This is a genomic window from Candidatus Kinetoplastibacterium galatii TCC219, assembly GCF_000340905.1.
In the GTDB taxonomy this organism is placed as follows: domain Bacteria; phylum Pseudomonadota; class Gammaproteobacteria; order Burkholderiales; family Burkholderiaceae_B; genus Kinetoplastidibacterium; species Kinetoplastidibacterium galati.
The window spans coordinates 634,387-692,057 of sequence record NC_020284.1 but is presented as its reverse complement, the minus strand read 5'-3'; the positions used below and the strand labels follow the sequence as shown (position 1 = coordinate 692,057).

General features: G+C 33.4%; 45 protein-coding genes, 3 tRNA genes, 3 rRNA genes and 1 other RNA gene (2 of these 52 only partly in view). 33 read left to right on the top strand and 19 right to left on the bottom strand.

From position 1 onward, the window contains the following. Nucleotides 1-577, bottom strand: the 5' end (the start) of a protein-coding gene (locus tag ST1E_RS03195; RefSeq protein WP_015389802.1) for a ribonuclease catalytic domain-containing protein. The gene continues 1,304 nt to the left of window position 1, outside the view; the window shows 577 of its 1,881 coding nt (coding positions 1-577); it begins with the start codon at nt 575-577; its stop codon lies beyond the left edge, outside the window. Between the two features lie 397 nt (nt 578-974). Here ST1E_RS03195 and aroQ point away from each other — a divergent pair, with 397 nt between their 5' ends. The 4 genes from aroQ to ST1E_RS03175 all read left to right on the top strand — a co-directional run bounded on the left by aroQ (nt 975) and on the right by ST1E_RS03175 (nt 4,245). Next, a complete protein-coding gene (aroQ, locus tag ST1E_RS03190) occupies nt 975-1,409 on the top strand; it encodes a type II 3-dehydroquinate dehydratase (RefSeq protein WP_015389801.1) in 435 nt (144 codons plus the stop codon). A gap of 78 nt (nt 1,410-1,487) precedes the next feature. Further along, the gene (accB, locus tag ST1E_RS03185; protein ID WP_015389800.1) at nt 1,488-1,910 is read left to right on the top strand and encodes an acetyl-CoA carboxylase biotin carboxyl carrier protein; all 423 of its coding nucleotides are present in this window, start codon (nt 1,488-1,490) and stop codon (nt 1,908-1,910) included. Between the two features lie 9 nt (nt 1,911-1,919). Further along, a complete protein-coding gene (gene accC, locus ST1E_RS03180) occupies nt 1,920-3,266 on the top strand; it encodes an acetyl-CoA carboxylase biotin carboxylase subunit (RefSeq protein WP_015389799.1) in 1,347 nt (448 codons plus the stop codon). Between the two features lie 49 nt (nt 3,267-3,315). Further along, entirely contained in the window at nt 3,316-4,245 is a 930-nt protein-coding gene (locus tag ST1E_RS03175) for a 50S ribosomal protein L11 methyltransferase (protein ID WP_041185979.1), read from the top strand. 90 nt (nt 4,246-4,335) lie between these two features. On the opposite strand, the gene ST1E_RS03170 is transcribed toward ST1E_RS03175, so the two are convergent. From ST1E_RS03170 to gltX, 3 genes are all read right to left on the bottom strand, one after another. Then, complete coding sequence (locus ST1E_RS03170; RefSeq protein WP_015389797.1) at nt 4,336-5,379, bottom strand: ribonucleotide-diphosphate reductase subunit beta; 1,044 nt, start codon at nt 5,377-5,379, stop codon at nt 4,336-4,338. A 30-nt stretch (nt 5,380-5,409) separates the two neighbouring features. After that, nucleotides 5,410-8,274 carry a ribonucleoside-diphosphate reductase subunit alpha gene (locus ST1E_RS03165; protein WP_015389796.1) on the bottom strand — a complete coding sequence of 955 codons (2,865 nt, stop codon included), beginning with the start codon at nt 8,272-8,274 and terminating at the stop codon, nt 5,410-5,412. 305 nt (nt 8,275-8,579) lie between these two features. Beyond that, nucleotides 8,580-9,995 (bottom strand): glutamate--tRNA ligase, encoded by a 1,416-nt coding sequence (gene gltX, locus ST1E_RS03160; protein WP_015389795.1) that lies wholly within the window; start codon nt 9,993-9,995, stop codon nt 8,580-8,582. A gap of 137 nt (nt 9,996-10,132) precedes the next feature. Here gltX and ST1E_RS03155 point away from each other — a divergent pair, with 137 nt between their 5' ends. After that, nucleotides 10,133-12,553, top strand: coding sequence for a GNAT family N-acetyltransferase (locus ST1E_RS03155; RefSeq protein ID WP_015389794.1), 2,421 nt, complete (start codon nt 10,133-10,135; stop codon nt 12,551-12,553). Here ST1E_RS03155 and ST1E_RS03150 read toward each other — a convergent pair. Next, nucleotides 12,550-13,203 carry an alpha/beta hydrolase gene (locus tag ST1E_RS03150; protein WP_015389793.1) on the bottom strand — a complete coding sequence of 218 codons (654 nt, stop codon included), beginning with the start codon at nt 13,201-13,203 and terminating at the stop codon, nt 12,550-12,552. The genes ST1E_RS03155 and ST1E_RS03150 overlap by 4 nt on opposite strands. 201 nt (nt 13,204-13,404) lie before the next feature. Between ST1E_RS03150 and pmbA the strand changes: the two genes are divergently transcribed. From pmbA to erpA, 5 genes are all read left to right on the top strand, one after another. Next, the gene (pmbA, locus tag ST1E_RS03145; RefSeq protein ID WP_015389792.1) at nt 13,405-14,745 is read left to right on the top strand and encodes a metalloprotease PmbA; all 1,341 of its coding nucleotides are present in this window, start codon (nt 13,405-13,407) and stop codon (nt 14,743-14,745) included. A gap of 221 nt (nt 14,746-14,966) precedes the next feature. Further along, entirely contained in the window at nt 14,967-15,395 is a 429-nt protein-coding gene (gene rplM, locus ST1E_RS03140) for a 50S ribosomal protein L13 (protein ID WP_015389791.1), read from the top strand. Between the two features lie 9 nt (nt 15,396-15,404). After that, nucleotides 15,405-15,797: a 30S ribosomal protein S9 gene (gene rpsI / locus ST1E_RS03135; RefSeq protein ID WP_015389790.1), complete on the top strand. Its 393-nt coding sequence runs from the start codon at nt 15,405-15,407 to the stop codon at nt 15,795-15,797. 165 nt (nt 15,798-15,962) lie between these two features. Next, nucleotides 15,963-17,027 carry an N-acetyl-gamma-glutamyl-phosphate reductase gene (gene argC, locus ST1E_RS03130; protein WP_015389789.1) on the top strand — a complete coding sequence of 355 codons (1,065 nt, stop codon included), beginning with the start codon at nt 15,963-15,965 and terminating at the stop codon, nt 17,025-17,027. 42 nt (nt 17,028-17,069) lie between these two features. Next, complete coding sequence (gene erpA / locus ST1E_RS03125) at nt 17,070-17,426, top strand: iron-sulfur cluster insertion protein ErpA (RefSeq protein WP_015389788.1); 357 nt, start codon at nt 17,070-17,072, stop codon at nt 17,424-17,426. Nucleotides 17,427-17,458: 32 nt separating this feature from the next. Here the strand turns inward: erpA and ST1E_RS03120 are convergent, their stop codons facing one another. Continuing rightward, a complete protein-coding gene (locus ST1E_RS03120) occupies nt 17,459-18,724 on the bottom strand; it encodes a M23 family metallopeptidase (protein ID WP_041185977.1) in 1,266 nt (421 codons plus the stop codon). 263 nt (nt 18,725-18,987) lie between these two features. Here ST1E_RS03120 and tyrS point away from each other — a divergent pair, with 263 nt between their 5' ends. From tyrS to ST1E_RS03095, 5 genes are all read left to right on the top strand, one after another. Next, nucleotides 18,988-20,214 (top strand): tyrosine--tRNA ligase, encoded by a 1,227-nt coding sequence (gene tyrS / locus ST1E_RS03115; RefSeq protein ID WP_015389786.1) that lies wholly within the window; start codon nt 18,988-18,990, stop codon nt 20,212-20,214. A 202-nt stretch (nt 20,215-20,416) separates the two neighbouring features. Beyond that, nucleotides 20,417-21,667, top strand: coding sequence for a serine hydroxymethyltransferase (gene glyA, locus ST1E_RS03110; protein WP_015389785.1), 1,251 nt, complete (start codon nt 20,417-20,419; stop codon nt 21,665-21,667). Nucleotides 21,668-21,696: 29 nt separating this feature from the next. After that, nucleotides 21,697-22,839, top strand: a complete 1,143-nt coding sequence (ribD, locus tag ST1E_RS03105; protein WP_015389784.1) for a bifunctional diaminohydroxyphosphoribosylaminopyrimidine deaminase/5-amino-6-(5-phosphoribosylamino)uracil reductase RibD — start codon at nt 21,697-21,699, stop codon at nt 22,837-22,839. Between the two features lie 18 nt (nt 22,840-22,857). Next, entirely contained in the window at nt 22,858-23,493 is a 636-nt protein-coding gene (locus tag ST1E_RS03100; protein ID WP_015389783.1) for a riboflavin synthase, read from the top strand. A 32-nt stretch (nt 23,494-23,525) separates the two neighbouring features. Further along, nucleotides 23,526-23,616 (top strand) — tRNA-Ser (locus tag ST1E_RS03095). A gap of 15 nt (nt 23,617-23,631) precedes the next feature. Here ST1E_RS03095 and ST1E_RS03090 read toward each other — a convergent pair. The 4 genes from ST1E_RS03090 to gloB all read right to left on the bottom strand — a co-directional run bounded on the left by ST1E_RS03090 (nt 23,632) and on the right by gloB (nt 28,585). Beyond that, the gene (locus ST1E_RS03090; protein WP_015389782.1) at nt 23,632-25,482 is read right to left on the bottom strand and encodes an ABC transporter ATP-binding protein; all 1,851 of its coding nucleotides are present in this window, start codon (nt 25,480-25,482) and stop codon (nt 23,632-23,634) included. A 140-nt stretch (nt 25,483-25,622) separates the two neighbouring features. Next, nucleotides 25,623-26,420 carry an enoyl-ACP reductase FabI gene (locus ST1E_RS03085; protein ID WP_015389781.1) on the bottom strand — a complete coding sequence of 266 codons (798 nt, stop codon included), beginning with the start codon at nt 26,418-26,420 and terminating at the stop codon, nt 25,623-25,625. A gap of 61 nt (nt 26,421-26,481) precedes the next feature. Further along, nucleotides 26,482-27,771 (bottom strand): transglycosylase SLT domain-containing protein, encoded by a 1,290-nt coding sequence (locus ST1E_RS03080; protein ID WP_015389780.1) that lies wholly within the window; start codon nt 27,769-27,771, stop codon nt 26,482-26,484. Nucleotides 27,772-27,784: 13 nt separating this feature from the next. Beyond that, nucleotides 27,785-28,585 carry a hydroxyacylglutathione hydrolase gene (gene gloB / locus ST1E_RS03075; RefSeq protein ID WP_015389779.1) on the bottom strand — a complete coding sequence of 267 codons (801 nt, stop codon included), beginning with the start codon at nt 28,583-28,585 and terminating at the stop codon, nt 27,785-27,787. Between the two features lie 209 nt (nt 28,586-28,794). Here gloB and rnhA point away from each other — a divergent pair, with 209 nt between their 5' ends. Continuing rightward, nucleotides 28,795-29,250 carry a ribonuclease HI gene (rnhA, locus tag ST1E_RS03070; RefSeq protein WP_015389778.1) on the top strand — a complete coding sequence of 152 codons (456 nt, stop codon included), beginning with the start codon at nt 28,795-28,797 and terminating at the stop codon, nt 29,248-29,250. Nucleotides 29,251-29,281: 31 nt separating this feature from the next. Beyond that, nucleotides 29,282-29,980: a DNA polymerase III subunit epsilon gene (dnaQ, locus tag ST1E_RS03065; RefSeq protein WP_015389777.1), complete on the top strand. Its 699-nt coding sequence runs from the start codon at nt 29,282-29,284 to the stop codon at nt 29,978-29,980. Nucleotides 29,981-30,010: 30 nt separating this feature from the next. Here dnaQ and ST1E_RS03060 read toward each other — a convergent pair whose 3' ends face one another. The 7 genes from ST1E_RS03060 to ST1E_RS03030 all read right to left on the bottom strand — a co-directional run bounded on the left by ST1E_RS03060 (nt 30,011) and on the right by ST1E_RS03030 (nt 38,519). Then, complete coding sequence (locus ST1E_RS03060; protein ID WP_015389776.1) at nt 30,011-31,597, bottom strand: TAXI family TRAP transporter solute-binding subunit; 1,587 nt, start codon at nt 31,595-31,597, stop codon at nt 30,011-30,013. A gap of 1 nt (nt 31,598) precedes the next feature. Further along, entirely contained in the window at nt 31,599-32,816 is a 1,218-nt protein-coding gene (gltS, locus tag ST1E_RS03055; RefSeq protein WP_015389775.1) for a sodium/glutamate symporter, read from the bottom strand. Between the two features lie 602 nt (nt 32,817-33,418). Beyond that, complete coding sequence (locus ST1E_RS03050) at nt 33,419-34,195, bottom strand: alpha/beta fold hydrolase (protein WP_235043583.1); 777 nt, start codon at nt 34,193-34,195, stop codon at nt 33,419-33,421. 36 nt (nt 34,196-34,231) lie between these two features. Continuing rightward, nucleotides 34,232-34,831, bottom strand: coding sequence for a tetratricopeptide repeat protein (locus ST1E_RS03045; RefSeq protein WP_235043582.1), 600 nt, complete (start codon nt 34,829-34,831; stop codon nt 34,232-34,234). 66 nt (nt 34,832-34,897) lie between these two features. Beyond that, the gene (locus tag ST1E_RS03040; RefSeq protein WP_015389771.1) at nt 34,898-35,344 is read right to left on the bottom strand and encodes an OmpA family protein; all 447 of its coding nucleotides are present in this window, start codon (nt 35,342-35,344) and stop codon (nt 34,898-34,900) included. Between the two features lie 9 nt (nt 35,345-35,353). Continuing rightward, on the bottom strand, nt 35,354-36,643 hold the full coding sequence (locus ST1E_RS03035; RefSeq protein WP_041185976.1) for a PD40 domain-containing protein: 1,290 nt from the start codon (nt 36,641-36,643) through the stop codon (nt 35,354-35,356). A gap of 151 nt (nt 36,644-36,794) precedes the next feature. Then, entirely contained in the window at nt 36,795-38,519 is a 1,725-nt protein-coding gene (locus ST1E_RS03030) for a proline--tRNA ligase (RefSeq protein WP_015389769.1), read from the bottom strand. A 73-nt stretch (nt 38,520-38,592) separates the two neighbouring features. On the opposite strand from ST1E_RS03030, the gene ST1E_RS03025 reads away from it, so the two are divergent. From ST1E_RS03025 to ST1E_RS03015, 3 genes are all read left to right on the top strand, one after another. Then, nucleotides 38,593-39,063, top strand: a complete 471-nt coding sequence (locus ST1E_RS03025; protein WP_015389768.1) for an RNA pyrophosphohydrolase — start codon at nt 38,593-38,595, stop codon at nt 39,061-39,063. Between the two features lie 106 nt (nt 39,064-39,169). After that, nucleotides 39,170-39,748, top strand: coding sequence for a hypothetical protein (locus ST1E_RS03020; protein ID WP_015389767.1), 579 nt, complete (start codon nt 39,170-39,172; stop codon nt 39,746-39,748). Next, nucleotides 39,735-40,031: a cell division protein ZapA gene (locus ST1E_RS03015; RefSeq protein ID WP_015389766.1), complete on the top strand. Its 297-nt coding sequence runs from the start codon at nt 39,735-39,737 to the stop codon at nt 40,029-40,031. Before ST1E_RS03020 ends, ST1E_RS03015 begins: the two co-directional genes overlap by 14 nt. On the opposite strand, the gene lgt is transcribed toward ST1E_RS03015, so the two are convergent. Continuing rightward, nucleotides 40,024-40,809, bottom strand: a complete 786-nt coding sequence (gene lgt, locus ST1E_RS03010) for a prolipoprotein diacylglyceryl transferase (RefSeq protein ID WP_015389765.1) — start codon at nt 40,807-40,809, stop codon at nt 40,024-40,026. The genes ST1E_RS03015 and lgt overlap by 8 nt on opposite strands. Before the next feature lie 392 nt (nt 40,810-41,201). Between lgt and ST1E_RS03005 the strand changes: the two genes are divergently transcribed. From ST1E_RS03005 to pyrC, 7 genes are all read left to right on the top strand, one after another. After that, nucleotides 41,202-42,732, top strand: a 16S ribosomal RNA gene (locus ST1E_RS03005). A gap of 138 nt (nt 42,733-42,870) precedes the next feature. Then, nucleotides 42,871-42,947 (top strand) — tRNA-Ile (locus ST1E_RS03000). 31 nt (nt 42,948-42,978) lie between these two features. After that, nucleotides 42,979-43,054, top strand: a tRNA-Ala gene (locus ST1E_RS02995). Nucleotides 43,055-43,275: 221 nt separating this feature from the next. Continuing rightward, nucleotides 43,276-46,160, top strand: a 23S ribosomal RNA gene (locus ST1E_RS02990). A gap of 154 nt (nt 46,161-46,314) precedes the next feature. Next, nucleotides 46,315-46,428, top strand: a 5S ribosomal RNA gene (gene rrf / locus ST1E_RS02985). The 16S, 23S and 5S rRNA genes sit together here with 2 tRNA genes alongside, the layout of an rRNA operon. 212 nt (nt 46,429-46,640) lie before the next feature. Next, nucleotides 46,641-47,033 carry a DUF4870 family protein gene (locus tag ST1E_RS02980; RefSeq protein WP_235043581.1) on the top strand — a complete coding sequence of 131 codons (393 nt, stop codon included), beginning with the start codon at nt 46,641-46,643 and terminating at the stop codon, nt 47,031-47,033. Nucleotides 47,034-47,074: 41 nt separating this feature from the next. After that, entirely contained in the window at nt 47,075-48,121 is a 1,047-nt protein-coding gene (gene pyrC / locus ST1E_RS02975; RefSeq protein ID WP_015389763.1) for a dihydroorotase, read from the top strand. Between the two features lie 27 nt (nt 48,122-48,148). Here pyrC and ST1E_RS02970 read toward each other — a convergent pair whose 3' ends face one another. Then, nucleotides 48,149-49,954 carry an ABC-F family ATP-binding cassette domain-containing protein gene (locus ST1E_RS02970; RefSeq protein WP_015389762.1) on the bottom strand — a complete coding sequence of 602 codons (1,806 nt, stop codon included), beginning with the start codon at nt 49,952-49,954 and terminating at the stop codon, nt 48,149-48,151. Between the two features lie 83 nt (nt 49,955-50,037). Between ST1E_RS02970 and rnpB the strand changes: the two genes are divergently transcribed. The 6 genes from rnpB to murG all read left to right on the top strand — a co-directional run. Next, nucleotides 50,038-50,427: RNase P RNA component class A (gene rnpB / locus ST1E_RS03905), an RNA gene on the top strand. Between the two features lie 66 nt (nt 50,428-50,493). Next, entirely contained in the window at nt 50,494-51,477 is a 984-nt protein-coding gene (gene rsmH / locus ST1E_RS02965; RefSeq protein ID WP_015389761.1) for a 16S rRNA (cytosine(1402)-N(4))-methyltransferase RsmH, read from the top strand. A gap of 105 nt (nt 51,478-51,582) precedes the next feature. After that, nucleotides 51,583-54,522, top strand: coding sequence for a UDP-N-acetylmuramoyl-L-alanyl-D-glutamate--2,6-diaminopimelate ligase (locus ST1E_RS02960; RefSeq protein WP_015389760.1), 2,940 nt, complete (start codon nt 51,583-51,585; stop codon nt 54,520-54,522). 14 nt (nt 54,523-54,536) lie between these two features. Then, nucleotides 54,537-55,556, top strand: coding sequence for a phospho-N-acetylmuramoyl-pentapeptide-transferase (mraY, locus tag ST1E_RS03960; protein ID WP_015389759.1), 1,020 nt, complete (start codon nt 54,537-54,539; stop codon nt 55,554-55,556). Beyond that, nucleotides 55,544-57,028, top strand: a complete 1,485-nt coding sequence (murD, locus tag ST1E_RS02950; protein ID WP_015389758.1) for a UDP-N-acetylmuramoyl-L-alanine--D-glutamate ligase — start codon at nt 55,544-55,546, stop codon at nt 57,026-57,028. Before mraY ends, murD begins: the two co-directional genes overlap by 13 nt. 66 nt (nt 57,029-57,094) lie before the next feature. Further along, nucleotides 57,095-57,671, top strand: the 5' portion of a protein-coding gene (gene murG / locus ST1E_RS02945) for an undecaprenyldiphospho-muramoylpentapeptide beta-N-acetylglucosaminyltransferase (protein ID WP_015389757.1). Its footprint extends 488 nt past the window's final position; 577 of the gene's 1,065 nt are visible here — the first part of the coding sequence; its start codon is at nt 57,095-57,097; the stop codon falls past the right edge of the window.

Genomic DNA, 57,671 nt, shown 5'->3' with positions numbered 1-57,671 from the left:
ACTTTTGGAGTTCTATACATGCTGCATTTAATGCTTTCCAGTAAATAGATTTCTTATCTGGATTAGTTATTAATAATTCTGCATTTTCGCAGATAATTTTAGGCAAAATACCATTTGTCATCTGGTTTTTTAGATACTCTTGTTCTTGCTCTATTAATTTTTTTTTCTCTATATTTATCAAAGCAGATGATATCGCAGACTGCGTAGCTGATATGTATTTGCCAGTACCTTTTTTATAGAAATATATGGGAGAATTATGTAATAAAATTAATACACTAACATACTCTATATTTGTTGGATTATGACCGAAATATTCTGTAGCTAAGTCTATAGCGTTAAAGTTGTTATTAGGAGAGCATTCCCATAAAAAATTTGTATCTATTTCTTTTGAAAGTATTACGGCTTCTTTCATTAATGTAAGTGGATCAGGACTGTCAAATTTAAACAAACAGTTAGATTGTTTAATTTTTATGTGTTTGCCATGTTCTGAAATTACTTGTAGGGTATTATCCGTTTCGGAGATTACGCTACCTGTTTTGAAGGCGTTGCCTTCATCATAGAAAACATACATATTCATGATTTATTCTGTATTTTAATGGGTAAATTATTATATTTATATATTGAGGTTATATTTTCATAAGGCCGGTACTCTATAAATTTATATCTTTTATGAAATATTACGGCATGATATTTGTCAACATTTTTTAGAATAACAGTTTTGCATATTACGATACATGATGTGTTTTCTTTAAGTTTTTGATTTATTGTAATTTATACTTTACATATTTTATGAAATATATTGTTAGATTTCTTTTAGAATAATACACAGACTATAATTATAGGTTATAATTCCGTTGGAGTTTTTCTAGTTATTAAAATACAGGATATTGTTATTTGAAACAATCTGCAGTGCTTCCAGCTAGATCGAAATAATTTGTTAAATATAATTTGTTATATACAATGGTAGCGTCTCAATGGCAAAAAACATATTAGTATTACATGGACCAAATTTAAATTTACTTGGAGTTAGAGAACCAACTATATATGGGAATATATCATTATCTACGATTGATAGCAGCCTTAGAAAAATAGCTTCTGAAGCTATGGTTGATATTTCAATAGTGCAGAGTAATCATGAAGGCCATCTTATTGATATAATTCATGATTCTCATTTAAAAAGAAATGATTTTCTTATTATAAATGCCGGTGCATATACCCATACCAGTATAGCATTGCGCGACGCGATATCTGCAGTTTCTATCCCTTTTATAGAAGTACATATATCTAATGTTTATAAAAGAGAATCTTTTAGGAGCTTGTCTTATTTGTCTGATATTGCAATAGGTGTTATCTCTGGTCTAGGGATTAGTGGATATGAATCAGCATTAAGATATGCTATAAATTACTAATATTATCTTAAAATTACTAGAGTAGTTAAAGACATATATTTATTACCGACACCTATTGGTTCTACTGTTGGGAAAAACATGGATTTTGAAAAAATAAAAAAATTAATAGATTTGGTTGCTGAATCAGATATTACAGAATTTGAAATAACAGAAGGGGATGGGAGGGTTCGTATAGTTAAGTCTTCCAGTTCTAATAATCATACTAGCCCAGTTACAGATTTGGTCGGCTCTACAGAAAAAAAAGTAGATAATGTTGTTATAGATAATTCTCACATTGTTAGAGCCCCAATGGTTGGGACCTTCTATCGCTCATCAAGTCCTGGGAATCCGCCTTTCGTAGACATAGGGCAAGTTGTTAAAGAGGGTGATCAGCTTTGCATTATCGAAGCTATGAAATTATTAAATGAGGTAGAGGCCGATAAATCAGGAGTGATAAAAGCAATATTGGTAGATAATGGTGAACCTGTCGAATATGGCCAACACCTATTTATTATTGATTAAAGAAGCAAAATGTTTGAAAAAATACTGATAGCAAACCGTGGCGAAATTGCATTGAGAATACAAAGAGCTTGTCGCGAGATGGGCATAAAAACCGTAGTGGTTCATTCTGATGTAGATAAAGATGCAAAGTATGTGCGCTTGGCAGATGAATCTGTGTGTATTGGTCCTGCTGCATCAAAAGATAGTTACTTGAACATGCCTGCTATTATTTCCGCTGCTGAAGTTACAGATGCAGAGGCAATTCATCCTGGATATGGTTTTTTGTCAGAGAATGCTGATTTCGCAGAGAGGGTGGAAAGAAGTGGATTTATATTTATAGGACCTAAACCTGAAACTATACGTAAGATGGGCGATAAGGTTTGTGCCAAAAGAATAATGATGTCTTCAGGCGTCCCGGTAGTTCCAGGATCTGATGGCGTCTTATCAGATGATCCGCAGTCCATATTAGATATAGCTAAGAAAATAGGATATCCAGTAATTATAAAATCAGCTGGTGGAGGTGGTGGCAGAGGGATGAGGGTTGTTTATACTGAAGCCGCGTTATTGAATGCAGTAGTTATGACTCGCTCAGAGGCAGAGGTAGCTTTTAATAATTCTAGTGTTTATATAGAAAAGTTTTTAGAAAATCCTAGACATATTGAGATCCAAGTTCTATCTGATGGTATTCGCCATGCATTATGGTTAGGAGATAGAGATTGCTCTATTCAGCGACGTCATCAAAAGATAATTGAAGAAGCGCCAGCTACTGGTATTCAGAGAAGACTGATTGAACGTATAGGTGATAGATGCGTTGATGCTTGTAGAAAAATTGGATATAGAGGAGCAGGGACCTTTGAGTTCTTGTTTGAAGATGGAGAGTTTTATTTTATTGAAATGAATACTAGGATTCAAGTAGAGCACACAGTTACAGAGCTTGTAACTGGCATTGACTTGGTACAGGAGCAGATAAAAATAGCTGCTGGAGAAAAACTTACATTAAGGCAAAAAGATATAAAAATCAGAGGACATGCTATTGAGTGTAGAATCAATGCAGAAAATCCATCTAATTTTTTACCTAGTCCAGGTAAAATAACAAATTGGCATACTGCTGGAGGTCCTGGCGTTAGAGTAGATTCACATGTTTTTGACGGTTATGTTGTTTCTCCATACTATGATTCTATGATAGCAAAGTTAATTACATATGGTGATAATAGAGATCAAGCGCTATCCAAGATGAAGGTAGCTTTGTCAGAAATGGTGGTAGAAGGAATTGATACAAATATTTCTTTGCATAGAGAATTATTACAAGATTCTAGATTTATTGAGGGCGGCACTAGTATTCATTATTTAGAGCAAAAGCTATCTCAGAGAATATAATAACCATTGTTAGTTCATAATAAATTATAAATATTTCTTGGAGTATTCTTTGCTGGAATTATCCTTTTATTGTAAAGCTGTTTACGTAGATTCTTTATCTGATGCATTCATGAATTTTGGTGCATTATCGGTTTCTATTGAAGATGCAGACGCAAATAGTTTGTCGGAATCCCCTATTTTCTTAGAGCCTGGTTTTTCAACAGATCATTTTCACTGGAACAGAAATAAGGTAAATGTTTTAATAAAAAAAGAAGAAAAATTTATAGGAATTTTAGATTCTGTTCTTAATTATTTAGGGATGAGTGATAAAGACATAGATTGTGTTTCGGTTGTTGATGTAGAAGAATTAGACTGGGTTTCATTAGTGCAGTCCAAGTTTTCTCCTATTTTTATAACAAAACGCATTTGTATAATTTCTAGTACTTATCAAAATGATATATCCAACACAAGCAGCACTAATAATCCATCAAATAATATTCATTATATAGAAATAAACCCAGGTTTGGCATTTGGAACTGGCAATCACCCAACTACTAGTCTTTGTATATCATGGCTAGATGATAATCTTAGAGAAGGTGATTCTCTACTGGATTATGGTTGTGGCTCTGGGATTTTAGCTATTACATCTTTAAAGTTAGGAGCTGGAAGAGTAGTGGCAGTAGACATAGATGATCAGGCTATCTCGTGCACAAAACATAATGCTATTATAAATAATGTTGATTTAACGGTTTGTAGTCCAGAAAATATGCCTTTAAACACGTATGGAATTGTTATAGCTAATATTCTTTCTAAGCCGCTACAATTAATATCTAGTAGTTTATCTTCAATGGTTCAACGCAATGGTTATTTAGTTTTATCTGGTATTCTTTCTAATCAGGTAGAAGAAGTTATATTAGCCTATTCACCAAATATTACTCTTCAAGTATGGAAAGAATTGGATGGTTGGGTATGTTTATATGGAAAGAATTTTATGGAATGAGGATTAGAGGCCTCATATTAAAATGATGCATGTTTTAAAAATATCTCTAATCTTCACTATTGAATCGCCTATGTCTATTAATCTAGTTCATTACTCCCAGGTCAAGGTGCCACCAGTTTGGTATTCTATTACACGAGTCTCGAAGAAATTACGTTCTTTTTTTAGATCCACCATTTCTGACATCCAAGGGAAAGGGTTAATTTCTTGCTCAAATAGCATGTCTAATCCTATCTGCTGAGCTCTTCTATTAGCAATGAATCTTAGATAAGATTTAAACATAGCGGCATTAAGACCTAATACCCCTCTAGGCATTGTGTCTTCTGCATAAGCATATTCTAGATCGACAGCTTTGTAGAATAGCGAAACTATTTCTTCTCGAAATTCCTGTGTCCAGAGTTGAGGGTTTTCCATTTTTATTGTATTAATTAGATCTATACCGAAGTTGCAGTGCATAGATTCATCCCGTAAGATATACATATATTGTTCAGCAGCTCCTGTCATTTTATTTTGCCTTCCTAAAGACAGAATTTGCACAAAACCGACATAAAAGAATAATCCTTCCATTAGGCAAGCAAATACTATTATAGATTTTAATAAAGTCTGATCTGTTTCTAACGTTCCTGTTTGAAATTTTTTATCTGATATGGCATCTATAAAAGGAATTAAAAATTCATCTTTTGCTCTTATAGATTCAATCTCATTATAAGCATTAAATATTTCAGATTCATCAAGATCTAAGCTTTCAACTATGTATTGATAAGCATGAGTATGAATTGCTTCTTCGAAAGCCTGTCTTAATAAGAATTGACGACATTCAGGAGCAGTTATGTGTCTATAGGTTCCAAGCACTATGTTATTAGCAGCTAAAGAGTCAGCAGTAACAAAAAAGCCCAAGTTTCTTTTTACGATTAGTCTCTCGTCATCTGTTAACCCATTTGGATTCTTCCATAATGCGATATCACGGGACATATTAACTTCTTGAGGCATCCAATGATTAGCGCATGAACTCAAATATTTTTCCCAGGCCCATTTGTATTTAAATGGAACTAATTGATTCACATCAGTCTTGCCATTTATTATTCTTTTTTCAGAGGCAATTACTCTCTTGGCTGCTGGATTTAGATTGTTTGTCATAATATATATTCCGTTATATAACAATAAATTTTATTGACAGACTTCACATTCTTGATCAGAACTGATGTTTATTTGACATGTCCTGGATCTATCTTCATTAATAATAACTGAATTTAATTCTCCACCTTGTCCTGTTGATTTCTCTGTGCTGGTTGCTCCCATAGCTCGTAGATAATATGTTGTTTTCAATCCACGTGTCCAAGCTAATTTGTATGTTTCATCTAACTTTTTTCCAGATGCGCCAGCCATATATATATTTAGAGACTGTGCTTGATCTATCCATTTTTGTCGACGCGAAGCACATTCTACTAGCCATTCTGGTTGAATTTCGAAAGCTGTTTTATATAAATCACGTATATTTTGTGGTATGCGATCAATGCGAGATAAACTACCATCAAAGTATTTTATATCAGAGACCATTACTTCATCCCAAATATTTAGTTTCTTTAAGTCATTAACTAGGAATTCATTAATGATAGTGAATTCACCTGATAGATTAGATTTAACATAGAGATTCTGGAATGTTGGTTCTATACTTGCAGATACCCCAATTATGTTTGATATTGTTGCTGTTGGTGCTATTGCTACGCAATTTGAGTTGCGCATACCGTGTTCTAATATGTGGTTTCTTAAGTACTCCCAGTCCAGTTGACTTGACTGGTCCATTTCAATATAACCTCCTCTTTCCTTTTCCAACATTTTTATTGTGTCTTGTGGAAGGATACCATGTGACCATAGAGAACCTTTAAATGAACTATACTTTCCTCTTTCTTTTGCTAAATTACTAGAAGCTAGGTAAGAATAGTAGCATATTGCTTCCATAGATTTGTCAGCAAAGTCTATTGCCTCATTTGAAGCATATGATATGCGCATCATATGTAAACAATCCTGGAATCCCATAATTCCTAGCCCAACAGGCCTATGTTTTTCATTTGATTGTTTAGCTTTTAATACTGCATAGTAATTTATATCGATAATGTTATCTAACATTCTCATTGCTATTGTAGTAGTTTTCTGTAATTTTTTTAGATCAAGTTCAAATGAGTTACTGTTTGATATCTTCATATGATTATTTAGATTTATAGAACCCAAATTACATACTGCTATCTCAGTCTCGTTTGTATTTAATGTTATTTCTGTACACAAATTAGAGCTATGGATTACACCTATGTGCTGCTGAGGAGATCTTACATTGCATGTATCCTTAAAGGTTATCCATGGATGGCCTGTTTCAAATAACATGGATAACATTTTTCTCCATAGAGATACAGCAGGGATTTTCTTGAATAGCTTTATCTCACCATTTATAGTTTTTGTCTCATATTTGTTATAAGCCTGCTCGAAGTCTTTTCCATACTTTTCATGCAGATCTGGGCAGTCAGATGGGGAAAATAAGGTCCAATCCTTATTTTCCATTACTCTTTTCATGAAGAGATCTGGTATCCAATTAGATGTATTCATATCATGAGTACGTCTTCTTTCATCGCCAGTATTTTTTCTAAGCTCTAAAAATTCTTCTATGTCCAAGTGCCATGTTTCAAGATAAGTGCACACTGCTCCTTTGCGCTTACCACCCTGATTAACAGCAACAGCTGTATCATTAACAACTTTTAGAAATGGAACTACCCCTTGACTTTCACCATTAGTTCCTTTTATATGACTTCTTAATGCTCGTACTGGCGTCCAGTCATTACCAAGACCACCAGCATATTTAGCCAATAAGGCATTCTCTTTTATAGACTCATATATGCCTTCCAGATTATCTGGAACTGTTGTCAGATAACAAGATGACATCTGAGCATGTTTTGTCCCTGAATTAAACAAAGTAGGAGTAGAACTCATAAAATCGAAAGAAGATAGAACATTATAGAATTCTATTGCCTTTTGGTTTTTATCTTGTTCCCTAATTGCTATTCCCATAGCAACTCTCATGAAAAATATCTGTGGAAGCTCTATACGTTTCCCATCTAAATGTAAAAAATATCGATCATACAGAGTTTGAAGTCCAAGATATTTAAAATTTAGATCTCTGCTAGCATCAATTGCGTTTCCTAGTAAATCTAAATCATAGTTTTCAAGGTCTGATGATAAAATCCCACCTTTTACTCCAAGTTTAATAAACTTAGTAAAATATTCGGAATAATTCTTATACATTTCCTCATGAGAGGTTTCTCTTCCTAAAACTTCTCTTCTTATTGTATGCAGTAGTATTCTAGCAGTTACGTAGTTATATGATGGTTCTTTCTCTATCTTTGCTCTTGTCGTTAGAATTATGGATTTAAACACTTCTTTAACAGGTATGCCGTCATATAAATTTTTAAGAGTTTCTTTGATAATTGTATTTATATCTTCTTCACTTATTGTATTTTCTAGTCCAGAAATTGACGATTTTATAATTGATTTTAGTGATGAAATCTTAATTGTAGTTAGTTGATTATTCTCTTTTACCCTTATAGAGCTTTCATCTTCATTTTCATTTTTTTTATCTATTATGGTTTTTGATAAAACTCTCTCTCTATTCCTCTTCTCCCTATACAGAACATAAGCTCTCGCAACATCTTGAAGACCGGATCTCATCAAAGATAACTCAACATGATCTTGGATATCTTCTATATGGAATGATCCGCCATCTGGTTTGTTGCGTACCAAAGCATATATAACCTGATCTGTAAGTTTCTCGATCAATTCTCTAGTACTAGAAGAAATTATGCCCTGTTCATTACGGACAGCTATGAATGCTTTAGTTATTGCAACATTAATCTTGCTCGGAATAAAGTCAACTACAGATCCATTACGTCGAATTACTTTATAATCTGACAATTTATCAATATTATTTTGTTGTTTTTTGCTTACAGCTGATGAGTCATCAGTTATAGAAATTACTGTTTTTTGCATGAGTAAATCCTAAATCAAGGCTTAATTTTAAGGTGCTTTAATCACACTGGATTTGCTAAGAATATTATATCTATTGTTATTAGAAACTAAGAAGAGATAGAATTTCAAACAGACCTAGAGGATCAAATTATAGAGGCAATAGGACAATTCTAGTTATTGATTGTCTAACTTACAAGAGAAAAATTTATTTATAAAATTGTCTCAATCTGTTTATTAAAAAGACATTTGACTACAACAAAATATTGTGCATCATAATGAATTACTGTCTCTATAAGTCGCTATATTTTGCATAAATTATTCTAGATTTAATTAACAAATGCTTTACTTAAACGACTAATTACTTTGTGCTTACCTAGCAAAAATAGCAATTTATTGATTGATGGAGTATTTACTTCTCCTGTTAAATATATTCTCAGTGGTAATGCTATTTGCTTCATGGTTATTTTATTTTCAGCGATTATAGTTTTAATGATTTTATCTATATTTTCTATTTTCCATTCTATTTTATCCGCCATGAAAATAAATTTACCTATAAGATGAATTGTTTGTTCATCAATATATTTATTTTTTAAATCATCTGTTATATCTACATCTTTTCTATAAAAAATCATTGCATTTTCAGCAAGTTGATTTAGATTCGTAGATCTTTCTTTAAAAAGATCTATTATGGCATTCAGATCGTTTTTATTTGTTTCATAATTACTATCTGCTATAAATGGCATTATCATACCTGCTAGAGAGTCGTTATCTTTATTCTTTATATAATAAGAATTAATCCAATCAAGTTTTTTAGGATCCCATTGTGACGGAGATTTGGACAGGTGTTTAATATCAAACCATGATACTAGTTGCTCTTTACTAAATATTTCATCATTATTATGACTCCATCCAAGTCGGGCTAAATAGTTAACCATTGCTTCAGGCAAGTATCCTTTGGACTTGTATTCCATAATATTCATGGCACCATGTCTTTTTGATAACTTCTCGCCATCTGTTCCTAATATCATAGGCAAGTGTCCATACTCAGGTATCTTTGAGTTCAATGCCTTTAATATATTAATTTGTCTTGGTGTATTATTAACATGATCATCGCCACGTAATACGTGAGATATTTCCATATCCAGGTCATCTATAGCAACACAAAAGTTATATGTAGGTGTGCCGTCAGAACGAGCTATTACTAAATCATCAAGTTCTTCATTCTTGAAACTGATCCTGCCCTTTACTAGATCATTCCATGAAACTATGCCAGTTGAAGGATTTTTAAAGCGTATTGTTGGATTACGATCTGTTGGTATTTTAGGCAATATTTTGTTGGGTTCTGGTCTCCATGTCCCATCATATTTTGGTTTAGTTCCGTTTTTTCTTGCCATTTCTCTCATTGTGTCGATTTCTTCTGCAGAGCTATAGCAGTAATAAGCATTGCCATCGGTTAGCATTTTTTTTAGCAATTCTTGATAACGTTCCATTCTTTGGGTTTGATAAATCACTTCTTCATCTGAGTCTATTCCCAACCAAGACATGCCATCTATTATTGATTTTATGGCTTCTTTAGTTGATCTCTTTATGTCTGTATCTTCTATGCGTAGTAAAAATATGCCGTTGTTATGTTTAGCAAAAGCCCAAGAAAACAAAGCAGTACGAGCCCCTCCTAAATGAAGAAACCCAGTTGGAGAAGGAGCAAAACGAACACGCACGGTATTATTATTGTATGAGTTCATATAAATAAATTAAATTGTTAAAATTGAACACTTGTTTTTATTAAATAAAAATATAATACATAGAAAACATTCATTATAATAACAGTAAATATTTCTATTTGTTTTATCTTATTTTTATTAGGGTATATTTTAAATTAATGTCAAGACACTTTCTTTCTTCTTTATTAGATCCATCTTCATTATTAATATGTACTGATAGAGAAATAAATAATATATCTTTACCGGATAATATAAAAAAGAATCTTATAGAGATTAAATGTATTAAAAATAAATATTTATCTATAAAATACTACAACAAACACAACATTCATATAGTAGATTTTGTAGATTTGATACTAGTTTGTGTCCCAAACATTATTTTGGAGGAAACTCTATATTTCTTAAAGCAGTTTAATCCAAGGTCTGCAATTATATTAAACCATGATGCATCAGTTTTATGCTCAGAAGATATAAAAAATTTATGCAAGAAGTGGGCTGGTGAATGTAAGTGTGAGCTATTAGGTCCAGATTCTTTTGGTATACAACGACCAAGTGCTTTTTTAAATCTAAGTCCTAATTTCCCTACAGTTGGATCGGGTAGAGTGGCTTTAATTTCTCAATCAAGGTCTATTGTATCAGTTATTATAGATTGGGCTACTGGTTCTAACATAGGATTTTCATTGGTTTTGTTTACTGGTAAAGAAACATCACTAAGTTTATCTAAAGTCATGGACTACCTAATTTGGGATTATTACACTGAGAGTGTTGTTCTATACTTAGAAAATATAGATAATGTTCGTGAGTTTATAAGTGCATTGAGGGCTTTAGCTAGAATAAAGCCAGTAATAGTAGTAAAAGCAGGTCATCATGATTATGACGATATAGTGTTTAGTGTTGTCATGCGTAGAACAGGTGCGGTCAGGATCAGATATTTCTCACAGTTGTTCTCTGCAGTTAAAATATTGGCTTATCCAAACAAATTAAATGGCAGGAAAATTGCGCTATTTTCAAATGGAACAGGCCCTCTTAAATTGGCTCTTGATACGATTTATGCCTCCCCGATGCTTCTGAAGAGTGACTTATCAGACAATATTATAAATTACATAAAACCATTGTTTGATAAAATATCAGTAGTTGATTCTTGTTCGGTTATAGTAGATAGATTTTTAAATAAAGATATTTTTGAAAATGTAATAAATTTATTCTTGTCTGATGATAACATAGATGGAATCCTAGTACTACTAGCTCCAGATTACTATTTAGATATGTTGCCTATAGTTGAAACGCTGATAAAAATAATATCTGAAGTAAAAAAACCAGTAGTAACTTGCTTAATGGGTGATATTGGAAAGAGACCTGAAGGACTTGGAACGTCTAGAATACCAATTTTTGGAACTCCTGAATCATCTGCTTATGCAATGAGTGTTTTAGCAGAACATTATTATAACCAGCAACTATTACTGCAAGTGCAGCCATCAATTCCGTTTTACCTATTACCAAACCTTGATGGTATAAGATCTTTATTCAGCTTTATTGTTTCAACAGGTAGGCATGTTTTAAACAAAGAAGAAATAAAAACAATGTTTAATGCATTTGACATAGAAATTAAATTTTCTTTAGAAGGAAAATTTTTAGCTGAATCTAGTGGTCCTATTGAGATAAGGATCTGGTGTGACAACATATTTGGTCCTGTTATACAACTTGGTAGTAGTATTATTAATAATAACTACGCTGATAATACCAGCCCTTTAAATATGGAAATACCACCTTTAAATAATTTTTTAGCAAGACAGCTTATAGAGAGAAGTAATATATTTTTTAATAAAAATACTTACAATAATCACTTTAGACTACTGCAGTTAATATTAGTACAGGTTTCCGAGATGCTTATAGCTCTCCCAGATATATATTCATTATCTTTAGGACCATTTTTTATTACAGACAATGAGATAGTTTCTGACAATGCAAAAGTAGAAATCTTTAAATATGGAAAAGATAATCTTAGAGATGTTGATTATCCACATATGGCTATTCATCCATACCCTTCTGATTTAGTAAAGACATGTTGCTTGAAAGATGGAACTGTATGTTTGGTTAGGCCAATACGACCCGAAGATGCAGAAATGTTGCAAGATTTCATTAGAGGGTTATCTGATAGATCTCGCTATATGAGATTTATTTCTGCAATGAGAGAACTAACCCCTAAAATGCTTTCGCACTATACTCAAATTGATTATCAACGAGAGTTGGCCTTAGTAGCAATTGTAAAAGAATCAGTTAATGATAAATATGTTAAGGATACAATGATTGGTTTTGTTCATTGTTTATGTAATGAAGATGGTTTAGGTGTTGAGTATGCTTTGGTTGTTGGTGACAAATGGCAAAGGCTTGGGTTAGGCAATAAACTTATGATTTATATGATAGATGCAGCAAAAAAGAGAGGTTTTAAATATATAGATGGTTTCGTTTTAAGCAATAACAGACCTATGCTTGCTTTACTAAAAGATCTTGGCTTTGTTAACAAAGTTAACCAGGAAGATAAGACAATACACAGAGTATATTTCAATCTGAATAATTAGTAGTTCTTGGTTACCATTTCTTTTATCTTTTTGCTTACATCTTTTAACTCATCTATGCAAATATTATGTTCAATGTTGTAGTTCTTAAATGTTACATTTCTATATCCATTTGTTCTTAATAATTCTATATATTTTTTCGGATAAGATGATGTAATAACTGAATCATTTACGCCATGACCAACAAAAATATCCAAGTCTAGATGATGATTTAATTTACTAATTAGATATTTTTGCGCTGGTAAGTAACCTGATAGGGCGATTATACCATTTATTTTTTCGGCTCTACTTAATCCAATATATAATGCTAGTGCACAACCTTGTGAGAAGCCGCCTAATATAATATTACTAGTTTTAATCCCTTTAGATTTTTCTTTGTTTATTAAATCATTCACAATACAAGCCGATTCTTCTATTCCAGAAATATCTTCATTTTCATCAATAACACTTGATTTTATATCGTACCACGCTCGCATTTTTAGACCATGATTTACTGATATATGCCTTTCAGGTGCATTAGGACATACAAATCGTATATTTAGGTCATGAATGTCTAGGTTATTTAAAATATCTAGACTATCTTGTGCATTCGCTCCTAATCCATGAAGCCATATTATGGTATGTGATGGTTTTGTACTAGTTTCTATTTCCATATTTCTTTCTTTTTTAGTTAACAGAAGTTAAAGATGACGCATTTAGTTGACGGTATATTTATTACACAATTAAATATTATTAGCTGTTATTATTTTAATATAAATTAGTAATACAAGATAAATATTTGCCAAGACTTATACTATAATACTCACATTAAGAGTTTTAGGTAATTTTTATTAAAGGCTGCTTCATTATAGGTTATGAATAAAAACAAAGAACATTTTCAAGAGATCATTGAAAGATCATTAAACAGTGCTAAGAAGCTTGGTGCTAGCCAATCATGCGCAGAAATCTCCGAAGGCAAGGGGTTGTCAGTTTCTGTGCGTAAGGGCAATGTAGAAACTATAGAAAAGTCACATGACAGGATGTTAAATGTAGTGGTTTTCGATGGAAAGAAGAGTGGATCAGCATCTACCTCCGATTTTTCTTTTGAGGCTTTAGGCAGAACAGTAGAGGCTGCTTGGCATATAGCAAAATATACTGCTAATGATGATGCTGCTGGTCTTCCTGATAAGAATTTATTAGCAAAAGAATCTAGAGATTTTAAGTTATATCATTTATGGTCCAAGTCTGTAGAAGAAATGACGTCTCTTGCTAAGCAAACAGAAGAAGCAGCTATGGGTTTTAATGGTAGTATAGTCAATACTGATGGATCATTTGCTAGCTCAAGCCAAAGTTATTCTTTATTAGGTAACACATTTGGATTTTTTGGTAGCAGAATGTATTCTCAGTATGGTTTGTCAGTTATGCCAATTGCTAGCGATAATAATGGCAATATGCAAAGAGATTATTGGTATGACTCTAACTGTAATCCGTTGAACTTGTCTGATCCAGTATATATTGGAAAATATGCTGCTGAACGTGCCATAGCCAGATTGTCTGCTCGTCGTATAGCCACAGGGAACTTCCCTGTTATTTTTGAAGCACCAGTAGCTTTAGGACTGATAGGTTCTTTTGTTCAAGCAGCTAGTGGTGGAGCTTTATATAGAAATGCTAGTTTTTTAACAGATTCTTTGGGCAAGAATATTTTTTCCGAGCATATAGATATTATAGAAGATCCTCATATAGATGGAGCTATGGGCAGTACATCTTTTGACTCTGAGGGTGTATCTACAACAAGGCGTTCTATTGTCTCAAAAGGTGTTCTTAATGGTTATTTTTTATCTTCTTACTCAGCTAGAAAATTAGGTTTATCTACCACTGGAAATGCAGGTGGATCTCATAATCTCCGTATGTTTTCTTCGAAAACAAAAGAAACGGATGATTTGAGATCGATGATAAAAAAAATGAACAAAGGTTTATTAGTAACTGAATTGATAGGTCAAGGCATTAATTATGTTACAGGGGATTATTCAAGAGGGGCCTTTGGATTCTGGGTAGAAAATGGTGAAATACAGCATGCAGTAGAGGAGATAACAATTGCTGGGAATTTAAGGGATATGTTTAAACAAATTCTTCTAGTTGGCTCTGATATAATTTCGAGAGGTACCAAAACAACAGGTTCAGTTTTGATAGAAAATATGTCAATTGCTGGCATATAAATTAATTGTCACATTAAATTTTATTGTATAAATGGTTTTTGATTGCAAATAGTATTATTTTGTGTGAAAATCAAAAGTTGGACCTTTTTAAGTATTGTACGGACGATTTATAACGTCTAGGCATGATTTATTTTACAGTTCACTGTTTTATATGATCTGTAAATTTTCAGTGGGTCTTGTTACCACCAGCTTTTTGCTGGATTTTTATACTAAGGATTGACATGAAAACCTTTGTGGCTAAACCGCATGAAGTTATGCGAAGCTGGTTTGTTATTGATGCCAAGGGAAAAATTCTGGGTCGTGTAGCCAGCGAAGTTGCACGCCTTTTGCGCGGAAAACACAAGCCTGAATTCACACCACACGTTGATACTGGCGATTTTGTTGTAATAATTAATGCGGCAGACATAGTAGTTACTGGCAATAAAGCTAGAGATAAAAATTATTATAGACATACTACATATCCAGGTGGGATACGTGAGATAAGTTTCGAAAAAATGCAACAGCGTTTCCCAGGCAGAGTAATTCAAAAGGCTGTTAAAGGTATGTTGCCTAAGGGGCCTTTAGGATATGCAATGATAAAGAAACTTAAGGTATATGCTGGCTCTGAGCATCCACATGCTGCGCAGCAGCCTATTGCTAGGGAATTCTAGGGAACGAGTATGATAGGGAATTGGAATTATGGAACTGGGCGACGTAAGACTTCTGTTGCCAGAGTTTTTATTAAAAAAGGTACAGGTAAAATCACGATTAATGGCAAATCATTAGATGATTTCTTTGCTCGTGAAACTGGTAGAATGATTGTTAAGCAACCGTTAGTAACTGTTGGGTATCTAGATTTCTTTGATATAAAAGCCAATGTTTATGGTGGCGGAGAAACAGGTCAAGCAGGTGCTGTGCGTCATGGTATTACTAGAGCTTTAGTAGACTATGATAAGGAACTTAAGCCCTCTTTGTCTAATGCTGGATTTATAACTCGTGACGCTAGAGAAGTTGAACGAAAGAAAGTTGGCTTACGAAAAGCACGACGCAAAAAACAATTTAGTAAACGTTAATCTAATACTCTACGGTCGTTATTAAACGACCGTTATTTTTTATATTAATTTATACTACACCTCATTAATTATAATTTTTATTATAGTTCAGTGAAATATTGTTTATTAGTATAAGCTACTATTAGCTTATAGAATATCTGCTTATTAATAGTTAATGGTTTTATTATGCACAATTATTTCAATAAAAAAATTAAAGTTGGTATAGTTGGTGGTACTGGTTATACTGGTGTAGAGTTGTTGCGTATATTAATACAACATCCTAATGTAGATTTAACAGTGATAACATCAAGAAAAGAATCAGGGTTATATGTTTCAGATTTATATCCTAATTTGCGAAACCATATTAGCCTTAAGTTTTCTTCATTAGACAATCCAGATCTAATGAATTGTGATGTTGTTTTTTTTGCAACTCCTCACGGCGTTGCTATGTCTCAAGCCAGAGATCTTTTAAAATCCGGGGTTAAAATCATAGATTTAGCTGCTGATTTTCGTATTAAAGATATAGATGTCTTTGAAAAATGGTATAAAATTGAGCACTCTTGCCCAGATATTTTGAAGACTTCAGAATATGGTTTAGTAGAATTAAATCGATCAAATATCGTTAAATCTAATGTAATTGGAAATCCAGGATGTTATCCTACTACTGTTATATTGGGATTGATACCATTACTAGATCAATCCATTCCGCTGATAGATGTAGATGATATAGTAGCCGATTGTAAATCAGGGGTGTCTGGCTCTGGAAAGAAATTAGAAGCCTCTGGATTATTTTCTGAGTCATCAGATAATTTTAAAGCATACAGCGTTTCTGGTCATCGTCATCATCCTGAAATTGTATCTCAGATAGAAAAAATATCAGGGAAGAAAGTTAATTTAACATTTGTTCCTCATTTGGTTCCAATGATTAGGGGTATGTTCTCTACAATATATGTAAAAATACTTCCACATGCTTTAGATATAGATTTTCAGGAATTATTTGTTAAGCGTTATGGATCTGAGCCATTTATAGATATTATGCCTTATGGATCTTTGCCAGAAACACGATCAGTTCGTTCTTCTAATAATCTTAGAATTGCTATTTATCGCCCAGGTAATAAAGATAGATTAATTATACTAGTCACACAAGATAATTTAGTCAAAGGAGCTGCAGGCCAGGCTGTGCAAAACATGAATTTAATTTTTAATATTAAAGAAACTATTGGCTTAGAATCTATAGCTATTTTGCCTTAGCTTGGATGTATGTTTATCTAAATTTTTAATAACGAGATATGTATGGATCATGATAAATTTGTTAGTAATACAGCTAAATTGATTTTTACTGAATCAGCTATTAACAAGGTAAGATCTCTTTTAGAAGAAGAATGTAACCCTGATTTGAAATTGCGTGTTTTTGTTCAAGGTGGTGGTTGTTCTGGAATTCAGTATGGTTTTACTTTCGATGAGTCTTACGACACTGAAGATACTATTATAGAAAAGGAAGGAACAAGTTTCTTGATAGATCCTGTGAGTTTACAATATTTATTTGGTGCTGAGATAGACTATAAAGATGATATTGAGGGATCGCAATTTGTTATTCGTAACCCAAATGCTGTTACAACTTGTGGGTGTGGATCTTCTTTTTCTGTGTAGAAAGTTGTTACTTCATTTATATGGCTACAGTCCTATTTGCTATAGGCAATTTTTATTGATTCTGTCTGTAATTTTTCTAAGAATCTCATTTGTTCTTTGTAAAACTCTACTTTGCTATTGAAGTTCTTTTGTATTGAAGCGTCTATCTTTTTTGATGTTGGTAGTTTTATAGATAATGGGTCAACAGGTTTGTTGTTTATTCTTAATTCATAATGTAAATGAGGACCTGTTGCCCATCCTGTAGAGCCAACGTAGCCTATTAACTGCCCCTGTGATACTTTTTTACCTTTGTGTATTTTTGGGTCAATTCTGCTTTGGTGAGCATATAAGGTTGAGTATTTATTAAAGTGTTTTAGAATGACTACTTTGCCATAACCATTTTGCCATCCAGAGAATTCTACTACTCCTTCAGCTGTTGCATATATAGGAGTACCTGTTGGAGCAACATAATCTACTCCTTTATGATCAACTATGGTTTTTCTTATGGGATGTACTCTTTTTCCAAAAGTAGAGCTTATACGACTAAATTTTATAGCGGAACGAAGGAATGTTTTTTTTAAGCTATCTCCATTAAAATTATAATATCCTCCTTCAATTTTTCTATCATCATCAAACCATATAGCATTATGCATTCTATCGTTGCTTTTAAATTCCAAAGCTAACACTTTACCTGATCCTAAGTAGAGACCATTATACATTTGTAATTCATAAATAACTCTAAACTGATCTCCAATGCGTATATCTCTTGGAAAATCTATCTTTGTGCTTAGTATATTAGTCATCTGAATTGTAATAAAATTAGGAATTCCAGCATGATCAGTTGCTTCAAAAAGTGATGATTTTATAACCCCGAATGCTACTCTAATTTGTCTTTCTGAGTAATTTGTTTTTTCACAAACAGAATAAGAGCACTCTTTGTTGGTAGCAATTTGTAAGTATTTGCATATGACTTGATCACTATTATTATTATAATAAGGAGTGTGCAAATAACGTAACCATATCAAATTTCCATTTAGATCAGTAGCAGCCTGTATTTGACGACCAGGCAGCAATTTACGAATACTATTAGTTTCAGTATTTTTTGCGATAAAATTTTGCAGTTTGTCTATATTTGTTACTCTTAGACGTTGTAGAATGCCTCTTAATGTATCTCCTTTTTTTACAATGGTTTCATTAATATAAGGAAGATTATCTTCATTTGTTTTTAAGATTCTATGCTCATAATCGAATAAAGATTGCTCGATTCGAAGAATTTTCGATTGTGGTAGGTCTGATTTATTTGTATTGCGTTTAAACATGTATAATGGAGTTGCGCAAAAAAAGCAAATAATATTATTATCGAGATAAGTCGACGCAAGAAAATGTTCATCATGTTTTTTTATTGTGATTTTATTTCGTTTATGAAATGAAATTGTTATGTAACAAAGCCTGCAGTTCATACAGCACATAATTCTAACAATGTGAATCTGCTTTTAATTACTATAAGTCTAGTAATTTCATTAAGTATTTCGATAGCATAGTCGATATTATAATTAATTTCACTAAAAGTACATTTTAAATTATGTTAAACAAAGAATACTACATTAGTCCAGACATTAGGTCAGAATTTTCTATTATAAAGAAAGGTTGCAGTGAGTTATTAGTAGAAGAGGAATTAATTAAAAAACTATTAAAAAATAAAAAAAATGGATGTCCATTACGAATAAAACTTGGTCTTGATCCAACAGCACCAGATATCCATTTAGGACATACTGTTGTGTTAAATAAACTTAAACAGTTACAGGATTTGGGCCATAAAATAATATTCCTGATAGGTGATTTTACAGCAATGATAGGAGATCCAAGTGGAAGAAAAGCAACACGTCCGTCTTTAGATTCTGAGCAGGTTGAATATAACGCTAAGACTTATTGTTCTCAGGCATATAAGATATTAAATCCTGATTTAACTGAAATTAGATACAATTCAGAGTGGTTTGATAAATTAGGATCAAGAGGAATAGTAAAACTATCAGCTAGTTGTACTTTGGCAAGGATTTTAGAAAGGGATGATTTCACAAAACGATTTAAAGCGAGAGAGCCGATCTCTATACATGAATTCTTATACCCAATAATGCAAGGATATGATTCAGTTGCACTAAAATCTGACATAGAGATAGGTGGCACTGATCAGAAATTCAATTTATTAATGGGCCGTGAATTACAAAGAGAAAATGATCAGGAACAGCAATCAATACTGACCATGCCTTTATTAGTAGGAATAGATGGAGTAGAGAAAATGTCTAAATCGAAGGGGAATTATATAGGTATAGAAGAGTCCTCAGATTCTATGTTTGGCAAGCTAATGTCTATTTCGGATAATCTGATGTGGCATTATTTCGATTTATTATCATTTCAATCTTCTATAGAGATAGATAAATTAAAGAAAAGCGTAGAAGAAGGTATGAATCCTAGAGATATAAAAGTTATCCTTGCCAAGGAAATAGTTACTAGATTTCATTCTGATAAGGAGGCAGAACAATCTCTTCTAAATTTCGAAAATTTATTTCGTAAAGGGGAAACTCCAAATGACTTATTAGAAATAAATCTTGGTTGTGCTCCTATGAATATAATTAGAATATTAAGGGATTCTGGTTTAGTCTCATCCACATCTGAAGCACAGCGAATGATAGAACAGAGAGGCGTAAAAGTAAATGGCAATAGAATTGAAAGCAAATCTTTACAATTATCTACAGGTGAATATACTATTCAAATAGGAAAAAGAAAATTCATTAAAGTTGTATTAACATAGTTTTGCTGAGAATCAGCTAATTCAGATTTTTATGTATTTAGTTGTAACCAGCCATATATTTATATTCAATAATATTTGCTATATTTGATCTAGTAAGACTATAGTTTACTAAGTAGATAAAGTCTTGATAGATTTGATAAAATTGCAGCAGTTTTTATTTTATAGTGTGTAGTTAGATTTCTGTTTCCCATAAGGAGCCATAATGCTTGAACAATTTAAAAGTATCGACCAAGTAGATCCAGATATATGGAAAGCTATCGAGAGAGAATCTGTTCGTCAGGAACAGCATATAGAATTGATAGCATCCGAGAACTATGCTAGTTTAGCCGTCATGCAAGCTCAGGGTTCTTGTTTAACAAATAAATATGCAGAGGGGTATCCTGGTAAGCGTTACTACGGTGGCTGTGAATATGTAGACGAAGTTGAGCAACTAGCTATCGATAGACTGAAGAAGATATTTGGAGCTGAGGTTGCTAATGTTCAACCTAATTCTGGATCACAGGCAAATCAAGGTGTTTACAATGCAGTTTTAAAGCCAGGGGACACTGTTCTTGGCATGAGTTTAGCCGAGGGAGGTCATTTAACTCATGGCTCTCCTGTTAATTCATCTGGCAAATTATATAACTTTATACCTTATGGTTTAGATGAGCATGAGGTTCTTGATTATAAAAATGTTGAGAAATTAGCTAAACAACATAAACCAAAGATGATCGTTGCAGGTGCTTCTGCTTATTCTTTACGTATCGACTTTAAGAAATTATCTGAAATAGCAGCTAGTAATGGTGCTCTTTTTATGGTTGATATAGCCCATTATGCCGGATTAGTTGCAGGCGGTGTTTATCCTAATCCTATGCCTTACGCTGATTTTGTTACCTCAACTACTCACAAATCTCTTAGAGGGCCAAGAGGTGGTGTTATTATGACAAAGTCAAAATTTGAGAAAATCATCAATTCTTCTATATTTCCAGGAATACAAGGTGGCCCTTTGATGCATGTTATCGCTGGGAAAGCTGTCGCGTTTCGTGAGGCTTTAGATCCTAAGTTTAAAATATACGCACAGCAAGTTGTTAATAATGCTAAAGTTATGGCTGATACTTTAATAAAAAGAGGGTTACGTATTGTGTCAGGCCACACAGAAAGTCATATGATGCTAGTAGATCTAAGATCTACTGGAATTAACGGAAAAGAAGCAGAAGCAGCTCTAGGTAGTGCTCATATTACTGTTAATAAAAATTCTATACCTAATGATCCAGAGAGTCCTTTTGTAACCAGTGGTATCCGTATAGGATCAGCTGCTATCACTACTAGAGGTTTCTTGGAGGCAGACGCTGAGCTTACCGCAAATTTGTTAGCTGATGTTCTTGATAATCATCAGGATATTGCTAGTTTATCTAAGATTCGTAATAAAGTTAATGAATTGACAGCTCGTCTGCCTGTATATAAGAATAAATAATTTATGTTATTAGTGTGTTTGTAAATGTCATGAGTCCTTTTCAAGAAGATGAGTTTTGGATGCTTGAAGCACTAAAGCTTGCAGATAAGGCCTCTTATAATACAGCCCCCAATCCTAGTGTTGGTTGCATTATCGTGAAGAATGGTGAATGTATTGGAATGGGGGCTACTAGGGCTGTAGGTGGTTTTCACGCTGAGGTGTGTGCACTTATAGACTCTGAGAAAAGAAATCAGAATGTAACAGGATCTACCTTCTATGTTACATTAGAGCCTTGTAGTCATTATGGAAGGACACCTCCTTGTGTCGACCAAATAATAAAAGCTGCTCCAGCCAGAGTTGTTGTATCTATGATCGATCCTAATCCTTTAGTAAGTGGAAGTGGAATAAAAAGATTGCGCTCATCTGGCATAGAAGTTTTGATTGGTGTTTGTCATAAAGAGGCATTATTGTTAAATATAGGTTTTATTAATAGAATGTTATATTCTACCCCCTGGGTTAGATTGAAGTCTGCTTCATCTATAGATGGCAGAACAGCTCTATATAATCATAAATCAAAATGGATTACATGTGAGGAGTCTAGGAAGGACGTTCACCATTGGAGGGCGCGCAGTAGTATCATACTAACAGGTATAGGAACTATATTACATGATAACCCACTACTGAATGTTAGATACGTAGATACTTCAAGACAGCCTTATAGGGCAGTTATAGATGATAAATTTGTAATAAGTGAGGATGCTAACATAATAGATGGCTCTAAGGTTTTTATATTTACTTCTATTGTTGATAAGGAAAAAGAATATAGGTTGGCAGAGAAAAATGTTGACGTAGTTTTATTACCAGATGAAAAAGTTGCAGGTCGTGTTGATTTATCGCTTGTTATGAGATGGTTGTCTGATAAATGCTTTAATGAGGTTCATGTAGAAGCAGGAGCAGGTCTGAATGGCAGATTGCTTTCAGGACATTGTGTAGATGAATTAGTTATATACATAGCTCCTATTTTTTTGGGTGATGCTTTCCCGATAGCTAAATTACAAAATATTTCTAACTTGGAAGATGCCTTGAGATTTTCTATCTTTGATAATGCTACTATTGGTTCTGATTTGAGAATTAGGATTCATAAGAATAGCAAATGGGATTATTTATTTAAAAAAACATCTAGAATTATTTAAGTTTTATAGAGTAAGCAAATGTTCACTGGAATTGTTAGAGATATAGGAAGGATTGCTGATATAAAAGATTTATCAGATTCTTACGGCAAATTGTCAGGATTGACTTTATGTATAGAACCAAGCAATTTGAAATTAGAAAATATTAAGCTTGGTGATTCCATAGCAGTTAATGGGGCGTGCATGACTGTAGTGGATATTTGTCAAAAATATTTTTATATTGATGTATCGTCAGAGAGCCTTAGTTGTACAACTGGCTTAAATAATTTAAATGCTATGGTTAATTTGGAAACCTCTTTAACCATCAATAATGGTATTGATGGACATCTTCTTTATGGCCATGTTGACTGCATAGGAAAAGTGGATAAGTTTTCATCTGTAGGTGAGTCTAAAGAGTTGTTTATTAGTTTACCCATAGATTTTTCAAAATTTGTTGCCTATAAAGGATCAATAGCTGTAAATGGTGTGAGTTTAACTATTAACAAAGTTGTCGATAAAACTTATACTTGTCTAATAAAGATTAATGTTATACCTCATACTATGAAAGAGACTAATTTGAAATTTATTAAAGATGGAGATTTAGTTAATATCGAAATAGACACAATCGCAAGGTATATTGTAAGAATGATGGAGTATTACACAGTCAAAAATCAATAATTCTGTTATACTATTATAATTAGAAAATTGCAGGACAGGTGGCCGAGTGGCTGAAGGCGCACGCCTGGAAAGCGTGTATACGTTTCTAGCGTATCGGGGGTTCGAATCCCCCTCTGTCCGCCATGCATACTAAGTATTTTACTTGATGAAACCACCTGTCTGGTGGTCCCAAAGTGTTTTATACAAACCATTACGCGATATTAGTTCTTTATGCGTCCCTGTTTCTATAATTTTCCCCTTTTCTATTACTATTAGTCTATCCATACGAATTATAGTCGAGAGTCTATGTGCTATAGTAATAACTGTTTTACCATGCATGATGCTTTCTAGATTTTCTTGTATTATAGATTCTATTTCAGAATCTAAGGCCGAAGTAGCTTCATCAAGTAATAATATAGGAGCATTTTTTAATAAAACACGGGCTATAGCTACTCTTTGCTTTTGCCCTCCTGATAATTTTACACCTCTTTCTCCGACTGTGGCATTGAGACCTATAAAACCTTTGTGATCCACTACATTCATAAGAAATTCATTCATTTTTGACTTGTTTAGGACTTCTTGCAAGTGGTTGTTTGATACTGAGTCATCTCCACAAGTTAAATTGTCCTTAATAGATCTGTTAAGTAAAGAGATATCTTGTGTTACAACTCCAATCTTTGCACGCAAACTTTCTTGTGTTACTGAAGAAATATCTTGATCATCAATGTATATTTTGCCAGAATCCAATTCATACAATCTAAGTAATAAGTTCATTATAGTTGATTTTCCAGCGCCAGAAGGACCAACTATACCTATTTTCTCCTTTGGTTTTACTATTAGATTGAAACTTGATATAACGTCATTACTATTTTTGTTATATTTGAATTCAACAGATTCAAATTTAATGGAACCACTTGTTACATTTAATATTTTTGCAGACTCTTTGTTTTTTATTTCTACAGGCTTAGAGATAGTCTCAATCCCATCCTGTACTATACCTAAGTTTTCAAAAATACTATTTACAACCCAAATTATCCAACTAGACATATTATTTATTCTTATTACTAACCCAGTAGCTAATGTAATTGATCCTATAGATATAATACCATTACTCCATAACCACAGTGATAGGCCAGTTGTAGATGCAATAAGTATTCCATTTATAAAGGTTAATAACGTGTCTATCTCGGTTATTAGTCTTAATACGGATTGATGTTTATGCATTTGCATTTCTATAGCTTCTTTCCCATAACCTTCTTCTTTATTAGAGTTAGAAAATAGCTTAAGTGTGATTATATTCGTATAACAATCTACTATTAACCCCATTAGCTTAGATCGAGCTTCTGAAGATGATATTGCCATAGATCTTATTTTAGGTATGTAGTAAAACAGCATTAGTATGTAAATTATCATCCATAGTGTTAATGGTAGTATTAGATGCCAATCAGCTTGCAGGAATAAGAACATGGCACTTCCAGCATATATTAATATGTGCCATATGGCTTCTATCATTTGTAGAGAGGAATCTCTTAGTGCACCACCTGTTTGTATTACACGATTAGCTATTCTTCCTGCTAGATCATTATGGAAAAAATTTACACTTTGTTTAAGAATATATTTATGATTTTGCCATCTTATCATAGCTGATAAGTTTGCAGTTATTGTTTGATGAGTTAATAAATTATGTAATCCAAACAATAATGGTCTTGCTATCACAATAACAGATGCCATTATAGCTAATTGTTTTATATTATTTTTAAATATGTCTCTAGGGTTTGTTGTTTGAGCCATGTCTATTATTTTAGCAATATATTTAAATAGAGCTACCTCGACTAGAGCAACAAACAATCCTACTATAAGTAGTATAAATAATACGATCCATATTTGTCTTAGGTAGTGAAAATAAAATTCAGACAATTTACCAGGAGGAATCTCTTCTGACGGATCTTTAAATGGATCAATAATTTTTTCAAAATAAGAAAAAATAGAAAAAGATTTACCATCAGACATATTCTCTCCTTAAAAATATTACAATAGTAAAATTCATATAAAGTAATTAATTTATTATATTTATTGAATAAGGCACAAATACTCCCAAATTATTATAATTCAGGAATACAATTGTCCTCGATAACAATAATCTTGTAGTTTTATATAATGTTATTATTTTTTGGGATTCCAACTACGGAAGAAAAACCAACATCAACATGTATTATTTCACCTGTTATTCCGGAGGACAGGTCAGATAGTAAGAATGCAGCCGTATTACCTATTTCCTCAATAGTTACATTTCTTTTTAGAGGAGCAACATCCTTTACAAAATTTAATATGTTTGAGAAATCTTTTATTCCGCTTGCTGCAAGTGTTTTAATTGGTCCCGATGAAATTCCGTTAACCCTAATGTTTAGATCTCCTAAATCACTTGCTAAATATCTAACGCTTGATTCTAATGATGCTTTTGCCAAACCCATTAAATTATAATTAGGAACATATTTTTCTGCACCAACATAACTCATTGTAATAATAGAAGATTTTCTATTACTCATTAATGGCAACAATGATTTAGTTATGGCTGGTAAGCTATACACTGAAATATCGTGTGCTATGGCGAAATTTTCTCTAGTTATTCCACTCAAAAATTTTCCAGAAATAGCCTCTTTCGGAGCAAAACCAATAGAATGCACTAATCCATCTAAATGCTCCCATTTACTTGAAATTTCTTCAAAGAGGTTTTTTATTTGATTATCATCACTTACATCACATGGTATACAAATTTTGCTGTGGAATTTTTCTGCTATATCTTTTACTCTACTCTTGAATCTTTCATTTGCATAAGTAAAAGCTAAGTCCGCTCCTTGTTTCTTGCATGATTCTGCTATCCCGTATGCTATGGATCTATTTGAAATAACACCTGTTATTAAAATTTTCTTATTTTTTAGAAAACACATTTTTCTTTCTCCATTCTTAATCTGCAGATTAATTGCAATTTTTATAATAATACAAGAAGGTTTATTTCTTATTAAAGGGTACCATTATTTTTGACCCAGATACTATTTTATCGTTTTTTAATTTGTTTATTTTAATAAGATTGTTTAGGGTAGTGTTATGTTCTTTAGCTATTTTCAATAATGTATCACCAGTTTTTATTTCATATTCTATTAGATTTGATGTTATACAATTATTTTTGATATTATTTTTAATTTTATCAGTTGGGATTAGTAGTATTTGTCCAGAAGTAACTTTTTGTTTATGTATTATATGATTAGATTTCCTAAGATCTGCTTCTGATATTCCAAAATGTTCAGCTATAGAGGCGAATGTTTCTCTGTTTTTTGATTTATAAATTTTCCAATTACTCAAGTTTCCTTTGAATAATTTTAGATTATTGTGAAAGGTATCTATAGTATCTATTGGCAGTAGAATTGTTTGTGAGTAAGGTCCTTTTATTATTGGTCTATTATAGGATGGATTAAGAGCTTTGAATTCTTCTAAAGATATCTCTGCCAATTTGGCAGCTATTTCGATATCTATATCTTTATTTCTTTTTACGCTGCTAAAATATGGTTTATTGCTCACTTTAGGTAGCTTAATACCAAATTTTTCTGGATTTTTGATAATAGTTTTTATAGCTTGTATCTTTGGTACGTAATTTCTAGTTTCTTCTGGGATTTTAAGGGATGAGTAGTTTATAGGTAATCCTAGCTTCTTATTTCTTGCTATAGCTTTTTGAATAGTTGATTCTCCACAATTATATGATGCTAATGCAAGATGCCAATTTCCCTGTGTCTTATAAAGTTTCTCTAGGTAATCTAGAGCTGCATATGTAGATATGACAGGATCTCTTCTTTCGTCGCACCACCAATTTTGTTTCAATTTAAAATGTTGAGCGGTTTTTGGAACAAATTGCCATAGTCCAGATGCTTGATTTTTTGATATAGCACTAGGGTTATATGCACTTTCTATGAAAGGTATTAATGCTAATTCAGTTGGCAAGTTTCTTCTGGTTATTTCTTCTATTACAAAATATAGATACTTGCTAGATCTTTCTGCTATCTTTCTTATTGATTCTGGATGTGAAGCATAATATTTTATCCATTGCTTTGAAAGTTCTGTATTTAGATTTGGCATTTGGAATCCTTTTCTCATCCTATCCCAAGCATCCAATGGCTTACTATCTCTTTTTAATATTGCAGATTTTATATTATGGAAATCATTACTTTGGAAACCGGCAGATACAGACGTACAGCCTGTCATTAAGGCTATACATAATAATATACAATAAGCTTTCAGATAGGGCATATATGATATATTTTTATCTAAGTTCATTTTTCCATTTACGCAATACTGTAAAAACTTCCAAGGGAGATTTTAGATTTTTACCAAAATACAATGATGTAGATTTAATAATATCAGGATGACTAGTTCTTAAAAAAGGATTAATAGCTAACTCTTTATATATAGAAGAAGGTAATGTAGGATAATCAAGTTCATGCAGCATTCTTATTGTCTTGTAGTACTCTTTTAATTCTATGTTATTACTATCTACTGTTATAGCCCAGCTTAAATTTTGTAAAGTATATTCATGTGCACAAAAAACCATTGTTTCTAGAGGTAAATTTGATATTTTCTTTAATGATAAAAACATATTCTCTGCGCAATTATCATTATATAATCTGCCACATCCCCCTGAGAATAATGTATCTCCACAAAATATTATCTTTTTATTTTTCTCGTAATAAGCTATATCATTCAATGTATGACCAGATACATTGAATGCAGTTAAAGATATTTCTAATTCCGGTATACATATAGTATCATTTTCATAAACATTTTTATTACATAAGGATATGGTTTTGTGGTATGGGCCATAAATTGGGAATTGATATTCTGTATTACCAGATAATTTTTTGATGCCAGCAGTGTGATCTTCATGGTAGTGAGTGATCAATATGGCACAGATTCTTAAAGAATATTTATTAACAAAATCTAATACTGGCTTATATTCTCCTGGGTCAACAATAACGATTGAATGATTTTTTACTATTACCCATATATAGTTATCTTTGAGTGATTTTATAGGAAATATTCCATTTTTTATTTGTTTTTTATTCATGTGTTCAATTATGAATATAGGTTAGTATTGTTTTATAAATTAGAATATATTTTATTGGTTATAATGTAAATTTAATGCAAAATATACTATATGTAGCTTGTTATTAATAGTTGTTATTGAGACTTATGTTAAGAATATAATTGTTCTATGGATAACATAAAGTATAAAGTGTTTTTTATTTAATTGATAGGTATTTTATTTATTAAATTATGAATAGTTGCGGCAAGATTGAATTATGGACAGATGGTGCTTGCAAAGGAAACCCAGGACCAGGAGGTTGGGGTGTAATGATAATTTATCCAGATGGTAAGAGGGTTGACTTATATGGTGGAGAAAATAATACTACAAATAATAGGATGGAGCTATTAGCCGTAATTCAGGGTTTAAAAAAAGTGAATAAAGAATTTATGGATGTAGATATATATACAGATTCTAAATATGTAATAAATGGCATGACGAAATGGGTTAATAATTGGAAAAGAAATAATTGGCGTACTGCTGCAGGTAAAGAAGTAAAAAATATTGATTTATGGAAAAGTTTATGTGATCAAATTATTTCTTGCAACGTGATGTGGTATTGGATTGAAGGACACTCTAATATTGAAGGCAATGATATTGCTGATAGATTAGCTAATACTGGTGTATCTAGTTTGTTTGTTGAATAATATAGTCTTAATTAAATATTAAAGTTCTATTATGCGTCAGATTGTTTTTGATACCGAAACTACAGGTATCGATCCTACTAAAGGTCATAGAGTTATAGAAATAGGATGTGTAGAAGTTATTGATCGTGCTATAACGGATAATTATTTTCACGTTTATATCAACCCAGATAGAGATATTGATCCTGGTGCATTGTCTGTGCACGGGTTAACTGTAAATTTTTTATCTGATAAGCCTAGATTTAAATCCATAGTTAATGATTTTATAGAATTTATAAGAAATGCCGAACTAATAGCTCACAATGCATCTTTTGACGTAAGATTTATTGATAGTGAGCTTAGTATGGCAGGCTTTGAATCATTAATATCTTACTGTTCAGGAATCATAGACTCATTAGATCATGCTAGAAAACTACGTCCTGGAAAGCGTAATTCTTTAGATGCATTATGTGATTTCTATAATATTTCTAATAAAGATCGAGCTCTACACGGAGCATTGCTAGATGCCAGACTTCTAGCTAATGTTTGGTTATCTATGACACGTGGCCAAGATGAGTTAATGATTAATAACAAGACAAATTCCTATTTAAGAAAGAATGAGTATATTAATAATAACTTGTATCTAAATTTACCTATCTTAAGGGCTACAAATGAAGAGCAAAAGGAGCATAATAAATATATAGAAGAATTGCAAAAACATCAAAAAAACGACAAAAAATCTATATGGCCATAATTGGCCATAATAAATCTTAAAGAATGAACTTTACATGGTAGGTGTTACTGATTCGATCCCAGCATCGTCCACCATAGGTTTTTTTGGTAAAATATTCTTTGGTAGAACAGCTCTCGGTAGAGCAGTATGTGCTATTTTCCTTAAAGCTTCAGCAGCTCCTTGGTGCATGGGAACTGTTAGACATATTTTTGATGTTGTGACTGAGACTTGCGCTCCTTGAGTTGATCCTGCCGCTAGTAAGTATTGACCTGCATGATAAATAGCTTTTACCATATTATCAGCTTCATCCATTGTTAATTCTGATGTTGCTAACATTAAGGCTGCTGTTCCAACTGTAGTTATGCGTTTTTGCTGGTTTGAGTATGTGCCTCCAGCAATACTTAGAGATAAAAGGGCTGGGTTGCTTTCAGTTAATTTTTTGACAGCAACTGGATCTAGAGGAATTAGTCTAAGCTTTGATTGAGTCATTTCTGCCCTCAGAGGGCTTGCTGGTATTCCTATTATTTGTGCAGCAGCATCTATCTCGCTATTATTTAGTTGTTGCAGTGCAGTAGTGAATTGTGTATCTATTATTTTATAGTCTTTATGTGCACGTAGCCCATGAGCTGCTAATATTTGTTCAAAAGTAGTCCTGCCACCAGACCCTATCGGCCCAAGTGATATTTTTTTTCCTTTTAAATCTTTTAAGTTTTTTATCAAAGAATCGTTACGTACTACTATATGGGCGAGCTCAGGGTATAAACTACCTAATGTTCTCAATTCTGTAAATGGACCATGTCCTTCGAATGGACCTTTGCCATTATAAGCCATAAGAGCTATATCAGCTGGAGCTAGTGCTATTGTTGCATTGCCATTCCTTAAAAGGTCAATATTTTCAGTGCTTCCACTAGTGATTAATGGTATCATTTTAACATGTTGTTTTTTTGCAATATCAGCCAAAGAATGAGCAAATACTAAATATTCTCCTTTCCCTGGTCCAGCAGCAAAAGGGTATCCATCTTGAAGTCTGGCAAGTCTTCCATTGATTCTTGTTACTGATCTTTCTAGTTCTTGCTGAACGACTTTTTGTGCTGTTTTTGAAGAGGTATAAGGTATAGATGTTGTTATAGTGTTTAAAGTACTCAATAGTCTTTCTGTTGCAGGTTTTTGTATGCCATTTTCCAAAAATAGTCCATCTTCTGCTGTATATCCTGCAGGAGCTACACGTTCCCACGATCCATTATTTTTTCTGTATATTGCACTTGCATGCGCAGTTATTCTATCACCAGCATCATTACCGTGAGATTTAACACCTACAATACTTCTTGGTCCAGCTCCTATCAGAGTAACTAGAGCGGCAGCTCCAGGATGATCCCAAGAACCAAGTTCTATATTCTTAGTTGCCTCTAATATTACATCATAGTAAACAACTCTTCTTTCTTCATTAGAAGGAGATGTGCTGTCTATTGCACTCCCAAGTCTTTTTAAACTTATAATGTTAAATGATCCTGAGCCAAAAGTATTATTCAACCTCTTTTCCAAAGCTAAACGAAGTTTTTCTGAGTCTGGTTGTCTTTCACACGCAGATAACATCACGCACATAAATATTACTAGCATTTTTTTTATAATGTGCGTCATGTTAGACTCCTCCTATAAATGGTAGCGAGATCATCATAGTCAAAACAATAACGTTCATTATATCTACAAGAAAAGCTCCCGTTAGTGGTATAACTATAAATGCCTGTGGTGCATGACCATGTCTATTAGTAATAGCTTGCATATTAGCAATAGCTGTAGCAGTAGTTCCTAATCCAATACCGCAAAAAGCTCCGGACATTACTGTAGCCTCATAATCTCTTTTAAGGGCTTTGAAGACAACTAGGCAACAGTATAAAGAACATACGATAGACTGTATTAATAATATAAATGCTAAAGGACCTGCAAGTTTTGCAGCACTAGCAAGATCCAGTGTCATCATTGTAAAACCAAGGAATAATGACAGCATAACTGTACCTAATATTTCAGTAGCTTTATCATTTAGTTTTAATTTTACAAAGGGGCCAATATTTCTTATTAAAATCCCAATTCCAAGACACCACAGAAAATTTGGTAGACTAACAGTGGTACTGCCTACTAGCTTGGACAAGTATGATCCGCCAGCCAGTGTTATTAATGCGACACATAAAGATGTAATGAAATCAGAGGATTCTGCAATAGGCTTCACATCGATAAAATCCTTTTTAGGTAAACTATCACCCCTATTATGTTCTCCGCTTTCAAATGGAGTAGTAATTTTATGTCTTTTTATTAACCATTCTGAAATAGGGCCACCAAGAACCCCACCAAAAACTAATCCTATTGTTGCTGATGTCATAGCCAAAGCTGTGATATTTTGTATATTATTTATATCAGCAAAACGTGCTGCGTAGGCTGCTCCCGTTCCATGACCACCAACCAATGTTATTGTCCCACCTATTAATCCCATAAGAGGATGCATATCTAGCAGATATGCTAGACTGAGACCAACTATATTCTGTAAAAACAGAAATGGTACAAGAACCAATAGTAAGGCTATTAGCCGTGATCCTCCTCTTGCAAGCAATTTTAAGTCGGCTGTTAATCCTATGCATCCAAAAAAAAGCAATAAAAAAGTAGGTTTAATTGTTGTTTCAAGGTAGATTTGAATACCACCAAATGCCGCTAGAGCTTGCGTTATTATTGCGAAAATAAGACCGCCAACAATAGAATCAGGAACGCTATAGCGAGCCAGAAAGCTAACTTTTTTTGTTAAAAAACGCCCGCCCAATAAAACCAAACAGCAGGCAAGTAGTGATTGTGTTAATGAAAGCGAAATCATGCGAGCCTTTATTATCTTATGTCCAAATGGGACCAGAAGCTATATTCAAAATAATCGTACTGTAAGCATAACAATACTTTTTGTAAACAAGTTCAATATTTCGATAAAGACATTTTTCCATTTTAATGATCTTTCTCTTTTTGGCCATATATCCATATATAAATGGGGCAATTAACTAAATTTGCTGTTATGCAGCACACTATTTCAGTATTAGAGAATCCGTTGTGAGTGGAGTATATCATTTCAGCTTTGTATTGTTCAGATATTGTCTATTACCTATAAATTTAATAATCCTAGAAGCCAAAGCTTATATGAAAACTTATCATATATGCAACAGTAAAATACTAGTATCAATGGCTTCTTACTATAAATTCAGTATGATTATATATCATTAGTTATTTTTTCTATAATTAAATAAAAAACTGCTTATTTAGATAATTACAACATGTATCTCTTTAGATGTAGAATATGTAATATAGTTTTGTAAGTGATTTTTACATTTGAATTTGCTATCTTTTCGCAAAAGAGACTATCTAAATTAGTTGTAAATTAGCAAATCATCATTATTTTTTGTGAAAATTGTTTTTTATGCTTCTAGGGAGTTATATACAGATAAAATCAGAAACTGTTTTGTTAAAAAATACAGGATTGCCTAGATTCATGCCATGAGAAGACCCCTTAACTATTACCTTAAGGCTTTGTGGTATCAATTTGTGTAATATGTTTATAATACTTGGATATGGCTCTGGACTTAACTCACCTCCAATTAGTAATGTAGGCACATATATATTTTTGATTTCATGATTTGTTAAAGATAACATCTTTTCTAAGGATTGGCCTATTATGGTATATGCGTTATCACGTGCCATTTCTTTAAACCATTGAACCATTTTTCGCCAGGTTCCAGGACCACTAACTTTATCAATGAATAATTCTAAGCCATCATCAATATTATTTTTACCTACAAGTTCAGCAGCACATATCCTAAAATTATTTTTTTGATCATTTAGGTCTGGTAGGATTATTCCTCCAGGGTCAGCTAATATTAGCTTATTTATAAGTTCTGGCATATTAACTGCTACATTTATAGATACTGCAGCTCCTCTTGAGTGTCCTAATATGTTTACAGGTTTTTTTATTACTTCTTTTATGAATCTCATGACATCTAATGTATGCTGATTCAAAGAGAACTCGCTATTATTTGAATCAAAATCATTTGGCCAATAATGTCTAAGACATAATGCAAAAACCTCATTATTCATACATAAAGAATCTATTTGTTTTTTCCAATACCTACCATCACATAAAGAACCATGAATCAACAATAAAGGTTTTCCATTGCCTTTATTTATATAGTGGAAATTATATTGATCCAACATAACAGTTTTCATTTTTGTTGACTTCGTAATCATTTGTTATTTAATCATATTGAATAGTTTTTGTGCTGTTCCATATATATCTGAGTTCTTGTGATTTTTTAATATAATTTTCAATGTTTTTATTGCCTCAGAGATGTTATTGAGAGCTATTTGATTCTCAGAAATTAATAATAACGCTTCAGGAATATGTTCACTATCAGGTTTCTCTTTAATGAAAATGATCAATTGATCTATTGATTCTTTAAATTTACTTAGTTTGTAGTTGCATTTCCCATAATAGAATCTTGCGCACGGTATTAAGCTACTGTTAGTATAGAGATCGATAAAACTAGATAAATGATTTTTAGCTTCTGTATATTTATGATCATTGAACATTTTTATAGACAAGTCGTAAAGCTCTTTTTCTTTTAAATTAGATTCATCTTTCTGTAATTTTTTAGTATGGAATGATTGTTTGTTTAATAAAGGATTATTTGCTATAAGCTCTATCTGATCCCGAATAATATATATCTCATTTTGCAGGCTCACAATATAGTTATGTAACTGCAACTCTGATTTTTTTATATTATCAATCTGTTTTTGTAAATCTATTTCATAAGGACTTGGTTCATTTTTAGCACTTGTTGTTGATATCATACATCCATATATTACAAATGCTATTATTAGTGTACGTGTATATGATAAATAATGTAGTGTCATTTATTAGTTTAGAGTTATTATGTCAACGCGACGATTTTTAGCTAGATCATTATCGAGATTATCCTGTGATCTATGAAATTTTTCTTTTCCAAAGCTTACGAATTCTATTTGGTTATCGGCAACACCCAATATTTTCATGATTTCATAAACAGAGTTTACTCTTCTTTGACCAAGAGCAATGTTATACTCAGAGCTCCCATTTATATCAGCATATCCATTTAGTATTACTTTTATATTACGATTTTTTGATAAAGAAAGAGCTATATCTTCAATGATACTAGAGTAATGGTTACTTACATAACAGCTATTACTATCAAAAAATATTGATATATTGTCAATTTTTTTAATTCTATTTTCTCTGTCTCCTGTAATAAGGTTATTTGTTGTTAGACTACAAGCTGTTAATGTTAAAGTTATAAAAAAAAGCAAAATTATAAATATTCTCTTCATCCTATATCGCTACTCTATGAATGGTCCCCATGCAATTTCCATAATATTAGAATCTGTATCAGAGTATATTCTATTATTAGATCCATCAATTAAGTTTATTTTTTCTATTGTTCTGCAATTATTTCTATTCGATATATATATAATCTCATTACTGCTTGGAGAGAAACAAGGGGAGGAATCATTATCACCATCAGTTATAACCACTTCTGTATTTGATATCAAATTAAGGCAGGCAATCTGAAATCTGTCATCTTTGCTTTTTACATACAATAATTTTGAAGAGTCCGGAGAGATTTTAGGAGATCCATTATATTCTCCATTAAATGTAATTCTTCTTACTTTTAGTCCATTAATATCAGATCTATAAATTTGATACGTACCACTTCTATCGCTATTAAAGATTATATCTTTACCATTTTTTGTAAAAATTGCTTCTGTGTCAGAGCTATGAGAACTTATGAATGGATGTATATTTTTGTTACTTACATCTATTATGTATATTTGAGGTAGTCCATTCTTTGTTAGTGTGGCAGATATTTTTAAGCCGTCAGGAGACCATGCAGGTGAGCTGTTAGATCCATTGTAATCTGCTATGAGTTTTCTTTCTCCTGTTGATATATTGTGTATATATATAGCTGGTCTACCTGACTCAAAACTAGAATATGCTATTCTAGAGCCATCAGGAGACCATGACAAAGAAATTATAGGTTCTTTGGATCTGAGAGCTACTTGTTTATTTCTGTAATTATAATCAGCTATTATTATCTCAAAAATATCAGTCTCGTTCTCATTCTTGTGTAAGATAGAAGCTATCTTGGTAGAAAACACTCCTCTTTCACCAGTTATTTTTCTAAAAACACGATCTGATATTAGATGTGCAATATTACTAATTTCTACTTTAGATCCAGAAAATGAAACATTGTCTATTGTTATTTTATTAATTAAATCAAAAAGTTGGTAATTTATATTATATATGCCATCACATTCTTGATTTATTTCTCCACTTATGACATGACTGATGTTGTCAGTGCCTATCTTTTTCTTACTTTCTTTAAACTCATGTAGTATTTTGAATTTGTTACTAGATATAAGGTCTTTGTTAATTATCTCTTTTATGAAAAATCCTACCTCGGATATTCCATTAAAGTCACTTATTGTTACATTGTACTTTCCAGTTTCTATGGTTTTTGCATGTGCTGTATAGGAGCACTGAAATAAATAGATAAATATAAATAATAATAAAAGAAACTTATCTATGTATTTAAGAAATTTATGAATATTGGGTTCACTGTCAATCATTTTCATCTCTATTTGCTTTAATCAGAAACAATACTTTGCAAAGTATTATTTTGATTAAAGTTCTTTGCATATTTATTGCACGTCGTACAATGATTTTATAATAATTTCTATTATTTATATTGCTTGCTCATATCTGTAAAAGATTATTATGTCATAGATCATTTAGAATTCTTTTCACTGTCTCAATTAGATTTGCTATCTGTGTTTTAATTTTTTGGTTTGTTTTTCTAATTTTTATCTCCACAGTTTCATTTTTTATATCATCTTCGGTTATTATTATTTGTATTGGTATACCTATAAGATCCCATTCTGCGAACATTATCCCAGGTCTTTTATCTCTATCGTCTAAGATCACATCTATATTGGATTTTTTTATTAATTCATATATTTTTATAGCTGTTTCTTGTACTCTAATTTTACTTATATAACCAATCGGGCATATTGCTATTTCAAAAGGAGATATGGATTTTGGCCATATAATTCCATTCTCATCATTGTTTTGTTCTATCGCAGCTCCTATAATTCGTGTAATACCTATGCCATAACAACCCATCTGGGTAATATTAGATTTTCCTTCTTTATTTAAAAAAGAAACGTTTAGTGCGGTTGAATATTTTGTTCCTAAGAAGAAAACATGTCCAACTTCAATTCCTTTTTGAAAGGATAGAATACCTTTGCCATTAGGGCTAGTATCTCCTGTCGAAACATTTCTAATGTCACAGATTATATCTGGTTCTTTTAGGTCTCTAGACCAATTAACTCCTATATAATGCATGTTCTCTATATTTGCACCACATATAAAATCACTCATATTTGCTACTGTTCTGTCTGCAACTATGATTATTGATTTGTTTATATCAATAGGACCTAAGAATCCTGGTTTACAATTGAAATAATTAAAAATTTCTTCTTCCGTTGCCAGACGAAATTTACTTAACCCTTTAATTTTTTTTACCTTTATCTCATTTAATGTATGATCTCCACGTATTAAAAGCAGATAAAGTTGATTATTTTCAGATTCTGTTGTTATAACTATAGACTTTACGGTCTTGCAAATTGGTTTTTTTAGATATTCTGATACTTTTTTGCATGTGTTGGTATCTATTGTTTGAACAAGTTCCATTTTTTGCGCTGGCTGACATCTTTCCAATATAAGGCATGGAGCTTCTGCTAATTCGGTATTAGAAGCATAATCAGAGTTCTTATCATACACTATTGTATCTTCGCCTGTTTCTGCTATAACATGAAACTCGTGACTTCTGTTGCCTCCTATTGATCCTGTGTCTGCCATTACTGCACGGAATTCTAGTCCTATTCTGTTAAATATTCTTGAATAGGTGTTAAACATAATATCGTAGCTAATTAAGGCGCTTTCTTCATCTATATCAAAAGAATATGCATCCTTCATAATAAATTCTCTACTTCTCATTAATCCAAAACGAGGCCTAATTTCGTCGCGAAATTTAGTTTGTATGTGATAAAAAATTAAAGGCATTTGCTTATAACTGTGTATTTCATTTCTGGCTATTTCAGAAATAACTTCTTCCGAAGTTGGTTGCACAACAAAGTCGCGTCCGTTTCTATCTTTAAATCTCAGTAGTTCTGGACCATACTCTTTTATTCTCCCCGATTTTTGCCAGAGTTCTGCTGGTTGAATAATAGGCATTAGCAATTCTATTGATCCTGATCTGTTCATTTCTTCTCTAACGATTGACTCAATTTTGCGTAACACTCTTAGGCCTAATGGCATATGTGTATATATTCCTCCAGATATTTTTCTAATCATTCCCGCTCTTATCATAAGTTTATGACTCGTTATTTCTGCTTCTGAAGGAGCTTCTTTTAGTGTAAAGATGTGGTATTTAGTAGCATGCATATTTATAAGATTTTTAAAATAATATTAAAATGTTATTCTAATTGGAATAAATTTAATTTGGTAGATCATCATCATGCTTGATAATGAAGGTTATCGTTCTAATGTTGGCATTATTATTGTTAACTGTCGAAATGAGGTTTTTCTTGGAAAAAGAATAAAAGAGAATGCTTGGCAATTTCCACAAGGTGGAGTTAAATACGGAGAATGTCTCGAAGAAGCTATGTACCGTGAGCTTTATGAGGAAGTTGGGCTAAAGCCAGAGCATGTTAAGATAATAGGGAGAACTAAAGGATGGCTACATTATAATGTTCCTAGTAATTTTGTTCGCAAGGAAAGTAGGAGTCAATATAAAGGTCAGAAGCAAATATGGTTTTTATTGAGGTTAGTTGGTAGTGATAGTGATGTTTGTCTGTATGCAACACCTAGCCCGGAGTTTGATGCATGGAAGTGGAGTCATTATTGGGTTCCGTTGGAGGATATAATAGAGTTTAAAAGATCTGTTTATGAGCAAGCTCTTATTGAATTATCATCAATCTTATTTTAGATTTTGAGAAAAATAAGCATGATGCTAATTTAAAATTAATTGCAATTTTTATATTAAGCAACGAGAATAGAATGATTATTAACTAATAAGATTAGAGATATTAGATATGTTGAGTGAAATAGATAACCTTATTTTTCGTGTTAATGGTTTAATAGATAGATTTAAAGAGATTAGATCTGATAATATTAATCTTTTAGAGCAATTAAATAGGTGCCATGCAGAAATCTCTAATATGGAAGAGGTTAATGGAAAAAAAGAATTAGATGTTATTTATTGGAAAGATAAATTTGTTGATCTAGAGAAGAGCACTATAGAAAGAGATAAAAGATATGATTCTGAAATTTCTATTTTAAAAGAAGAATGTGAGAAACAGAATTTGGAAGTTATATACTGGAAGAACAAATCTATTGATTTTGAAAATAGAGCCATTTCTTTGATTTCTGAGAAAGATGCTATAGAGAATATACTTAATAACAAACTACAAGCTCAAGAGAAAGATTATAAAGAGAAAGAAGAGCTCATGAGACATGATGAGCATAAATTAAGGGATATGTTGTTATCACAGGAATCAAAGATTTCTAGCATGAGAAATAGTGTGCAGTCAGCAATTAATCGTTTGGGTGAGTTGGCTAATAAATTACCAGGTGTGTTTTCAGTTGAGGATGATATTAATGGAGCGTCTTGAAGTTAAAATTATTGGTAAGGAATATTCTCTAGCTTGTTCTAGTGAAGAAAAGTCTAGTCTTGTTTCTGCTGTTGATTATGTTAATGAATTGGCCAGTCGCATACAATATTCAGGAAAAACATATACAACTGAGATGTTGGCTACAATGGTCTCTTTGCAATTAGCTAGCGATTTATTATCAATGAGAATTTCCGACAATTTTGGCAATTCGGATAGTGTCTCTTTTAAAGATATGAAAGACAAAATAGAAAATATATCTGCTCTAATAGATGAAGTTATTTAGCACTTAACCGCATTAGTACAACACCAAAAAATATTGTTAATACAGATAAAATCTGTCCCATACTCAGGTTTATGAATACTGTCCCCAGGAAATAATCAGGTTCTCTCCATAATTCCGCTATGTATCTTAATAGACCATATGTTATCAGAAAAACAGAGCTTATCATTCCTGTTCTTCTAGTTTTTTTGGAAAAAATATACATTACAATAAAGAGTACTGGTCCTTCTAGTATTGATTCATATATCTGTGATGGATGACGAACTAAATCATCACATGTTTCATCAAAAATAATACCAAAAAATAGATCTGTGGGATAACCCCATAATTCTCCATTTATAAAATTTCCTATTCTTCCCATACCGATAGCAGGTGGAACTATCGTAGATATAAAATCAGTTATCACTAAAAATGAATAATTGTTGTATTTTGCATACACAAATAAGGAAATAATCGCTCCAATTAGCCCGCCATGAAATGACATACCTCCTTCCCATAAATGAAAAATCTCTATTGGATAATTTAAGAAGTAAATTGGTCTGTATATAATTACATAACCTAATCTTCCTCCAATTATAGCTCCTAGCATTCCATATAAAAGCAAGTCTTCTAGGTTGTTTATTTTTTTTCTATCATTCAAATTATTTTTTAATTTTATTTGTCCTAAGATATAAACCATTAAAATACCTGCCAAGTAGGTAATACCATACCAATGTATACTAAAATCTCCTATTTGGATTGCTATTGGGTTTATGTTTAGGTCTGAGTATTTTATAGCCATATGCTTGCTAATTTAAAATATGAATTTTTATTGATTAAAATAATTTATGCCATTATTAACCCATTAGTTCTAATTATGAATTATTTATAATTTTAAAATTTTAGACAACAAAAAAATATTGACATTTTTCTTATTAAGAGCGAGAATTCTTTTTCTGCAACTGATAAGTAATTAATTGTCAGGACTATGCTCTTTAACAACAAACAATCGATAATTGTGGGTACTTGATGCTAGTTTTAGAATGTAAGATTTTACATTTAGCTAATTAGATAAAAGTACTCAATAATGTACATGGTTTTAGAGAAATACTCTAAGACCCCGTTCATTTTTTGGGTAGCGACGTATTCTAAGTCTAAATCAGACTTAAATTACGTATAAAAAATACAGAGATTAAACTGAAGAGTTTGATCCTGGCTCAGATTGAACGCTAGCGGAATGCTTTACACATGCAAGTCGAACGGCAGCACAGATTTCGGTCTGGTGGCGAGTGGCGGACGGGTGAGTAATATATCGGAACGTGCCCAATAGTGGGGGATAACTACGCGAAAGCGTAGCTAATACCGCATATTCCTTAAGAGGGAAAGTGGGGGATCTTCGGACCTCACGCTATTGGATCGGCCGATATCGGATTAGCTAGTTGGTGAGGTAATGGCCCACCAAGGCAACGATCCGTAGCTGGTCTGAGAGGACGACCAGCCACACTGGGACTGAGACACGGCCCAGACTCCTACGGGAGGCAGCAGTGGGGAATTTTGGACAATGGGGGAAACCCTGATCCAGCCATTCCGCGTGTGCGATGAAGGCCTTAGGGTTGTAAAGCACTTTTGGCAGGGAAGAAACAGTGTTGGATAATACCCAACATGAATGACGGTACCTGCAGAATAAGCACCGGCTAACTACGTGCCAGCAGCCGCGGTAATACGTAGGGTGCAAGCGTTAATCGGAATTACTGGGCGTAAAGAGTGCGCAGGCGGTTCGGAAAGAAGGATGTGAAATCCCAGGGCTTAACCTTGGAACTGCATTTTTAACTACCGAACTAGAGTGTATCAGAGGGAGGTGGAATTCCGCATGTAGCAGTGAAATGCGTAGATATGCGGAGGAACACCGATGGCGAAGGCAGCCTCCTGGGATAACACTGACGCTCATGCACGAAAGCGTGGGGAGCAAACAGGATTAGATACCCTGGTAGTCCACGCCCTAAACGATGTCAACTAGCTGTTGGGACCTTCGGGTCTTAGTGGCGCAGCTAACGCGTGAAGTTGACCGCCTGGGGAGTACGGTCGCAAGATTAAAACTCAAAGGAATTGACGGGGACCCGCACAAGCGGTGGATGATGTGGATTAATTCGATGCAACGCGAAAAACCTTACCTACCCTTGACATGTCTAGAATCCTGAAGAGATTTAGGAGTGCTTGAAAAAGAACTAGAACACAGGTGCTGCATGGCTGTCGTCAGCTCGTGTCGTGAGATGTTGGGTTAAGTCCCGCAACGAGCGCAACCCTTGTCATTAGTTGCTACGAAAGGGCACTCTAATGAAACTGCCGGTGACAAACCGGAGGAAGGTGGGGATGATGTCAAGTCCTCATGGCCCTTATGGGTAGGGCTTCACACGTCATACAATGGTCGGGACAGAGGGTCGCCAACCCGCGAGGGGGAGCTAATCCCAGAAACCCGATCGTAGTCCGGATCGTAGTCTGCAACTCGACTACGTGAAGTCGGAATCGCTAGTAATCGCGGATCAGCATGCTGCGGTGAATACGTTCTCGGGTCTTGTACACACCGCCCGTCACACCATGGGAGTGGGTTTTACCAGAAGTAGTTAGCCTAACCGAAAGGAGGGCGATTACCACGGTAGGATTCATGACTGGGGTGAAGTCGTAACAAGGTAGCCGTATCGGAAGGTGCGGCTGGATCACCTCCTTTAAGAGCATTAAAACTAAGTATTAAGTATCCACAATTATCGGTTGTTAAAATAGCTGTGATTGTTAGTAAGCGCTGGTTATGACAGATTATCTATTGATTTTATATTGCATTGTATATAGTGTGATCAGTAATAGGTATGGGTCTGTAGCTCAGCTGGTTAGAGCACCGTCTTGATAAGGCGGGGGTCGTTGGTTCAAGTCCAACTAGACCCACCATAAATGTTTGGGCAAAACCTTTCGATACTTTGGGGGTGTAGCTCAGTTGGGAGAGCGCCTGCTTTGCAAGCAGGAGGTCATCGGTTCGATCCCGTTCACCTCCACCACACACAGAGTTTAAATCTTATACATAGGCATTTAAGTATAAGATTTAAGCTTTATTAAATAAGCTATTTGTTCTTTAAAAATCTAGAAGAAGCACAACGAAAGATGTTCTATTTTAATTAATAGACATAGGGTTGTGATTGCAAAAAAGTTCCAAGTTTAATTGGAATATTCATAAACATTTAAATAAAGTCAATTATCTATATAGCCTTTAGTGTTATAGGATCAAGTTACTAAGTGCATATGGTGGATGCCTTGGCGATCACAGGCGAAGAAGGACGTAGTATCCTGCGAAAAGCTGCGGGGAGCTGGAAAACAAGCTGTAATCCGCAGATATCCGAATGGGGAAACCCACTCCTTTAAAGGAGTATCACTGACTGAATACATAGGTCAGTAGAAGCGAACCGGGTGAACTGAAACATCTCAGTAACTCGAGGAAAAGAAATCAACCGAGATTCCGAAAGTAGTGGCGAGCGAAATTGGATCAGCCTTTACGTTTTAGCATTATTGATAGTCGAAAGAGATGGAAATCTCTGCCATAGTAGGTGATAGCCCTGTAGACGAAATCTTTGATGTGGAACTAAGCGTAAGAAAAGTAGGGCGGGACACGTGAAATCCTGTCTGAATATGGGGGGACCATCCTCCAAGGCTAAATACTCGTGATCGACCGATAGTGAACCAGTACCGTGAGGGAAAGGCGAAAAGAACCCCGGAAGGGGAGTGAAATAGATCCTGAAACCGTATGCATACAAACAGTAGGAGCGGACTTGTTCCGTGACTGCGTACCTTTTGTATAATGGGTCAGCGACTTACATTCAGTGGCAAGCTTAACTAAATAAGGGAGGCGTAGCGAAAGCGAGTCCGAATAGGGCGATATAGTCGCTGGGTGTAGACCCGAAACCAGATGATCTATCCATGGCCAGGTTGAAGGCACGGTAACACGTGCTGGAGGACCGAACCCACTAATGTTGAAAAATTAGGGGATGAGCTGTGGATAGGGGTGAAAGGCTAAACAAATCTGGAAATAGCTGGTTCTCTCCGAAAACTATTTAGGTAGTGCCTCACGTATTACTGTATGGGGTAGAGCACTGTTATAGCTAGGGGGTCATGGCGACTTACCAAACTATGGCAAACTCCGAATACGTACAAGTACAGCGTGGGAGACAGAGCACCGGGTGCTAACGTCCGGACTCGAAAGGGAAACAACCCAGACCGCCAGCTAAGGTCCCGAATTATCGCTAAGTGGGAAACGAAGTGGGAAGGCATAGACAGTCAGGAGGTTGGCTTAGAAGCAGCCATCCTTTAAAGAAAGCGTAATAGCTCACTGATCGAGTCGTCCTGCGCGGAAGATGTAACGGGGCTAAGCGATAAACCGAAGCTGCGGGCGTATATTTTAATATACGCGGTAGGAGAGCGTTCTGTAAGCCTGCGAAGGTGTCTTGTAAAGGATGCTGGAGGTATCAGAAGTGCGAATGCTGACATGAGTAGCGATAAAGGAGGTGAAAAGCCTCCTCGCCGTAAGTCCAAGGTTTCCTGCGCAACGTTCATCGGCGCAGGGTGAGTCGGCCCCTAAGGTGAGGCAGAGATGCGTAACTGATGGGAAACTGGTTAATATTCCAGTACCATTGTACAGTGCGATGGGGGGACGGATTGCAGAAAATCATCAGGGTGTTGGATATCCCTGTTGCTACATTATAGATGGTAATTAGGAAAATCCGGTTACATGATTCAAGGGTGTGGCACGAGCAAACATGTTTTGCGAAGTGATTGGAAGTAGTTCCAAGAAAAGCCTCTAAGCTTCAGCTGTACAAGACCGTACCGCAAACCGACACAGGTGGACGGGATGAATATTCTTAGGCGCTTGAGAGAACTCAGGAGAAGGAACTCGGCAAATTAATACCGTAACTTCGGGAGAAGGTATGCCTCATTATTGTGATGAACTTGCGTTCAAAGCATGAAGAGGTCGCAGATAATCGGTGGCTGCGACTGTTTATTAAAAACATAGCACTCTGCAAAGACGAAAGTCGACGTATAGGGTGTGACGCCTGCCCGGTGCCGGAAGGTTAATTGATGGGGTGCAAGCTCTTGATCGAAGCCCCGGTAAACGGCGGCCGTAACTATAACGGTCCTAAGGTAGCGAAATTCCTTGTCGGGTAAGTTCCGACCTGCACGAATGGCGTAACGATGGCCACACTGTCTCCTCCTGAGACTCAGCGAAGTTGAAATGTTTGTGATGATGCAATCTACCCGCGGCTAGACGGAAAGACCCCATGAACCTTTACTGTAGCTTTGCATTGAATTGTGAATAATCTTGTGTAGGATAGGTGGGAGGCTTTGAAGCATGACCGTTAGGTTGTGTGGAGCCATCCTTGAAATACCACCCTGGATTGTTTGCGATTCTAACCTTGATCCGTTATCCGGATTTGGAACAGTGCATGGTGGGCAGTTTGACTGGGGCGGTCTCCTCCTAAAGAGTAACGGAGGAGTTCTAAGGTACGCTAGGCACGGTCGGAAATCGTGCTGTTAGTGCAATGGCATAAGCGTGCTTAACTGTGAGACTGACACGTCGAACAGATGCGAAAGCAGGACATAGTGATCCGGTGGTTCTGAATGGAAGGGCCATCGCTCAACGGATAAAAGGTACTCTGGGGATAACAGGCTGATACCGCCCAAGAGTTCATATCGACGGCGGTGTTTGGCACCTCGATGTCGGCTCATCTCATCCTGGGGCTGTAGTAGGTCCCAAGGGTATGGCTGTTCGCCATTTAAAGAGGTACGTGAGCTGGGTTTAAAACGTCGTGAGACAGTTTGGTCCCTATCTGCCGTGGGCGTTGGATACTTGACAGAGCCTGCTCCTAGTACGAGAGGACCGGAGTGGACGTACCTCTGGTGTACCGGTTGTCATGCCAATGGCATAGCCGGGTAGCTAAGTACGGAAGAGATAACCGCTGAAAGCATCTAAGCGGGAAACTCGTCTGAAGATTAGGTATCCCGGGGACTTAGATCCCCCTAAAGGGTCGTTCAAGACCAGGACGTTGATAGGTCGGGTGTGTAAGTACAGTAATGTATTAAGCTAACCGATACTAATTGCCCGTGAGGCTTGATCCTATAACACTGCAGGTTGTTATAGGCTGAAATTGATTTTATTTTATAAAATGATTATGATAATGCTTTGCAAAAGATACACAATCATCATCTGTTTGTTAAAATGCTTCTTCTTAGATTATTTGTAGTGAAATTAAATCACTAAGTTCAGGTTTTGCCTGACGACCATAGCAAGGTGGTTCCACTCCTTCCCATCTCGAACAGGACAGTTAAATGCCTTTGCGCCGATGATAGTAGACATCTCGTCTGCGAAAGTAGGTTATCGTCAGGCTTCTAGAAAATTGAGTTCCTTCACATAATATTTTATGTGGAGGAATATCAGTATCAATTATATAGTCTGGCAAAGCTTATAGCTAGACTATGTATCTCATTCCAAATATCATGAGTTCGTTCCGGTAGCTCTATTCCTTTTGTTATTAAATCACGTAGTATTTAATTATTTTCTTGTAATATATTAATATGGAGTGTATTTTTAGAACTTGAATGATAATTTCATGGAGAGCAGGTATTATGAGTGATTCTAATTTTCCTTCACCTAAATTCAATTTTGATGACCTTACGCTAACTTATATTGTTTATATATTATTTTCTATAGGTTTTTTATCATCTGGAGTCTTCTGGCCAATGTCTTTGGCATCAATAATCATAATCTACCAGAAAAAAAATGATTTTGGGGGAACAATATATTCAGCTCACTTCGATTGGATATTAAACACTTTCTGGCTATCCCTGTTGCTATTAACTATCAGTATTGTTTTAACATTTATTTATATCGGTTACATTGGTATATTGCTAACGTTTAGTTGGGTTATTTATAGACTAATAAGAGGAATGCTATGTCTTAGAGAGAATAAATCTCCATATGTTGATGCATAACTTTCTTTAACTTTATAATGAAAATCAATTAAATAAAATAAATGAGCAAATCTATTACTATCGTTATGCCAGATGACATGCATTTGCATTTACGTCATTCTGATATGTTGGACTTCGTACTTCGTGATACTGTCAAGCAATTCGCCAGAGCAATTATTATGCCAAATCTGAGTGTTCCTATTATTAATACTAAGCTTGCAGTTGCTTATAGAGATAGTATTCTTAATTCTCTAGGAAAAATCAGAGGAGATTTGAGATGTTTTGAGCCCCTAATGACTTTATATTTAACAGACACAACAACTACTGACGAAATCTTAATGGCAAAAGAATCTGGTGTAGTATTCGCAGTTAAATTATATCCTAATTCTGCAACAACTAATTCTCATGCAGGTGTAGTTGATTTATTTAAAAACTGCTCTAAAGTTTTGGATACTCTTCAGAGAATTAAAATGCCACTATTAATTCATGCTGAAGTATCTGATCACAGAGTTGATATTTTTGATAGAGAATCAGTTTACATAGATAAAGTTATAATTCCTTTGAGAGAAAAATTTCCAGAATTAAAAATTGTTATAGAACATGTTTCCACTAAAGAAGGTGTTGATTATGTGTACTCATCTCCAGAGTATACTGCTGCAACAATAACTCCACAGCATATGCTATATAATAGAAACATAATTTTTTCAGGAGGATTGAGACCACATTATTATTGTTTACCTATATTAAAGAGTGAACTGCATAGAGAATATCTAGTTAAGGCAGCTACAAGTGGTGATAAAAGATTTTTCCTTGGAACAGATAGCGCTCCTCATGACGTCAAGTCTAAAGAAAATAATTGTGGTTGTGCTGGTTGTTACAGTTCTTATAATGCAATTTCTTTATATATGAAAATCTTTGAAGATGTTGGGTGCATATCTAATTTAGAGAAATTTGCTAGTTTTCATGGAGCTGATTTCTATAATTTGCCTAGAAATAAGCAAACTTTGACCATTTATCGCAATGAAAATATAGTTCCTGATAAAATATCGTTTAAGAATTTAAATATAGTACCACTTGCATATGGAGAAACTCTACAGTGGAGCATATAAAATTCTTTTCTTAAAAAATCTATAAAATTATTGATTATTCTTTGAATCTAATACCTCCCATCGTTCAAAGGATGATTTTATATCATCATTTACTTTATTGAGTTGATCTGTTATAACAGAAATGAGTTCTGGTGATTCAGTGTACAATTCCTTTTGCTCTAGTTTTTTCGCTAACTGTAATTGTTTATCCTCTAGTTTCTGTATAGTAAAAGGAATTTTTTTAAGCTCTTCTAGTTCCCATGGTTGTATTTTCTGTTTTTTTGCTTTATCTGATTTTAAATTTTTGTTGTTGTCTTTTTTATTGGAATTGCTAATTTTTTTACGACTTAATTCTGAATTTCTTACTGCTTTATATTCAAATTTCCCTATATCATTTATCCATTTACCTTGTCCGTTATAGATTATAGACTTAGTTATAGTGTTTTCTAAAAAAGATATATCATGGCTAGCTAATATTACTGTTCCTGAATAATTATTTATAGCTGTTTCTAGTATCTCTATAGTTTCTATATCCAAGTCATTTGTTGGTTCATCTAAAACCAAAACATTAGCAGGTTGCAGAAATAGTTTTGCTAAAACAACTCTAGATTTTTCTCCGCCTGATAACATTTTTATCGGTGTTTTTGACATTCCTGCAGAGAAAAGAAAGTCTTCTAGGTAATTATTTATGTGTTTTCTGTTATTGCCAAAGTTAATCCACTCACCAGAAGGGTTTATATTATCTTCTATTGATTTGTTATCATCAAGTTGCATTCGCATTTGATCAAAATATGCTACAGAAACATCTTCACTAACAAATACACTTCCTGAATCTATTTTTAATTTACCTAATATTATTTTTATAAGAGTAGTTTTACCAGATCCATTTGGTCCAATTATTCCGATCCTATCTTTTTTTAATATAATTCCAGAATACGTTGATACTACATTAGTAGAATCAAAAGACTTACTTACTGATTTTAACTCGGAAATTATCTTTCCTTTATGATTTCGCTCATTTATAGATAAACTGATGTTTGTATTTTTTATTGTCAGATTTTCTTTTTTTTCTCTTAATATTTCTAACCTTTTAAGTCTTCCTTCATTGCGAGTTCTTCTTGCTTCTACTCCTTTACGTGCCCATTCCTCTTCATTAGATATGAATTTATTAAGTTTTTCATATTGCTGTTTTTCAGATTCTATGTTTTTATTTCTGTAGTCTACCCATTTTGACCAATTTCCAGGAAAACTAATTATCTTGCCTCTGTCTATTTCGATAATTTTATTTGCCACAACATCTAAAAAATGTCGATCATGTGTAACAACAATAAGTGTTTTTTTCCAATTTATTAATATTTTTTCTAAATATTTAATAGTGTCTATATCAATATGATTTGTTGGTTCGTCTAATATTAATAGATCAGGTTCCTCTATTATCAATTTAGCTATAGCTATTTTTTTATACGAGCCACCGGAAAGATTTGCAATCTTTGCATTACCAACAAGATCTAGATCTTCTATAATTTTTCTTGTGCGAGATATTTTTTCTGTATTATGCTCATTGCTATCTAAATCCTGACCATATATAGCTTCTAACACAGTAAGTTTATCATTTAAATTTGGTTCTTGATCTAGCATGTTTATGCTTATATCAGATACTCTATTAACTTTACCTGAATCTAAAGTTATTTTTCCTTGTAATAGTTTGAGTAAAGAAGATTTTCCAGAACCATTTCTACCAATAAGACCTATGCGATCTTGTTTCTTGATTATTAGATCAACATTTTTAAGTATAGAGTGACTTCCGTATGATAAACAGCATTTGGAAAGTATAATTATAGGATGATGTGCCATAAAGTCATAAATTAATTAAGATTTTGATTTTTAACTAAAATTATCTTATAAAATATATTAAATTCTAATACAATAGCATATGCAGAGTAAATCGGGCGATCGCGGTAATTTATAACAATTATCGAGGAAGGTCCGGACTCCTCAGGACAAGATAGCGGCTAACGGCCGCCTAGTCATAATAGATCCAATATGACTAAGAAATAGGGCCACAGAGACGAGTAAGCAAGGATTCAAGATTTTTTATATAAAGATATGTTTTGTTTTATGTTATAAACTTGATACCTTGCATGGTGAAACGCGGTAACCTTTATCTGGAGCAACATCAAATAGGCATACGTTTAGTTTATCTATGTAGAATGGTCCGTTCGAGTATGCGGGTAGATGGCTACAACAAACTTGCAAAATTTTGTGCAGATGAATGATCGCTAATCACAAATGTGATACAGAATCCGGCCTACAGATTTGCTCTGCTTTTTGTCTTAATATAATCAGAGCTGTATTTATGAAATTTTAGTATTAAGAAAGAAATTTTTTATCTTATGAGTGAATTTAAACACAAACCAGTATTGTTGAGAGAAACTGTAGATACTCTGTTAGTTAGAGATTTATGTGTAGGTAAACAATATTTAAATAGTGGTATTTTTGTAGATGGCACATTTGGAAGAGGTGGCCATAGTATCGAATTATTAGATAATTTAGACGATAGATCTAAATTATTTGTTTTTGACAAAGATCCTGATGCAATTAAGTCAGCTAATCTATTATCTTTGAAAGATAATAGAGTTCAGGTTATACATAGTAGCTTTGTAAAAATGAAAGAAGAATTATTATCAAGAAACATAGATAAAGTAGATGGGATAATGTTAGATCTTGGTGTCTCTTCTCCTCAACTTGATAATCCATGTAGAGGATTTTCATTTTTGCATAAAGGTCCGCTTGACATGAGAATGGATACAACCAGAGGCATTTCCGTAGCTAAATGGTTGGAAAAAGCTGATCTTAATGATATAAGAAAAGTAATATTTGAGTATGGTGAAGAACGATTTGCTACAAAAATTGCGAAAGAAATTGTAGCTAGAAGAAAAATAAAACCAATATGCACAACCACTGATCTAGTAGATTGTGTTTCTAGTGTTGTGCATAAGAATGAAAAAGGAAAGCATCCAGCCACAAGAACATTTCAAGCTCTTAGAATATATATTAATAATGAACTAGAAGAATTATCTTCGTCATTCCCTTCATTTGTAGAATTATTAAAACCCTATGGAAGATTAGCAGTAATCAGCTTTCATTCCCTAGAAGATCGTATAGTTAAGAGAATGATAAGGAATTTTGAGTATCCATCTGATGTTTATCATAAATTACCACTAATGGAAAATGAGCTACCCAAGTCGATTTTGCGATCTTTAGAGAGAGTATTTCCTAAAGATAACGAGATTTTAGGCAATAAAAGAGCTCGTTCTGCTGTATTGCGTGTTGCAGAACGTACTGTAGTTCCATTTTCTAATTTTTTGAAATTTTGAAAATAGTTATAGCAGTTTAAGATATTTGACCGATTTTATTATAAAACATCATAGCTTATAGTGCATAGCCACAATAACTAACTATATAGGTAGGCAACAAGTATTATGAGTGAATTTAGTTATAGGTCAGACCATGTCTATGATATTAGTTTTTTAATATCTTGGTTGAAGAAAAGAACATATGAAAATTCAAGGTTATGTTCTGATTCACGATGTGTTTCCCCTGGAGATGTATTCATAGCTTGTAGCGGTTATCAGACAAGCGGTTATTTCTATATTGATGATGCTGTATCTAATGGGGCTTCAGCAGTCTTGATTGATTTTGTAAACAATTTGGAATCATTAGTGATTGATAAAGATAATGTTCTAGTTGTATCAAATTTATCAAAAATGTTAGGCGACTTAGCTAATCAATGGTATGGAAATTCTTCTAATAAAATCACTCTGATAGCAGTAACAGGGACAAATGGAAAGACATCATGTGTTCAATGGATAGCACAAGCTTTAAATAACTATGGTTTTTTATGTGGAACAATAGGTACATTGGGTGCTTTTATTCCTGGCAATAAATTATTATATAAAGGTTTAACAACTCCAGATGTTTTGTCTTTACACTGGATTATATTTATGATGTATAGACTAGGTGTTAAAATAGTAGCCATGGAAGCATCTTCAATTGGTCTAGAAGAAGGAAGATTATGTGGTCTAAATATAAAGGTGGCTGCTTTTACAAATCTTACTAGTGATCATCTGGATTATCATAAAGATATTTATAGTTATGAGCGATCAAAAAGTCATTTATTTAGCATCTTAGGAATAGAAAAATTTATAATAAACTTAGATGATAGTTTTGGAAAAAGATTATCCAAAAAATTGCCTAGATCCAAAAGTTTATTGTTTTCTACAGAAGATATAAATCCATTTGCTGATGTGTATGCAACTGACATAAGATCAAATATTAGTGGTCAGGTTTTTTTATTAAAATTTCATGATAATTCTTTACATATTAATATTGATGTTATAGGAAATTATAATATTTCTAATATATTGCTTGTCGTAAGTGTTTTGATTGCTTTAAATTTACCGATAGATGTGATACCAAAGATGATAGAATCACTTACTTCTATTCCTGGAAGACTACAGAGAGTTATTCCTATAAAAATAGGAAAACTTGCTTTCCCTACAGTTTTAGTTGATTTTGCTCATACGAAAGATGCTTTGTTTAATGTTTTAAAGACATTAAATCCTATTGCCAAAAACTCAGGTGGAAAGTTAATTAGTTTATTTGGCTGTGGTGGAAATCGTGATATTAGTAAAAGACCTGAGATGACAAAAGTTGCCATAAGTTATTCTGACATGGTATTTATCACAAGTGACAATCCTCGTATGGAAAACCCTGATAGTATTATAGAGGATATGCTTTCTGGTGTTTTTAGCGATACATCTTCAGTTCATGTGGAGCCTAATAGAGCTTTATCGATTTTGCTTTCAATTTATTCTGCTAAAGATAAAGATATAGTACTGTTAGCAGGAAAAGGACATGAAAGTTATCAAGAAAATTCAAATAAAAAAATATTTTTTGATGATTGTCAATGGGCTAGATTAGCCATGTTGTTACCTGTCATTAAAGGAATTTCTATTGATACTAGAAGCTTAAAAAGTGATGAGTTGTTTATCGCAATAGTAGGAGATAAGTTTGATGCTCATGATTATCTAAACAAAGCTAAAGATGCTGGTTCATGTGCAGCTGTTGTATCTAGAAGGGTTGAAGGAGTAAATATTCCTCAGATACTTGTAGATGACACTAAGGATGCTTTGATGTGCATAGGATCTACTTATAGAAGGAAATATAACTTGCCAGTCGTGGCTGTTGTTGGTAGTAATGGTAAAACAACTACCAAAGAAATGATTGCAAAGATACTTGTAGATATATATGAGAAGAAAAATTGCCTGATAACAGATGGAAACTTGAATAATTCAATAGGAGTTCCATTAACGTTGTCTAGATTACGTGGAAATCATAAGGCAGCAGTATTAGAATTAGGTATGAATCATGCTGGTGAAATAGGTATTTTGTCTAGCATTTCTGCTCCGACTATAGTTGTTATTACGAATGCTCAACGTGAACATCAAGAATTTCTAGGTAATGTTTATAATGTAGCAGTAGAAAATGGTAGCTCAATAAAATTTTTGCCTAGCAATGGGATAGTAGTATATCCAGGAGATGATAAATATTCTGGGCTTTGGGATAGTATTACTGGAAAATTAGATAGCGTCACTTTCGGTTTTTCTGATGATTGTGACGTTTATGCAAAAGATATAAAGTGCGGATGTAACAATGTAAGTTGTAATTTAGTATTTAAAAATAGAGAGCATCCTTTTATTCTTCCTATTCCGGGAGAGCATAATTTACGCAATGCTTTAGCATCTATTTCTGTTTCCATAGCTATGGATTTAAAACTAACTGATTCTATGAAATCGTTAGAATCTTTTGAGTCAATTTGTGGAAGAATGAAATTCTATCAATTAAATGAAAATATTTTACTAATAGATGATACATATAATTCAAATCCTGATTCTGCTTTGGCTGCTATAGATGTATTAAAAATCCAGCCAGGAGTTAAAATTCTTGTGTTTGGTGACATGGGAGAGACTGGATCAGGATTTGTTGAGTTACATAAAGAGATAGGTTTTTATGCTATAAATAATGGCATTGATAAATTAATTACAATTGGAATGAATAGTAAACATACTGCATTTGCTTTTGGAATTAATGCTATAGTCTGCGAATCTATAGAGGATATTGTTTCATTACTAACCAAATATGAAAAAGCTAGTATTCTCATTAAAGGATCACGTTTTATGGCTATGGAGGATATTGTAAGATCTTTTTCAAAAAAATACGTAATAGGGACCAGAAGTGTTTTTAAAATTTCTATATTTTTTAATATTCAGTTTTATTTATTCCATAATCTGATTGTTAGGGCTTTTTTTGCATTTATAACTTCTTCTATTATATCTTTTTTAATTTTCCTTTTGCTATAAAACATTTATCTTTAATGAATATTGGTCAGTCTATTAGATTATGTGGCCCGCAGACACATAATGTGAAAAATGGTACACCTACTATGGGTGGTTTGGTTATATTGTTATCTATGGCGGTTAGTATTTTTTTATGGTCAGACTTGTCTAATATTTTTATATGGATTGTATGTTTTGTAACATATTCATTTGGTATGATAGGATTGCTGGATGATTATTACAAGGTGAAATATGGGAATCCAGAAGGATTAACAGCAAGAGTCAAATTTATTTCGTTATTATTCTTTAGTTTATTATCATCTATAACTATCGTATTTGTAAGTTTTTATACAAGCACAGATTATGTGATATTTACAGGACAAATAAAAATAGCAGAATTGCTATACAAATTTCTGTCAACAGACATAGCTTTATTTGTTCCTATGATAGGTAATTTTAGCTATATTTTTGGCATATTTGGATTTGTTTTTTTATCTTGTTTTGTTATAGTTGGGACAAGTAATGCTGTTAATTTAACAGATGGTCTCGATGGTTTGGCAATCTTTCCAATTATCATGGTCGCTTCATCACTAGCTTTATTTGCTTACTTAGTAGGAGATATTAATCGTATTAACTATTTATCATTACCATATGTTCCAGGAACAAGTGAGTTGTTAGTTCTTTGCGCTACTCTAGTTGGTTCTGGATTGTCTTTTTTATGGTTTAATGCATATCCTGCTAGTATTTTCATGGGAGATGTCGGTTCTTTGGCGCTGGGTGGAGCTTTAGGTTCCATAGCTGTTATTACTAGACAGGAGATTAATCTAGTAATCATGGGTGGTATTTTTGTGATTGAGACTTTATCTGTTATCTTGCAAGTTTCTTGGTTTAAATACACAAAGAAAAAATATGGTATTGGTCGCAGAATATTTAAAATGACACCTCTGCATCATCATTTTGAAATTAGCGGCTGGAGTGAGGTTCAAGTAGTTATCCGTTTCTGGATTTTGAGTATGCTGTTAGCAGTTATAAGTGTAGCAACGTTATGTATAAGTTAGATGATATTAAAAAATCTACAGTTTTGATACTAGGACTAGGTGAGTCCGGATGTTATTCAGCAATATGGTATTATAGACAAGGCTTAAGACTAAGAATTGTTGATACAAATATTAAACCTATTGGCCTAGATAAACTTAGATCAATAGTTAATGATAGTTATGTAGAATATAAATTAGGTTACAGAGATAATTTTAGATTAGATTTATTAGATGGGGTTTCTTTGGTAATCATAAGTCCTGGATTATCACCCAATAGTGCAGTTGTTAAAAATCTTATAAGTAGTGCAATATCTGTCAATATAGAAGTTATAGGAGAGATAGAAGTATTTGCTAGAGCACTAAAATATTTAAAATATACTAAAAATTATATTCCTCAAGTGCTTGCTGTAACAGGTACTAATGGAAAAACAACTGTTACTTCTTTAACCTATAAGATATTTTGTAATTGTGGAATATCAGTTAAATGTGCAGGTAATATTGGTCCTGCTGCTATTAGAGTATTAATGGATGTTATCGATGAAGAAAGCTTACCTAGCTTATGGGTGCTTGAATTATCAAGTTTTCAGATTAATTACATGAATTCTTTACATCCGGATGTTTCTGTAATTCTTAATCTAACTCAAGATCATATAGATTGGCATGGTAGTAAAGAAGACTACTGGGAATCTAAGATTAAATTATTAAAGTTATCTAAGATAGCTTTGATAAATCGTAGTGATCCTGTGGTATTAAGAATGTCTGCTACATTAGGCAATCATATCATAAATAGCTTTGGGATTGATGAACCTACTAAGAGAAATGATGTTGGTTTATCTTTAAAAAATCATCAAAAGTGGTTAGTAAATAACTGTAAAAATGATTACCTAGTTAATAATTCCACTGATTTAAATCACAATAATCTTGAATATTTGCTTCCAACTAGTTCTTTAAGAATAAAAGGCATGCATAATATTTTAAATGTTCTGGCATCTATACAACTTTGCAAATCTGTAGGATTGAAGGTGAGTGAAGCATTGTCTACTTTGATTAATTATACTGGGGAGCCTCATAGGATACAGTGGGTATGTGAGATAAATAAAATTAATTATGTAGATGATAGTAAAAGTACTAATGTGGCTTCTACAATAGCTGCGCTAGAAAGTATAGAATCTAAATCAGTGCTAATATTGGGCGGGTTGGGTAAAAATCAAGATTTCTTACCATTAATCCCGGGTTTAGTTAATCACGCTCGTGCTATTGTATTGATCGGAGTTGCCTCTTTAGAAATTGCTGATCTTCTTAGTAAAACTTCTTTGATATATAGATTTTCACATGATATGAAAGAGGCAGTAGAAATCTCCTCTAGACTTGCACATCCTGGGGATACTGTTTTATTATCCCCTGCTTGTTCTAGTTTTGATATGTTCAATGGGTATGCACATCGTGGTAAAGTTTTTACAGATTGTGTAAGGTCTATGCTTCTAAGAAAATAAGCAACAATCAATATATTTAAGAGCTATGTACTTTAAAGAGGTGCTTTTTTAAGAATGAATTTAGTCATGATTGTAGCTGGAGGAACAGCTGGACATATTATTCCTGGTTTAACATTGGGAAAAATGTTAATAAAAAAAGGGTGGAAAGTTATATGGATAGGTAATCCAGAAAAGATGGAAGGAATTTTAGTTTCTCGTTCTAACATAGAATTAATACCTTTAAATTTTAATGGTTTACCAAATAATAGCGCTAGATCAATAATTAGTTTTCCTTTGCATTTCTTTGATTCACTAGTTTCTTCCTGGAAAATGTTATCTAATATGAAGCCTAATTTCATATTAGGCATGGGAGGATATATAACAGTACCAATATGTTTAGTAGCAGCTTTAAAAGGTATACCATTAGTTATACACGAGCAGAATGCTATAGCTGGTAGAGCTAATAGGCTGTTAGCTAGATTTGCTAAAATCATATTTAGCGGATATTCCAATGTTTTACCAAACGCAAAGTGCGTAGGTAACCCAATACGTCCTTCCATGTATTCATTTGAACCTCCAGAAACTAGATATGGTTCTCGTAACAATAGTAAATTGAGATTGCTTGTGTTAGGTGGTAGTTTAGGGGCGCAAAGTTTAAATTCTC

What these genes read in the sequence shown, in the direction of transcription:
- pyrC (WP_015389763.1), top strand. Translation starts at nt 47,075, where the DNA reads ATGAGCAAATCTATTACTATCGTTATGCCAGATGACATGCATTTGCAT.
- murD (WP_015389758.1), top strand. Translation starts at nt 55,544, where the DNA reads ATGTATAAGTTAGATGATATTAAAAAATCTACAGTTTTGATACTAGGA.
- accB (WP_015389800.1), top strand. Translation starts at nt 1,488, where the DNA reads ATGGATTTTGAAAAAATAAAAAAATTAATAGATTTGGTTGCTGAATCA.
- ST1E_RS03100 (WP_015389783.1), top strand. Translation starts at nt 22,858, where the DNA reads ATGTTCACTGGAATTGTTAGAGATATAGGAAGGATTGCTGATATAAAA.
- ST1E_RS03080 (WP_015389780.1), bottom strand. Translation starts at nt 27,771, where the DNA reads ATGCCCTATCTGAAAGCTTATTGTATATTATTATGTATAGCCTTAATG.
- erpA (WP_015389788.1), top strand. Translation starts at nt 17,070, where the DNA reads ATGGATCATGATAAATTTGTTAGTAATACAGCTAAATTGATTTTTACT.
- mraY (WP_015389759.1), top strand. Translation starts at nt 54,537, where the DNA reads ATGAATATTGGTCAGTCTATTAGATTATGTGGCCCGCAGACACATAAT.
- glyA (WP_015389785.1), top strand. Translation starts at nt 20,417, where the DNA reads ATGCTTGAACAATTTAAAAGTATCGACCAAGTAGATCCAGATATATGG.
- ST1E_RS03165 (WP_015389796.1), bottom strand. Translation starts at nt 8,274, where the DNA reads ATGCAAAAAACAGTAATTTCTATAACTGATGACTCATCAGCTGTAAGC.
- rpsI (WP_015389790.1), top strand. Translation starts at nt 15,405, where the DNA reads ATGATAGGGAATTGGAATTATGGAACTGGGCGACGTAAGACTTCTGTT.
- ST1E_RS03025 (WP_015389768.1), top strand. Translation starts at nt 38,593, where the DNA reads ATGCTTGATAATGAAGGTTATCGTTCTAATGTTGGCATTATTATTGTT.
- ST1E_RS03050 (WP_235043583.1), bottom strand. Translation starts at nt 34,195, where the DNA reads ATGTTGGATCAATATAATTTCCACTATATAAATAAAGGCAATGGAAAA.
- rnhA (WP_015389778.1), top strand. Translation starts at nt 28,795, where the DNA reads ATGAATAGTTGCGGCAAGATTGAATTATGGACAGATGGTGCTTGCAAA.
- lgt (WP_015389765.1), bottom strand. Translation starts at nt 40,809, where the DNA reads ATGGCTATAAAATACTCAGACCTAAACATAAACCCAATAGCAATCCAA.
- pmbA (WP_015389792.1), top strand. Translation starts at nt 13,405, where the DNA reads ATGAATAAAAACAAAGAACATTTTCAAGAGATCATTGAAAGATCATTA.
- gloB (WP_015389779.1), bottom strand. Translation starts at nt 28,585, where the DNA reads ATGAATAAAAAACAAATAAAAAATGGAATATTTCCTATAAAATCACTC.
- ST1E_RS03040 (WP_015389771.1), bottom strand. Translation starts at nt 35,344, where the DNA reads ATGAAGAGAATATTTATAATTTTGCTTTTTTTTATAACTTTAACATTA.
- ST1E_RS03155 (WP_015389794.1), top strand. Translation starts at nt 10,133, where the DNA reads ATGTCAAGACACTTTCTTTCTTCTTTATTAGATCCATCTTCATTATTA.
- ST1E_RS03150 (WP_015389793.1), bottom strand. Translation starts at nt 13,203, where the DNA reads ATGGAAATAGAAACTAGTACAAAACCATCACATACCATAATATGGCTT.
- ST1E_RS03030 (WP_015389769.1), bottom strand. Translation starts at nt 38,519, where the DNA reads ATGCATGCTACTAAATACCACATCTTTACACTAAAAGAAGCTCCTTCA.
- ST1E_RS03045 (WP_235043582.1), bottom strand. Translation starts at nt 34,831, where the DNA reads ATGATATCAACAACAAGTGCTAAAAATGAACCAAGTCCTTATGAAATA.
- rplM (WP_015389791.1), top strand. Translation starts at nt 14,967, where the DNA reads ATGAAAACCTTTGTGGCTAAACCGCATGAAGTTATGCGAAGCTGGTTT.
- aroQ (WP_015389801.1), top strand. Translation starts at nt 975, where the DNA reads ATGGCAAAAAACATATTAGTATTACATGGACCAAATTTAAATTTACTT.
- ST1E_RS03120 (WP_041185977.1), bottom strand. Translation starts at nt 18,724, where the DNA reads ATGTTTAAACGCAATACAAATAAATCAGACCTACCACAATCGAAAATT.
- dnaQ (WP_015389777.1), top strand. Translation starts at nt 29,282, where the DNA reads ATGCGTCAGATTGTTTTTGATACCGAAACTACAGGTATCGATCCTACT.
- ST1E_RS03015 (WP_015389766.1), top strand. Translation starts at nt 39,735, where the DNA reads ATGGAGCGTCTTGAAGTTAAAATTATTGGTAAGGAATATTCTCTAGCT.
- ribD (WP_015389784.1), top strand. Translation starts at nt 21,697, where the DNA reads ATGAGTCCTTTTCAAGAAGATGAGTTTTGGATGCTTGAAGCACTAAAG.
- ST1E_RS03020 (WP_015389767.1), top strand. Translation starts at nt 39,170, where the DNA reads ATGTTGAGTGAAATAGATAACCTTATTTTTCGTGTTAATGGTTTAATA.
- rsmH (WP_015389761.1), top strand. Translation starts at nt 50,494, where the DNA reads ATGAGTGAATTTAAACACAAACCAGTATTGTTGAGAGAAACTGTAGAT.
- gltX (WP_015389795.1), bottom strand. Translation starts at nt 9,995, where the DNA reads ATGAACTCATACAATAATAATACCGTGCGTGTTCGTTTTGCTCCTTCT.
- accC (WP_015389799.1), top strand. Translation starts at nt 1,920, where the DNA reads ATGTTTGAAAAAATACTGATAGCAAACCGTGGCGAAATTGCATTGAGA.
- argC (WP_015389789.1), top strand. Translation starts at nt 15,963, where the DNA reads ATGCACAATTATTTCAATAAAAAAATTAAAGTTGGTATAGTTGGTGGT.
- ST1E_RS02970 (WP_015389762.1), bottom strand. Translation starts at nt 49,954, where the DNA reads ATGGCACATCATCCTATAATTATACTTTCCAAATGCTGTTTATCATAC.
- ST1E_RS02980 (WP_235043581.1), top strand. Translation starts at nt 46,641, where the DNA reads ATGATAATTTCATGGAGAGCAGGTATTATGAGTGATTCTAATTTTCCT.
- ST1E_RS03035 (WP_041185976.1), bottom strand. Translation starts at nt 36,643, where the DNA reads ATGATTGACAGTGAACCCAATATTCATAAATTTCTTAAATACATAGAT.
- gltS (WP_015389775.1), bottom strand. Translation starts at nt 32,816, where the DNA reads ATGATTTCGCTTTCATTAACACAATCACTACTTGCCTGCTGTTTGGTT.
- ST1E_RS03170 (WP_015389797.1), bottom strand. Translation starts at nt 5,379, where the DNA reads ATGACAAACAATCTAAATCCAGCAGCCAAGAGAGTAATTGCCTCTGAA.
- tyrS (WP_015389786.1), top strand. Translation starts at nt 18,988, where the DNA reads ATGTTAAACAAAGAATACTACATTAGTCCAGACATTAGGTCAGAATTT.
- ST1E_RS03085 (WP_015389781.1), bottom strand. Translation starts at nt 26,420, where the DNA reads ATGTGTTTTCTAAAAAATAAGAAAATTTTAATAACAGGTGTTATTTCA.
- ST1E_RS03060 (WP_015389776.1), bottom strand. Translation starts at nt 31,597, where the DNA reads ATGACGCACATTATAAAAAAAATGCTAGTAATATTTATGTGCGTGATG.
- ST1E_RS02960 (WP_015389760.1), top strand. Translation starts at nt 51,583, where the DNA reads ATGAGTGAATTTAGTTATAGGTCAGACCATGTCTATGATATTAGTTTT.
- ST1E_RS03090 (WP_015389782.1), bottom strand. Translation starts at nt 25,482, where the DNA reads ATGTCTGATGGTAAATCTTTTTCTATTTTTTCTTATTTTGAAAAAATT.